Genomic DNA, 57,038 nt, shown 5'->3' with positions numbered 1-57,038 from the left:
GCCTGCTGCGTTAGCTTTGGCCGTGTTGGCACGTCTCGGGGCTGATCCGCCCGTGTTCGCTCGCCGCGCAACGCCGAAAGGAGGACGATCCCGTGACTGACCTGCTGATCATTGCCTTTGAGACTTCTGACGGAGCCTTCAATCTTGACGCGCATCTGCGTGGATTACGCCGCCTTCAGAGGCTGGAAACGCAGGACATAAAGGTGGCGACGCGTGATGAGGACGGCGCGGTACAGCTTCACGGGCCCGCCAATGTGCCGGCGATGCAGATGGTCGGCGGCACGATCTGGGGGCTGGTTCTGGGGGCGGCCTTTCTTGTGCCCGTTGCCGGCGCTGTGGCCGGGGCCGCGACGGGCGCGGTGGTGGGACAGTTTCGCGATCCGGGCGTGGACAGCGCATTCCTGCAAGAGATCGCAGAGAATTTGCCGAAAGGGGGGTCGGCGCTTTGCCTTCTTGTGCGCGACATGGATACCGATGCGCTTTTCAAAGAGATTTCGGCTTTTTCCGAAGAGGGCCATCTGATCCAGTCGCCGCTTGACGGGGAACAGGAAGACCGGCTCCGAGAGTTGCTTCAAACCGGTAAAACGGATTCATGAAGATCAAAGCGGGTTTTGCTGTCCCGTGCGCAACGCTATAGCTGAGACATGGCACCGGCGCGCAAATCATCGGCCTCTACGCGAAAACCACAGATCCGACCGTTGCGCTGGCTGCGGCGTTGGGTGGTCTATTACCTGCTGCTCTCGGCGCTGATCGTGACCGGGGTGATCGCGGTGCATCGGGTGATCGAGCCGCCGCGCACCTATTTCATGGGACAGGAAGAGCGGCGGTTGGGGGACATCCGCCGTGACTGGGTGCCGATGGCGCGGATCGCGCCGGTGATGGCGCGCTCGCTGGTGGCGGCGGAGGATGCGAATTTCTGCCAGCACTGGGGCTTTGACATGGGGGCCATTCGCACCGCCATTGCCGAAGGGTCGGGGCGCGGCGCCTCGACGCTGAGTCAGCAGGTGGTCAAGAATGTCTATCTCTGGCATGGGCGCAACTGGGCGCGCAAGGCGCTGGAGGCGGTGATGACCCCGGTGGTCGAGACGCTCTGGCCGAAGCGGCGGATCGTCGAGATCTATCTGAACGTGGCCGAGTTTGATACGGGCGTGTTCGGCGTCGAGGCGGCGGCGCGGCATTACTTTGGCGTGAGCGCCGCGGATCTGAGCGCGGTGCAGGCGGCGCGCCTCGCCGCCGTGCTGCCAGACCCCAAGGATCGTTCTGCGAAATCGCCGAGCGCCGCGCTGCGCAAGCGCGCCGCTGGCATCATGGACGGGGCGGCGACGATTGACCGGGATGGGCGCGCGGCCTGTTTCGAGGATTGAAAATCGGCCCCAAAGGGGGCATGGAGGGGCGGTTCCCGTTTCCCTAAGGTAGTCTGACGATGGCCAAGCTCTATCACGTCCCGCTCTCACCGTTCTGCCGCAAGGTGCGGCTGAGCCTTGCGGAGAAGAAGATCGAATGCGAACTGGCCGAGGAACGCTATTGGGAACAGGACCCCGATTTCCTGCGCCGCAATCCGGCGGGCAAGGTTCCGGTGCTGAAGATCGACGGCAAGACCATGGCCGAGAGCGCGGCGATCTGCGAATATCTGGAAGAGAAGTATCCCGAACCGGCGCTGATGCCGAAAAGCGCTGAGTCGCGCTACGAGGTGCGGCGGCTGGTATCGTGGTTCGATGACAAGTTTCACCACGAGGTGACCTCGAAGCTGCTTTATGAGCGGGTCAACAAGAAGGTGATGAAACAGGGCTTTCCCGACAGTCGCAACGTCAAGGACGGCGCGCGGGCGATCAAGTATCACCTCGATTACATGGCCTGGCTGCTGGATCATCGGCGCTGGCTGGCGGGCGATGTGATGACGCTGGCGGATTTCGCCGCCGCTGCGCATCTGTCGGCGCTGGATTATATCTCGGATGTGGATTGGCACCGCTCTGAGGCGGTCAAGGATTGGTATGCCAAGATCAAGTCGCGCCCGGCGTTCCGGGGGATACTGGCGGATCAGGTTTCGGGATTTCCGCCGCCGGCGCATTATGCGGATCTGGACTTTTAGGTCAGGGTCAGGGGCGCCGCCCCTCTTGGCCTTTGGCCAATTCACCCCGGAGTATTTGCCGGAACAATGAAAGATGAGCTGAAACAGAGACTGGTTGAGCAGGCGCGCGCCGAGGGGTTTGATGCCTGTCGGCTGTGTCACCCGTGGGATGTGGGCCATGTGCCGGAGCGGTTGGCGGCGTTTCTGGAGCGGGGCTATCACGGACAGATGGGCTGGCTGGAGGAGCGCGCCCATTGGCGCGGCGCGCCGGAGGTGCTCTGGCCCGAGGCGCGCACGGTGATCGTGCTCGGCGAAAGCTATACGCCGGAGGAGGATCCGCTGGCGGGGCTGGCGCGGCGGGACCGGGGCAATGTCTCGGTCTATGCGCGCGGGCGCGATTATCACGATACGGTCAAGAAGCGGCTGAAGCGGCTGGCGCGCTGGCTGATTGCTGAGGCGGGCGGTGAGGTGAAGGTGTTTGTCGATACGGCCCCCGTGCCCGAGAAGCCGCTGGGCGAGGCGGCGGGGCTTGGCTGGCAGGGCAAGCATACCAATCTGGTGAGCCGTGATCTGGGCAGCTGGTTCTTTATCGGGTCGGTGTTTACGACGCTGGATTTAGAGACTGATCCGGCGGAAATTGATCATTGCGGGTCGTGCCGGGCCTGTCTGGATATCTGTCCGACGAATGCCTTTCCGGCGCCCTACCAGTTGGATGCGCGGCGCTGCATTTCCTATCTGACAATTGAGCATAAAGGGCCGGTCGATGAGGCGTTGCGGCCGTTGTTGGGCAATCGGATCTATGGCTGTGACGATTGCCTGGCGGTCTGTCCGTGGAACAAGTTCGCGGTCGAGGCGCGAGAGGTGAAGTATCACGCACGCGAGGATCTGGTGGCACCGCCGCTGGCGGACTTGGCGGCGCTGGACGATGCCGGGTTTCGGGCGCGGTTCTCGGGCAGTCCGATCAAGCGGATCGGGCGCGACCGGTTCTTGCGCAATGTGCTCTATGCGATCGGCAATTCGGAGGATGCGTCTTTGCGGGCGGTGGCGCAGAGGCATTGCGAGGATACCGATGCGACGGTGGCCGATGCGGCGCGTTGGGCGGTCAAGCGACTGGATCGTGACGCAAACGGGCTGGAATAGCGCGGGAAACCCGGTACACCGCTGGCAAGGCGGAACGGGAGTGCGGACGCATGGCATTGGCTCTGGGCGTGGATACGGGCGGCACCTATACGGATGCCGTGCTCATTCGGGATGAGCGCGAGGTGGTGGCGAGCGCCAAGGCGCTGACCACGCGGCATGATCTGGCGGTGGGGATCGGTGCTGCGGTGGAGGCGGTGCTGGGGCTGAGTGGCGTGGATGTGGCCGAGATCGGGCTGGCGTCGCTGTCGACCACGCTGGCGACGAATGCGCTGGTCGAAGGACAGGGCGGGCGCGCGGGGCTGGTCTATATCGGATTTCGCGATGCGGATTTGCAGGCGCATGGGCTGGCCGAGGTGCTGGGCGGCGATCCGGCGATTGTCTTGGCGGGGGGGCACAGCCATGCCGGGAGTGAGGCCGCAGCACTGGATCGAGAGGCGCTTTTGGCATGGTTAGAGACGGATACGGGCGCGTCGGCCTATGCGGTGGCGTCGCTCTTTGCCACCCGCAACCCCGCGCATGAGCTGGCAGCGGCGGAGATGATCCGCGAGGTCACGGGCAAGCCGGTGAGCCTGTCGCATCACCTGTCGGCCAAGCTCAATGGGCCGAAGCGGGCGTTGACGGCGCTACTCAATGCGCGGCTGATTGCGATGATCGCGCGGTTGATTGACCGGGCGGAGGGCAAGCTGCGCGATCTGGGTTTGACTGCGCCGTTGATGGTGGTGCGCGGCGACGGGGCCTTGATCAGTGCCGATCAGGCGCGGGAACGGCCCATCGAGACGATCCTGAGCGGGCCTGCGGCGAGCATCGTGGGGGCGCGCTGGATGACCGGGGCGGATCATGCGCTGGTGTCGGATATTGGCGGCACGACGACCGATGTGGCGGTGCTGACCGGCGGAAGGCCTGCGATTGACCCGCAAGGCGCGCGGGTGGGGCCGTGGCGCACCATGGTCGAGGCGGTGGCGATGCGCACCTTCGGCCTTGGCGGTGACAGCGAGGTGCATGTGCAGGACGCCGGGCTGCAGGGCGGTGTGACCCTTGGCCCGCGCCGCGTGGTGCCGGTGAGCCTGATGGCGCTGGAGGCGGAGGCGGCGGTGCATGCTGCGCTGGAGGATCAGTTGCGTGCAAGTGCGCCGGGGGAACATGACGCGCGGTTTGTGCGGGCCGTGCCGGGGATCGAGGCCGGCGGGCTGAGTGAGCGGGAAACCGCGCTTTTGAGCCGGATCAGAGACGATATCGTGCCGGTGGGCAAGGTGCTGCGGTCGCGGATGGACCATGCGGCGCTGGCGCGGTTGGTGCGGCGCGGGCTGGTGCAGGCGGCCGGTGTCACGCCGTCGGATGCGAGCCATGTTCTGGGGCAGCAGGCGGGCTGGGACGCGGAGGCGGCGCGGATGGCCTTGGAAGTGGTCGCACGCAAGCGGACGGGATCGGGCAACCGGCTGGCCGAGGGGCCGGAGCAACTGGCGCAGATGATCGTGGATCGGTTGACCCATCAGACAAGTTTGGCCTTGTTAGAGACTGCTTTTGCCGAGGATGATGCGGAGTTCGGCCTGCCGCCGGAGGTGCTTGCGGCGCATGTGCTGATGCAGAAGGGCCTCGATGGGCATCATGGGCTGGTGCGCCTTGATGCCGGGCTGGGCGTGCCGGTGGTGGGCCTGGGGGCCTCTGCGGCATGCTATTACCCGGCGGTGGGGGAGCGGCTGGGCTGTGACATGATCCTGCCGGAGCATGCCGGGGTCGCCAATGCCATCGGGGCTGTCGTGGGACGGGTGACGATCCGGCGGGGTGGCACGGTGACCTCGCCATCCGAGGGCAAATACCGCGTGCATCTGGAGAGCGGGCCGGAGGATTATACAGGCTCTGATATGGCGATGGACGCGCTTGAGGCGGCGCTGCGTGCCGAGGCGCGGACCGAAGCCGAGGCGGCGGGGGCCGTGGATATTCACGTCACCGCGCATCGCCACGTAAAAGAGGCTCAGGCCGAGGCGCGGCGGGTATTTCTGGAAGCCGAAATCGTGGTAGAGGCTAGTGGGCGGCCAAGGATCGCCGGATGATGGTCGGGGGCGCTGCCCCCGTCGCCGAAACCGGCGACTCCCCCGAGGTAGTTGTAGCCAGATGAATGGGAGGGTGTGATGACGACAGCGGATCGGTTCAATGCGGAGGTCGCCGAACGGCTTGAGGACCTGCGCGCGGAGGGGCTCTATAAATCTGAGCGCGTTATTACGTCTATGCAGGCGGGTCGTATCGCCTTGGAGGATGGGCGCGAGGTCGTGAACCTGTGCGCTAACAACTATCTTGGACTGGCAGATAACCCGAGGGTTATTGCCGCGGCGCGGGATGCTCTTGATCGCTACGGGTTTGGTATGGCCTCGGTGCGGTTCATCTGCGGGACGCAGGAAGAGCACAAGGCGCTGGAGGCACGCATTGCCGCATTTCTGGGCAAGGAGGACGCGATCCTCTATGCGGCGGCGTTTGATGCGAATACCGGTTTGTTCGAGACTATTCTGGGTCCGGAGGATGCCATTATTTCGGATGCTCTGAACCATGCGAGCATTATCGACGGGGTGCGTCTGTGCAAGGCGCAACGCTGGCGTTATGCCAACCGTGACATGGCCGATCTGGAACGCTGTCTGCGCGAGGCGGAGGGCGCGCGGCATCGGCTGATCGCCACCGACGGCGTGTTTTCGATGGATGGGTATTATGCACCACTGGACGAGATCTGCGATCTTGCGGCGCGCTACGATGCGCTGGTCATGGTCGATGATTGTCACGCCACCGGCTTTGTCGGCCCGACAGGTCGTGGAACGCCGGAGAAATTCGGTGTGCTGGATCAGGTCGATATTCTGACCGGGACCCTGGGCAAGGCGCTGGGCGGGGCCTCGGGCGGGTATACGGCTGCGTCGGCGCGGGTGGTGGATTGGTTGCGGCAACGCTCGCGGCCTTATCTCTTTTCGAACACGTTGGCACCGGTGATTGCGGGAGCGTCGATCGAGGTCTTTGACATGTTGGAAGACGGCGACCGGCGGCGCGGCGCGCTTTGGGAGAATACAAGGTATTTCCGGGACCGGATGGGGGCGCTCGGGTTTGAATTGCTGCCCGGCGACCATGCGATCATTCCGGTGATGCTGCGCGATCCGAAATTGGCGCAGGACATGGCGGCACGGCTGAATGATCAGGGCGTGTTTGTCACTGCTTTCAGTTTTCCCGTGGTGCCGAAAGGGCAGGATCGTATCCGGACGCAGATGAGTGCCGGGCTGACCCGCGAGATGCTGGACCGGGCCCTCGCCGCCTTTGAAACTGTCGGTCGGGACTTGGGAGTGATCTGATGGAAAACCGCATGAAGGCGCTGGTCAAGGCCAAGGCGGAGCCGGGGCTATGGATGGAGCATGTGCCGGTGCCGGAGCCGGGACCGGCGGATGTGCTGATCAAGGTGCGCAAATCGGCGATTTGCGGCACTGATGTGCATATCTGGAAATGGGACGAATTCAGCGCCAAAACCGTGCCGGTGCCTATGGTGGTCGGGCATGAATTTGTCGGTGAGATCGTCGATACCGGGCCTGCGGCGGTGAAATACCGGATCGGGCAGCGGGTTTCGGGCGAGGGCCATATCGTCTGCGGGGCGTGCCGCAATTGCCGCGCGGGGCGTGGGCATCTGTGCCGCAACACCAAGGGGGTGGGCGTGAACCGGCCCGGATCATTCGCGGAATATGTCTGTATTCCCGAGATGAACGTGGTGCCGATCCCCGAGGACATCCCCGACGAGATCGCGGCGATTTTCGACCCGTTCGGCAATGCGGTGCATACCACGCTGAGCTTTGATCTGGTGGGCGAGGATGTGCTGGTGACGGGTGCCGGGCCCATCGGCATCATGGGCGCGCTGGTCGCGCAGAAGGTGGGCGCGCGCAAGGTGGTGATCACTGATATCAACCCGTACAGGCTCGATCTGGCCAAGCGGATGGGGGTGCAGCATGTGGTCGATGTCGGCAATCAGCAGCTGCGCGATGTGATGGACGAGATCGGCATGACCGAGGGGTTTGATGTCGGGTTGGAAATGTCTGGCGCCGCGCCTGCCATGCAGCAGATGATCGCGCGGATGAACAATGGCGGCAAGGTCGCGCTGTTGGGGATCGCGCCGACCGAGTTTGCGGTGGATTGGAACGCGGTGATTTTCAAGATGCTGCATATCAAGGGCATCTATGGGCGCGAGATGTTCGAGACCTGGTACAAGATGATCGCGCTGGTGCAGTCCGGGCTGGATGTCTCGGGGCTCATCACGCATCGGATCGGGATTGACGACTTTGAGCAGGGGTTTGCCGCAATGATCTCGGGCAATTCCGGCAAGGTCGTGATGGATTGGTGACGCTCAGACCGGAAGGGCGGTGGTCTTGAACACCGTGCGCAAGGCAAAGCTCGATTGCATCTTGGCCACGCCAGGCAGGCGTGTGAGGTATTGCCGGTGGATGCGCGCGAAATCTTCGGTGTCTTCGGCGACGACCTTGAGAATATAATCGGCATTGCCGGCGGTGAGGTGGCATTCGAGGACGTCCGGGATACGGGCCACGGCCTTTTCGAAAGCCTCGAGGACGTCATCGGCTTGTGTGGTAAGGGTGATTTCGACAAAGATCGTGGCCGGGACATTCATCTTGCGCGCGTCCAACAATGCGACGTAGCCTTTGATATAGCCGTCTGTCTCGAGCCTCTGGACGCGCCGGTGGCAGGCCGAGGCCGAGAGGTTGACCTCTTCGGCGAGGTCCGCGTTCGAGATCCGGCCGCGACGCTGAAGCACTGTCAGCAGGCGACGGTCTGTCTGATCCAGGGACATTTGCGCAAGACCTTTCGAAGATATGGCGGTTACTGTGAATATTATTCACAGAATGGCGGTTTAGACGAGGGAAATTTCAACCGCCTTGTGCGCGTCCTGGAGCATACTTGCGACAAAGCATCGGAGGAGACCCCAGAATGAAAATCGGCTGCCCAACTGAGATCAAACCGCAGGAATTTCGTGTCGGCATCACGCCCAATGCCGCACAGGAGGCGACAGGCCGAGGTCATGAGGTGATCATTCAGGCCGGTGCGGGCATCGGTGCCGGATTTGACGACGCCGCCTATGAGGCGGCGGGTGCCACGATCATCGATACCGCCGCCGAGGTGTTCGCGACCGCCGACATGATCGTCAAGGTCAAGGAACCCCAAGCCGCCGAGCGCAAGATGCTGCGCGAGGGGCAGCTGCTGTTCACGTATCTGCATCTCGCCCCCGATGAGGCGCAGACGCGCGACCTGCTCGCCTCGGGCTGTACCGCCATCGCCTATGAGACGGTGACGGACCGCTCGGGCGGGTTGCCGTTGCTGGCGCCGATGTCCGAAGTTGCGGGCCGTCTTGCGCCGCAGGTCGGGGCGTGGACGCTGCAAAAGGCCAATGGCGGTCGTGGTGTGTTGTTGGGCGGGGTGCCCGGTGTCGGGTCTGCGCGTGTCATCGTGATCGGGGGCGGTGTTGTGGGCACGCATGCCGCGAGGATCGCGGCTGGCATGGGTGCGGATGTCACCGTGCTGGACCGGTCGCTGCCGCGTCTGCGCTATCTCGATGATGTTTTTGGTGGCGTGTTCAAGACGGGATATTCCTCGGCCGGTCTGCTGGAAGAGTTGCTGCCGCAGGCCGACATGGTGATCGGGGCCGTTCTCATCCCCGGCGCCGCCGCACCGAAGCTGGTACGCCGCGATCAGTTCGGGATGATGAAGCCGGGGGCGGCGCTGGTGGATGTGGCGATTGACCAGGGCGGATGTTTTGAGACGTCGAGGGCGACGACGCATCAGGACCCGATCTATGAGGTGGACGGGATCATACATTACTGCGTGGCCAACATGCCCGGTGCTGTCGCGCGCACGTCGACGCTGGCGCTGGGCAACGCGACGATGCCGTTCATGCTGGCGCTGGCCGACAAGGGCTGGAAGAAGGCCTGTGCCGATGACGCGCATCTGCTGAATGGGCTCAACGTGCATGCGGGCCAATTGACCTATGCGGCCGTTGGCGAGGCATTGGGTATTAAAACGGTGGACCCTGAAACGCTGATTTGATCCTTGTTTGCGCCCCCCGAACCCCGTGAGACGGGGGCGCAAACAGACCACTCATGTCGCAAATGATGCTGGACCCCCCGCGCCCTGTCGACTAGCGTTGTAAAAAAACGCCAACAGGGGGCGCTACATGGCAATGTTCATCCTGCGCCGGGTCGGGGTAATGATCCTGACCGCGCTGTGCCTGACCTTCATCGTCTTTTTCCTCACTAATCTTTATCCCAACCTCGAAAAGCTCGCCAAGACGCAGGGCAACTTTCGCATGACCGATGAGGAAGTCGCCAGTTATCTGGGGCGCAATGGCTATTTGCAGCCGATGCCGGTGAAATATGGCCAGTGGCTGGGTGTCGTGCCCGGCTTCGTGATCGAGGATCAGGACGGGGTGACACGCGGGCATTGTATCTCGCAGGATACGTCGCCAGAGGACGCGCCGCGGTTTTGTGGCATTCTTCAGGGCGATTGGGGCTATTCCACGGTGTTCAAGGAAGATGTCGGTCACATCGTCGGTGAAAAGCTGGCATTGACGGGCAAGCTGATGTTCTGGGTGATGCTGCTGATGGTGCCGTCGGCGTTGATCCTCGGTGTGCTGGCCGGGATGCGGGAAGGGTCGCGCACCGACCGGACGCTCTCGACTGTGGCGATCACCACCACGGCCACGCCGGAATATGTCTCGGGCGTGCTCTTCATCGCCGTCTTTGCGAGTTCGGCGGTCGGGCTGAAGTGGTTCAAGGGCACCGCCACCAGCGCGGCGGATGGTGCGACCTTCGAGAATTTCTTTTTGCCGGTTCTGACCATCGCGCTTTACGGGATGGGCTATATCGCGCGGATGACGCGCGCCTCCATGGCCGAGGTCATGACGGCGCAATATATCCGCACGGCGCGGCTCAAGGGTGTGAGCTTTCCCAATATCGTTGTCAAACATGCGCTCAGGAATGCGCTCATCGCGCCCTTTACCGTGATCATGCTGCAATTTCCGTGGTTGTTGAACGGGGTGGTGATCGTGGAGACACTGTTCAACTACAAAGGCTTTGGCTGGACACTGGTTCAGGCGGCCGGGAATAACGATATCGAGCTGCTTCTGGGTGTTTCGGTCATCTCTGTCATTGTCGTTCTGGTAACGCAGCTGATTTCCGACATCGGCTATGTCTACCTCAATCCGCGCATCAGCGTGACATGAGCGGCCGTCTTGCCCCGAAGTCCGCGTCATTGTCCGGCTTGACCGGACAATCTCCCGTGTGGCTTGGGGTGGGGCGGCAGATGCCCCGGTCGAGCCGGGGCATGGCGGCGGGACGCGGGGCCGGGCAGGCCAGAACAGGAAGGGCCGAACCATGGACGCACTGAGCTGGGGCGAGATCATTCTGCGGATACTCTGGCAGTTCATGCCGGTCTGGATCGCGCTTGTCGTGACCTTCGCGCTGTCGATGCGCTTCAGGCGGCATCTCGGCCTTTATGGCAAGCTCTTTGACAGCCCGATCGGCATGATCGGATATGGCATGGTCATGTTCTGGGTCTTTACCGGCATATTCGGCGGTGCCTTTGACATGATCGTGACGCATGGTGTGCTGGAGCAATCCGCGACCATGAAGAACAAGGGGCCGGGCACGCCGTTCAGTCAGCTGATGGGCACGCCCGACCCGAATGCCTACCCGTTCTATCTGCTGGGCGGCGACAACCTGGGCCGCGACGTCTTTAGCCGCATGGTCGTGGGCGCGTGGGAGGTGATCAAGATCGCGCCCTTTGCCAGCCTGTTCGCCTTCATGGTGGGGATCACGCTGGGCTTGCCGTCTGGGTATTATGGCGGGCGGCTGGATACGGTGCTGTCGTTTTTCGCCAACCTGATCCTGGCCTTTCCGGTGATCTTGCTGTTTTACCTTCTGGTCACGCCCGAAATCGTTCTGACCGGCATTCCGGTCTATATGGCGGCGGTGCTCTTTGTCTTTCCGATCGTGTTTCTGGTGCTGTTGTGGAACTCGCGCTATCACACGCAGCCGTCTCGCCGGAATCTCTATGTCGGGGTCACGCTCGTTATCGGTTTGTGGCTCTATCTCGGCATTGCGTGGGATGCCGACCCGTTGGGACTGGTCAGCTTTCCGCCCAACCTTCTGGTGGTTTTCGTGGCGGTGGTGTTTGTCAACTCGCCCACCGTGTTTCGCATCGTGCGCGGCCTGACCATGGACATCAAGACGCGCGATTACGTGGCTGCCGCGCAGACCCGAGGCGAACGCCCGTGGTACATCATGTTGTGGGAGATCCTGCCCAATGCCCGGGGGCCGCTGCTCGTGGATTTCTGCCTGCGGATTGGCTATACGACCATTCTGCTGGGGACGCTCGGCTTTTTTGGTCTGGGCCTCAGCCCCGAGAGCCCGGATTGGGGCAGCACCATCAACGAGGGGCGCAAGCTTCTCAGTCTCTACCTTCACCCCGCGCTCCCGCCGGCCTTTGCGCTTCTGAGTCTCGTGCTGGGGCTCAATCTGCTGGCGGACGGGCTGCGCGAAGAGAGCCTGCGGGATTGAGTATTTGAAGAACGATGAAGGAGATGGACATGGCCAAGCCGGACTATGACGGACCGATCCTTGAGATCGAGAACCTGTCGATCTCCTTTTTCACGCGGCTGCGCGAAATCCCGGCGGTGATGGACTTTTCGGTCAGTGTCCGGCCCGGTGAGGCGGTGGGGCTTGTCGGCGAATCCGGCTGTGGCAAGTCGACCGTGGCCCTGGGCGTGATGCAGGATCTGGGGGTCAACGGGCGTATTGTGGGTGGATCGGTCCGGTTCAAGGGACGTGATCTGGGCGAGATGAGCAGCGCCGAGCTGCGCCATATTCGCGGCAACGAGATCGCGATGATCTATCAGGAACCGATGGCAAGCCTCAATCCGGCGATGCGCGTGGGGCGGCAACTGATCGAGGTGCCGATGATCCATGAGGGCGTTTCGGAGGCGGAGGCCCGGGCGCGGGCGCTGGAAGTGGTCCGGGATGTGAAGCTGCCCGACCCGGAGCGTATCCTGAAGAGCTATCCGCATCAGCTCTCGGGGGGGCAGCAGCAACGGATCGTGATCGCCATGGCGTTGATGTCCAAGCCGTCCCTGCTCATTCTGGATGAACCCACCACCGCGCTCGATGTCACGGTCGAGGCGGCGGTTGTGGACCTTGTGAAAGGCTTGGGTGAAAAATACGGCACGTCGATGCTGTTTATCAGCCACAATCTGGGGCTTGTGCTGGAGACCTGTGACCGGATCTGCGTGATGTATTCGGGCGAGGCGGTCGAGACTGGCAGCGTGACCGACGTGTTTGACAAGATGCAGCACCCGTACACGCAGGCGCTCTTTCGCTCGATCCCGCTGCCGGGGGCGGACAAGAACAGCCGCCCGCTCAAGGCCATTCCCGGCAACTTTCCGTTGCCGCATGAGCGCCCCAAGGGCTGTAACTTTGGACCGCGCTGTGACTATTTCAGGGGCGGTCTGTGTGATGCGGGCGACATTCGGATGGCGGCGATCGAGGGGGATGACAGACATTTTACCCGCTGTGCGCGGTTCGCCGAGATCGACTGGCACGCCCCGATCGAGAAAAGCGACACGACGGAGGCGACCGCACCGGGCAAGGTTGTCCTCAAGATGGACAAGCTCAAGAAATATTACGAGGTTGCGGCCAATGCGCTCTTTGGCGGCGGCGGCGGCACCAAGGTCGTGAAGGCCAATGAGACACTGAGCTTTGAAGCGCGCGAGAGCGAGACATTGGCCATCGTCGGCGAGTCCGGTTGCGGTAAATCCACTTTCGCCAAGGTCCTCATGGGGCTGGAGACGGCGACCGAGGGGCAGATCCTGCTCGACAATCGCAATATCGAGAAGACCCCGATTGAGGCGCGCGACACGCAGACGGTCGCCGACGTGCAGATGGTGTTTCAGAACCCGTTTGACACGCTGAACCCGTCGATGACGGTGGGTCGGCAGATCATGCGCGCGCTGGAGGTGTTCGGCATCGGCGCGTCGGATGAGGAGCGGCAGGCCGAGATGATGCGCCTTCTCGATCTGGTCAAGCTGCCACGTGAATTTGCCGACCGGATGCCCCGGCAACTCTCGGGTGGGCAGAAACAGCGCGTCGGCATCGCCCGCGCCTTTGCCGGCGGCGCGCGGATCGTGGTGGCCGACGAGCCGGTGTCGGCGCTGGATGTGAGCGTGCAGGCGGCGGTGACGGATCTCTTGATGGAGATTCAGCGCAAGCAGAAGACGACGCTTCTCTTCATCTCACATGATCTGAGCATCGTGCGCTATCTCAGCGACCGGGTGATGGTGATGTATCTGGGGCATGTGGTCGAGCTGGGCACAACCGATCAGGTCTTTTCGCCGCCCTATCACCCCTATACCGAGGCGCTGCTCTCGGCCGTGCCGATCGCCGATACCAGCGTCGAGAAGCGTCATATCGTGCTGGAAGGGGATGTGCCCTCGGCCATGAACCCCCCGCCCGGCTGCCCGTTCCAGACGCGCTGTCGGTGGAAATCCGAAGTGCCGGGAGGGCTGTGTGAGACAGAGGTGCCGCCGGTGCGCGATCTTGCTCCCGGCCATCAGGTCAAATGTCACTTGTCGCAGGGGATGCTCGACCGGATGGAGCCGGTGATCAAGATCGCGGCGGAGTGAGCGGGGCGCAGGTTTGGCAATACCTTGGTCTGATCGTTTTGGCAGGCGCTATGTGTTTGTTCACCTGTAAGGCCGCTCTGCGGACCTTACTGCAGATTACCGAAATACCTGCGACGTCGGGTTTGGCCTGGAGCGGACCTATGAGCCAACCGCGCGAACAGCACCGAAGGTGCCGCGCGATCGTCATGCCAGAGGCATGCCTCCGGCATGACGCCGTCCCGCGGCCTGGCGATTTGATGTGGTGTGCAACGTGTTGAGTTTAGAATGACTTGGCTGGCATAAAGCGCCCGCACCGGCCGTTGCATCGCCAGTCCCCGGCCCTGCGACCGCGCGGCACCTTCTGGCGGGATGCAACGTCCGCTTCGCGCCATTCCCGCCTGCTGCACCGATGCGCTGCAATCCACAGGTTGGCTCGAAACCAGCCTTGGACATGTCCCGATGATCTTTGGTAACGCAGGCCAAGATTGCAAGGGGCGACCCATCGGATCGCCCCTGCCGCGCTTATTGCGCCGCGATCATCTCGGCCTGTGTGACGATCACCTCGGCCTGCTTGATCGAGGCGATATCGACGAGACGGCCCTTGTAGGTGGTTGCCCCTTCGCCGCGTGTCTTGGCGTCTTCCATGGCCTGAAGGATCTCGCGGGCCTCTTGCACGGCCTTGTCGGAGGGCGTGAAAATCTCGTTGGAGAGCGCGATCTGCTTGGGATGGATCGCCCATTTGCCGACCATGCCGAGCGTCGCGGAGCGGTACGCCTGCGCGCGGAACCCGTCATCGTCCGAGAAATCACCAAACGGGCCATCGACAGGCAAGAGACCATGCGTGCGGCAGGCCGCGACGATGGCGGTCTGCGCCCAATGCCACGGGTCGGACCAGTATTTCGCGCCCTCATGCAACATGTAATAATTCTCTTGCGTGCCGCCGATGCCGGTGGTGGACATGCCCATCGAGGCCGCGAAATCGGCGGCGCCGAGGCTCATCGCCTGCATGCGGGGTGACGCGGCGGCGATTTCCTCGACATGGGCGATACCGGCGGCGGATTCGATGATGACCTCGAAGGTGATCCGCTTTTGGCGCCCTTTGGCCGCTTCGATGGCGGTGACGAGCGCATCGACGGCATAGATGTCACCGGCGCAGCCGACCTTGGGGATCATGATCTGATCGAGGCGGTCGCCGGCTTGCTCCAGAAGGTCGACCACGTCACGATACCAGAACGGCGAATCGAGACTGTTTATGCGTACCGAGAGGTATTTCTTGCCCCAATCGACCTCGTTGATGGCCTGAATCGTGTTTTGGCGGGCGATGTCCTTGTCGGTCGGCGCGACCGAGTCCTCAAGGTCGATGTTGATCACATCCGCCGCGCTCGCCGCCATTTTCTCGAAGAGCTTGGTGTTGGAACCGGGGCCGAACAACTGGCAGCGATTGGGGCGGGCAGGGGCAGGCGGTTGCAGGCGAAAGCTCATGTTTGAACGGCTCCGTTGTATAAGGAAGTTGCGAGATTGTTGCTGCCGTGGTTATGAAATTGCGCATTGCTCCGCAAGGCGGTTTTTGCGGCCTCGGTCTTGGGCAGGCAGAGCCGTCAAAGAAGAAACTTCGTCAAACTTCCTTTTTCTTCGAAGGAACATGTGCCAAATCGGCCTAGCGCGTAAAATAGAATAGATAATCGCAACAAAATCATCGGAAATTACCGGCACGCCGCATCCTGAGAGGACATGCCATGATCAATACACCCTATCTGCTGTTTCTGGGCGATGCGCCCGATATGCTGGCCGCCAAAGTAGCCATTGGCATCCGTGACTGGCGGCCGGAAAACGCCCTTGGCCAGATCCGCCTGCCGGGCTGCGGGGCGGATCTGGGCCTTGCCGACCTGACGCTGGAAGAGGCCAAGGCGGCAGGCGCCAAGACCGTGGTGATCGGCGTCGCGAACCGGGGCGGTGTGATCTCGGCGGCGTGGAAAGAGGTCTTGGTCAAGGCGCTGGAAATGGGCTTTGACCTTGCCTCGGGGCTGCATAACCTGTTGCGCGACGAGGGCGATCTGGTGGCCGCCGCGCAGACCTATGGCGGCACGCTGCACGATGTGCGCGTCCCGACCGTGGGCTATCCGATTGCCAATGGCATCAAGCGTAGCGGCAAGCGTTGCCTTGCCGTCGGCACCGATTGCTCGGTCGGCAAGATGTACACGGCGATGGCGATGGAGGCCGAGATGACCGCGCGCGGGATGAAGGCCACGTTTCGCGCCACCGGGCAGACGGGCATCCTGATCACCGGGCATGGTGTACCGCTCGATGCGGTGGTCGCCGACTTCATGGCCGGGTCGGTGGAATACCTGACCCCGGACAACGACCCTGAGCACTGGGACATGATCGAGGGGCAGGGCAGCCTCTTTCACGTTTCTTATTCCGGGGTGACGCTGGCGCTCATTCATGGCGGTCAGCCCGATGCGTTGATCCTGTCTCATGAGCCGACGCGGGAGCACATGCGCGGGTTGCCGGGCTATGCCCTGCCCACGCTGGAGCAGTTGCGCGACGCCGCGTTGCCGCTGGCGCGGGTCTCGAACCCGGCCTGTCAGGTGGCCGGCGTGGCGGTCAATACGCAGCATATGGATGAGGTCGAGGCACGCGTCTATCTGGACAAGGTCGAGGCCGAGATGGGTTTGCCCGCGACCGATCCCTATCGTTTCGGGTCGGGCACGTTGGTGGACGCGCTCGCCGCGATCTGATCCGGTGGACGCCTCCGGCGGGGATATTTTTGGCAAGATGAAAGGGGGCCGCGTGGAGATTTCAGTGACGCGCGACGTGTTCCGGCTGGCGCAGGTGTTTACCATCAGCCGGGGCTCGCGGACCGAGGCGCAGGTGCTGACCGTGCGGGTCAGCGAAGGCGGCGTGACGGGCTGGGGCGAATGCGTGCCCTATGCGCGCTATGGCGAGACGCTGGAGAGTGTCACGGCGCAGATCGAGGGGCTGCCGGGCAATCTGACGCGTGACGGGCTCTATGATCTGCTGCCCGCCGGGGCGGCGCGCAATGCGGTGGATTGTGCGCTCTGGGACTGGCAGGCGAAGCGCGACGGGCGTCGTGTCTGGGAACTGGCCGGACTGCCCAGGCCGGGGCCGGAGATCACCGCCTATACCCTGTCGCTGGATACGCCCGAGGCGATGCAGGCGCAGGCCGTGACGCACGCGCATCGGCCCGTGCTCAAGATCAAGCTGGGGACGCCCGACGACATGCCCCGGCTGGAGGCGGTGCGGCGGGGCGCGCCGCAGTCGAAGATCATCATCGACGCCAACGAGGGCTGGAGCGCCGAGGTCTATGCCGATCTGGCGCCGCATCTGCTGCGGCTTGGCGTGGCACTGGTCGAACAACCGCTGCCTGCGGGCGAGGATGAGGCGCTGATCGGGATGGCGCGCCCGGTGCCGGTTTGTGCGGATGAGTCGTGCCATGACCGGGCGAGCCTGGCCGCCCTCAAGGGCAAGTACGACGTGGTCAACATCAAGCTGGACAAGACCGGTGGTCTGACCGAGGCGCTGCGCCTGCGCGAGGCGGCAGGTGCGGACGGTTATGGGTGCATGGTGGGGTGCATGGTGGGAAGCTCTTTGGCCATGGCCCCGGCGGTGCTGGTCGCGCAGGGTGCGATGGTGACAGACCTTGACGGCCCGCTTCTCTTGGCCGAAGACCGGGACAACGCTTTGACTTTTGACGCCGAGGGGGTGCATCCGCCCGAGGCCGCATTGTGGGGATAAGACCATGCGCACCGTCTATGTGAACGGCGAGTATCTGCCGGAGACCGAGGCCACCGTTTCGATATTCGACCGCGGGTTTCTCATGGCGGATGCCGTCTATGAGGTGACGAGCGTGCTGGGTGGCAAGCTGATTGATTTTGCGGGGCATCTTGCCCGGCTGGAGCGGTCTTTGAATGAACTGGACATAAAGAAGCCGGTGGCGTTTGAGGACCTTCTGGACATTCACCGCGAGTTGGTGCGGGTCAACGAGATCGGTGACGGGCTGGTTTACCTTCAGGTTACGCGCGGCAGCGATGGCGACCGCGATTTCATTTTCCCCGATGCAGAGACAACCGAGCCGACGCTGGTTCTCTTTACCCAGGCCAAGCCCGGGCTGGCGGACGATCCGGTGGCGAAAAAGGGTATACGGGTGATCAGTATAGAGGATATTCGCTGGGGCCGCCGCGATATCAAGACGGTGCAGCTGCTCTATCCGTCGATGGGCAAGATGATGGCCAAGAAGGCCGGATGCGATGACGCCTGGATGGTCGAGGATGGCCATGTCACCGAGGGCACCAGCAACAATGCCTATATCGTCAAAGGCAACAAGATCATAACGCGGCAGCTGTCCAACGAGATCCTGCATGGCATCACGCGCGCCGCTGTTCTGCGCTTTGCGTCCGAGGCGCAGATGGAAGTGGAAGAGCGCGCCTTTACCATCGACGAGGCGAAGGCGGCGGATGAAGCGTTTGTCACCTCCGCGAGCAACTTTGTCATGCCGGTGGTCGAGATCGACGGCGTTGCCCTGAGCGACGGCGTGCCGGGGCGAATCGTGAAACGGTTGCGTGAGATTTATCTTGATGAAAGCCTGAAGGCGGCTCTCTGATCCTGCAATTTCGCACAGGAACTGGGCGAAATCGGGTAATTGAGCGCGCAGGGCCATGTGGCCATTCTTGATCACATCAAGAATTGGAGTACGACATGACCCCTGTGCATCCCGAAACACGCATTGGCCACGTGCATCTGAAAGTATCCGATCTGGATCGGGCCATCGGATTTTATGCCGGGGTTCTGGGCTTTGAGGTGCAACAGAAATCTGGCACGCGGTCTGCGTTTCTGTCGGCGGGTGGATATCATCATCACATCGGTCTGAATACCTGGGACTCGCTCGGGGGCCCGCCTGCGCCCAAAGGGCATGCCGGTCTCTATCATACCGCCTTTCTCTATTCGGACCGGGCGCAGTTGGCGGATGCGCTGCGGCGGGTGATGCAGGCGGGTATCCCCATTGAGGGTGCTGCGGATCATGGTGTGAGCGAGGCGGTCTATATTTCCGACCCCGATGGCAATGGTGTGGAACTCTACCGCGACAGGCCCGAGGCGGAATGGCCGCGAGATGCCGAAGGTAATCTGAAAATGTCCAATGATTCCGTGGATTTGACAGAGCTCTTGTCACATGCCCCGGCTGAGGGCTAGACGACGCATCGCGCCCGGCATAGGGTCTCGTCCAAGCAAGGGGGGACGCGCAGATGGCGACGGGCACGAATATTCGCACCTTTTTCGACGGGCAGTGGCATGAGGGTGATCCGGCGGTCATTCGGGCGGCGGACCATGGGGCCTGGCTGGGGACTACAGTGTTTGACGGCGCGCGTTATGTTGATGGTATCGCGCCCGATCTGGATCTGCACTGTGCGCGGGTCAACGCCTCTGCCCGCGCGTTGATGATCACGCCGACGGTTGCGCCGCGGGACATGGTGGCGATTATCCGGGACGGTCTGAGGCAGTACCCCAAGGAGGCTGCGATCTATATCCGGCCGATGTACTGGGCGCTGGACGGGGGCGATCTGGGCATCGTGCCCAAGGAAGGTGCGACAGGCTTTGCCATCAGTCTTGAAGAGATACCGATGCCGCCCGAGGGCTTCAGCACGACGTTGTGCCGCACGCGGTTTCGCCGTCCGGTGCTGGAGGATGCGGTGGTGAACGCCAAGGCCGGCTGTCTCTATCCCAACAACGCGAGGATGCTGAAAGAAGTACGCGACAAGGGTTTTGGCAATGCGCTTGTGGCGGACGCCCTTGGCAACGTGGCCGAAACCGCGACAGCGAACGTGTTCGCGGTCAAGGATGGAGACGTCTTTACGCCAATTCCGAATGGGACTTTTCTGGCTGGCATCACGCGGGCGCGGCATATCGAGAACATGCGCGGCGCGGGCCTTTCGGTGCACGAGACGGTCATGACGTTCGATGATTTTCGTGCCGCGGACGAAGTCTTTCTCTCTGGAAACCTGATGAAGGTTACCCCGGTGTCAGCCTTTGAGGACACGCAGTATCAGCCCGGCCCCGTCACCGAGCGCGTTCGCCAGCTATATTGGGATTGGGCGTATTCGGAAGGCAGGCAAATGTCGTCGTCAGGTCTGGCCGTGTGACGGCCGGTGATCCCTGGCGCGCCCGTTAGAGGGCATGGCGCGGACCTGTTCGCAGGCCACGGGCAGAGGTGTAAACCCCGACAAAGCCGACAATTGGGCCGCGTTCGTCTATGAGGACAACGCCATCAACCCGCTATTTCTATACGATGCCTATGACTGCAATCGCATGATCGACGGGTTTTTCACGACGATCCGGCTGTCGCTGGTCTGATTGTTCTTTTCGGCGGCATGAACCGTTGGGAACGCGCAATGAGAATTCCGGGGTTCTGCTGGATTGGGTGCTGTTGCTGTTGCAGGGCTTCATCTTCAATCTGGTCATCTCCGGTCTCGCCATGGCGCGGCCGCGAACCTCGACAGGATGCGGTTTTGTCGTCTCTGCCTGAAGAGCAGGGAACCACAGAATGAGACCCAACGGAATCCTGGATCCGGTCAAGATCGACATGCTTTGAATGAGGTGTGCGGCCGTGCAACCGATGCTTCAGATGCGGGGCCAGCCGCTGGGGTCGAGGAGCGCCTCGGGTACAGGTGAGAGCGCGGCATCCACCTCGGCGATCTCATCCGGGCTGAGGGCCGCCCGGCGGAACAGCTCCAGGTTATCCATCAACTGCGGTTCTGTCTCCACACCGACCACGATGCCATCGATCCAGCTCAGGCCGCGCAGATAGGCGAGGCAGAGATCGCGACAGTCCCGCCGCTCCAGCCGTGTGGCCAGATCGCGCAGCACCGTCACGATTGCGGCGGGATCGACTCCCTCGATCCCGGGCCAGTGCCGGGGGTCGGCCGGTGTCAAAAGCCCTTGCAGATAGGCGCTGCGCACATGCACGCAGAGATCCGGGCGCGACAGCAGATCCGGAACCAGATCCCGCCAGCGCCAATCCAGAAGATTGCACGGCAGCTGCACATGGCCGATTCGCGTGTCCGTCAGGACCTGCCGCAACTCGGCCGGCGTCTGGACCGATACGCCCAGCGTGCCGACCAGGCCGTCGCGGCGCAGCGTTTCCAGCGTGTCCATCACCTGGCCGTCGGCCATGTCGAGATGCGCTGCCCGATGCAGCATGAGAACCGGCAAGCGCTTGAGACCCAGGGCGAGCAGGGACGCCTGCACGCTCTCGCGGACCCGGGCCGCCACGGCGGCGGCGGGCCAGTCATCGCCGACATCCGCCAGCGGGTCGAGCTTGGTCAGGATACGCGCCTGCGAGGCGAGGCCCCGTGACAGGATGCGACCAAGCCGCGCTTCGCTCTGCCCGTAAGCTCTGGCGGTGTCGATGTCTTCGACACCGTGGTCGATGGCGCGGTGCACGATGGCGCGGGCGGCCTGTTCGGGGGGCAGCCCCACGGCATTGGCCCGCCCATAGGCCAGCCCCAGCTGCACCGTGCCCAGAACCATGCCCGCCGGATCGCCCGCCTGTCGGCGCAAATGGAAGGTGGGCGCGTCGGGCAGGGCCTGCAACCGCGCCACCAGCGTCTGCCAGGGCGTGCCGACCGGGTCCGCCAGGCCCTCGAAGACGGCCGCGACGCGCTGGTAATCGTCGAACGTGTCCACCGTGGCGCGCAGATGACCCCAGTTCCGGTCAAGACCGGGAAAGGGCGGCATCCGTGTCGGGGCATGACGTTTGCGGATCCACGGGGTGACATGCTCAAGGTCGAAAGGCGCGGTCGTGGCCGCGGCCGCCTCTCGCAATGTACCGACCTCGAAGACCTCTGCCGCCATGCCATAGGGCAACTGCGTGCGATTGCCGCCATGCGCCATGTAGCGCAGGCCGTTTGCCTCCAGAAGGTCGACCAGGGTGGCAATGAAATCCGCGTCGGGAAAGGTGTTGTCGCCGGTCAGGCGCACGCAAAGCGCGTCATCCGGCAGATCTTCGGTCGCGATCACAAAGCGCGCCAGCACATTGTCGAGCGGGCCGCGACACACCGGCACGCCATGGCGCGCGGCTTCGCTGGCCAAGAGATCGTCCGACGCCTCGACCGAGGTGGCCAGCATCACGTCGCGGCCGCCGCGCATCGCGCGTTTCGCGGCCAGAACGGCGATCGGCAGACCGGCAAGCGGCAGCAGGACCTTGGCGGGCAGGCGGGACGATGACAGGCGGCATTGCAGAACGGCGCGCACCGGGCGGCGGTGTCGGGATGAGGCGCTCATCTGTTTACCAAGCCGTCCATCCACCGTCGACAGGCAGGTTTATGCCGGTCACATAGCTGGCCGCGTCCGATGCCAGGAAAAGCGCCGCGCCGCCGATCTCGTGGGGCTGTCCCACCCGTTTCATCGGCGGTTTGTCATTCAGGATAGCCCACAGCTCGGGCATGCTCTGCGCGACTTTCTGCTTGGGAAAAGGGCCGGGGCTGATGGCGTTGACCCGGATCTTTTCGGGCGCGAGATGCACAGCCGCATAACGCGTGTATTGCAGAATGCCGGCCTTGGCCGCGCCATAATAGGGCGGGCTGTTGTGGCCGCTGTCGCCATAGATCGCCGGATCCGGGCTGACCATGCCATACATCGAGGATATGTTCACAACAGAGGCTTGTCCGGCCAACGCGACGGCCTTGCGCATCAGCGGCAGCCCAAGGCGCACGAGCTCTGCAGAGGATTGAACGGAAACGGCAAAGGCATCGGCATAATCGTCGGCCCGGGCGGTTTCCAGTGTCCCGGTACGCCCGGAATGCGCATTGTTCACAAGCACATCCAGCCGCCCTTGCTCTGTCTCGATCACCGACAAGGCCGCGGCGATCGCGGCGCTGTCCGTCACGTCAAGAGGCAGGACATGGGCCGCGCTGCCGAGTTCCGCAGCAAGGGAGTCCAATGGCTCGACACGCCGGCCCGCCAGATAGAGCGTTGCGCCGGCTCCGCTGAGGGCACGGGCGATCGCCGCGCCCAGATGACCGGCCGCGCCGGTCACCAAAGCCGTCCGTCCTCCGAGGTCAAATAAATCGTTCGGTTCCGCAACAGACATTCAAATTTCCCAATCGGATTATGCGGGATCGATAGCAGGAATTTCGCCAAAGGTGCAACCAGCATTTGCGCTCGGTCACTTCTTGTACTCAAAGGGAAAATGACCCATAGTATCAACCAGTGGACGTTGCTTTCCATGTAAGTTATTTTGGCCGTCCGTTTGAACGAAAGAAGATATATCAGGTATCATGGGCTCACTTCCAGGAACGGAATCGGTTAAACAGCAGCCAGCCATGGCTCGATTGAAACTAGCGCTGCGGCGTCAGCGCTATAATGCTATGCTGATGCGCGTGGAATTCTTGCTCAAGAGCGGGCGCATGGCGCGCGCGCGCGATATTCTGGGGCTTTGGGACGACCGTCTGGTCTATAACATGCGCACGCGCGAGGCGATCAATGCCGCCTTTGCAGGGCGCCCGTCGTCGGCCCGGATCACCAAGATCCGCCACAAGGATTTCTCGGACCGGCTGGCCAGATGGATCAAGCGCAACGATCTGGCGCGTGTGCTCTGGATTGCGACCCAGTTCGAGGCCATCGACAAGCCGATGCCGCGCACGGCCGGTATTTTCATCGAACGCGCAATGGTTGACGAGAAAGGCCGTCGCCGCTTGCGGGCCGCGGCAAGGGAGGCGTTGCAGGATGCGCCCTTCAGCCCGTTCCTCGTCTATCTTTACGCGGCGTTGCACGCCAAGGCCGGGGAATATGTAGAGGCCGGGCACATCGTGCAGGCCGCCATGGATCGTCTGTCCAGCGAAACGGCGACCACGCCGGAGGAAAAGACCCGCGCGCACAAAACCTTTGCCGCGCTCAAGAATGCCTGGCGCGTGGTCGATCTGGTCGCCCGCGAGCAGATGGGCTGGATTGACAATGACGGCAGCTCCGCCCGCCTGCTGAAGTCGGACGGCCCCGCCAACCAGAATGAACGCGACGTGTCTTTCAAGGAGCCGCTTCTGCAGGCGCGCAACGAGGACGGGTATCTTGGGGCCTGCCTTGCCGAATTCGAGGCCGCGACCACGCTTCACATCCAGGTCAAGGCGATCGCCGATATGCTGCGCCAGAGCGTGCGGCGGCAGTACAGCTACCACAAGGCCTATGCGCTTGCTGGACAGAGCATCGACCGTATCGAGGCCGATCTGGCGGCGCTCACTGTGGTTATCGACCCTGCAGAACTGGAAGACGGCGAAGCGGTGCGCATCATCAACATTCTCGTCTCAGCCCTTGGGACGTACAGGATATTGGAACGCGACGCCGATGCCGCACGGATCAAGGCCCAGATCGAGAGCTTTGCCGCCGCCGGCGCGCCCGATACCGCGATCTGGCTGGCCCTGCCGGAACTGGTGCTCGACGATGATCCCGAGTGGGTCACGCGCAGCCGTGCCATTCGCCGCAAGCTCCCCAAGGTTCCGGGCAAGGCGCACGAGATCAAGGCCTATTTCAAATGGACCCTCTGGGTACGCGCCTTCGACGAGGCGGACCGGATTTTCCGCAAGATACCGCGCCCGCAACGTGAATCGGCAAGCGCGCTCTATTATGTGAACATATTGCAGCGGCAAAGCCGCTTTGCCGAGGCGCTCGATGTGCTCGACGGGCTGCATGTGCGGCTGCTGAGCCATCCGGGACGCCTCAATCCTTTCCAGCACTGGAATTTGCTGCGCCGCCGCGGCGAGCTGAGCTTTCTGCGCGATACGGCCGATGCCTTTGCCGCGGTGCCACAGCCCCAGAACCCGAAAGGCGTTCTGGTCATTGCCGCGCGCAATATCGATCAGCTGCGCAAATACCCGCTGGTTGTGCTCATGGAGCTGCGCCGCCGGGGCTGGGCCGCGAAATGCCTTGTCGAGGGGCTCTTGCCCAATGAACCCACCGGCAACCCTGATGTCGACCTGCTCGGTGGCTGCATCACCATGGAATGCCGCCTGTCACCGGCGGCGGCAAAGGTGTTTCCCGAGCTGACGGATTTTGTCGCCGCGCCGCATGAGGGCCGGATCGAGTGGATGGGGCTCAACCTGCATCATTCGCTGATGGAGGATGCCCGCATCAATCGCCGCGCCTATGATGTGGATTTTTCCTGCCCGGCGCTGACCAGCACATTGCAGAAACTCTGCGATTGGACAGAGCTTGCGGCCCGGGCCACCGTTTTCGCCCATTCCCGGCTGCCCAAGCAGAATATCCGCGCGGGCTTTGCCGCGTTGTTCAATTCGCGCCTGCCTGACACGCTCTTCCGGCTCTATTGCGAAAAGGTCGGCGATCCGGAGATGTTCTTTGCCCTGCAAACCGCCAACGGGTACGAGAATTATTTTGCCAATTTCAGCCACGAGATCTCTACCCGCTGCGTGATCCGCAACATCACCGCCTTTCCCGAGGTCCGTTCGGCCTCGTTCCCGCGGCCGGCGTTTTTCGAGGAGTATTACCAGGCGCATTACGAGCGGGCCGAGGAAATCATCGCACGGGTGGAGCATATCGCCACCGCCAAGCGGATCTCCGGCCCGGTCAAGGAAATGGACCCCGAAGCCGCGGCCTGCGAGGCCCGAATCCACGAATGGCGCGCCAAGGGCGGCAAGGTGGCGTGTCTCTTCGGCCGCGTGGTCTGTGACAGCGCCGTTCCCTTTGATGGCGGCCCGGCGCACGCGGATTTCAAGACCTGGTTGCTGGACAGCGTCGATGCGGTGCGCGACTCGAACACGCTGCTTCTGGTCAAGCCGCATCCGCACGAGCTGAATGAAGAGATCGCCACCTATCTCAACCAGTATTTCTTTGACCTTCTGCCCGACGATCTGCCCGATAATGTCGTCAAGCTGGGGCACCGCTGGTTCGACATCACGGCGCTCAGCCGCTTTACCGATCTGGGCCTGATCTATAACGGCACGGTGGCGATCGAAATGTCGCTGCTCAATATTCCGTGCATCCAGGCCAATCACTTTGGGCCGATTGACTATCCGGTCTGTCACCACGTGCCGCGCTCGACCGAGCATTATCACAAGATGCTGAGGTTCGAGACACCGGTCGATCCGCACCCCGAAATGCGCGCGCGCGCCGCGCTTTGGCTGGATTACATGTCAAACGGCCGGTTTGCGCTGGATTATTGCTATCATGCCCGCCCGGTGACCAACAAAGTGGTCTATCCGCCCTATTGGCTCAAGGACCAGCTGGACGATTATCTCGCCAAGGGCGACCCGCATGTGAGCCTGCTGGCGGATCGGGTGATCGGCACCGCCATCGAGCCTGTCCGCTGAGCCGGTCCGCGGATCGGTGGGCCCGATATCCGTCAGCGCCGTGCGCGGAGGGCCTTGTATCGCTTTCGGTAAGCCCCGTGTCTGGGGTTGATCCGCAAGGCACGGGCGATCAGCGCCATCGCCTGTGCTATATTCCCCTGTTTTTCGTGAATCATGCTGAGGCCAAACAGCGCCCGGTGCTCACCCGGATCGGAGATCAGCATCCGTTGGTAGACCTGCATCGCACGCTCAAGACATCCCAGGCGTCGCAATCCCGCGGCCAGCAACAACAGGGCCTCGTTGTCATCCGGCGGCTGGCTGAGCGCGTTGCGCGCCAGCAGATCGACCGCGTCCGCCGTGGCCCCTTGCCGCAAGAGCGCCTGTCCGAGGAGAAATTCCGCCGCCTCGCCAAACGGCAGCAGGCCGAGCGCCCGGCGCGCGGCGGTCCCGGCCAGAGGCCACTCGGCGGCTTGCGCGGCCTCATGAGCCTCGCGGACGGCCGCGACATATCCCGGCACCTCCAGCGCGCGCCCCATGGCCGGCAGATCGGGCAGAGCCTCTCCCGCGACGAAGGCCCGCAGCAGCGGCCCCAACCGCGACTGGCGCGACAGAAATGTCGGCACGATATGGGCGCATCCGACAAGGCTATAGGCCCGGACCCCCTGCATGGCCGCCAGCTCGCTGGCGGCGCATAGATCCACCGGGTCACGCTCTCCGACGAAAAGCGTCACGTCGGCCGTGCCTTTGGTCAGGGCAGGCCTCAGATCAGGGCAGACGGGCGGCGTGCTGGCGGTGTAGTACCGGGCGCTGCGGCTATGCGGCATGCCCAGACGGGACTCGGAGGCGAAGGCCAGAACCCGCGCACCCAGGGCTGCCCCATACTGAATGGCCCCATAGGCCCCCATCGAGGTGCCCACGGTGCAGATCTCGGCGGCCCCGAGCGCGCCCTGCCAGGCCCGCAGCATGGCGACGCAGTCCGTGAAATCCGCACCCAGCCCCGGCACTCCGGACTGATACCAGTCATTGCTGCCATTGTTGACGAACATGCGGTGCTCGGGCAATTCGCGGCCAAGCTGGAAAAAGTTGAACCGGTCGAAACTCAGATCCTTGGCGGCAAAGAAGATCACCAGACGCCGGGCATTCGGGTCATCGGAGGGCAGAACATGAAACGACGGCCCGGAGAGGGCCGAAGGATAGGGTGCGGGAACAGCCGCCTGATCAGCATCGCCTGCGAGATGGCTCATGGCCTCTCTCCCGGTTCACCGCCGACCCCGAGAGCGCGGTCGGTAAGGGTCTGCACCGCAGGATCGCCCGTCTTGCGGTAGCGCTCAAGATCTTCCGCCACCCACCAGGGGGGATACATCACCGTATTGGTCACCGGGCGCGCGTGATACCGGTAGGGCAGGGTGAAGGTCTCGCTGGCCATGTAATCGAGCCATATCGCGGCGCGGTCGGCAAGATCGGGGGCGGCCTCGACCGGACGCTCAAAGCGCAGCGCGGCCTCGAAGTCCTCGGCCGTTTCCACGACCGGATGCCCAATCGGATAGTCGATCGGTGCGAAATGCCCCGACAGCAGGCAGGGTATCCCCAAAAGCCCCATCTCCACCGCCGTGGTGCCGTTGTAGATCAGACCCAGGTCGACGATGTCCTCCAGGTCGTGAATATCGAACCAGCGATGCTCCAGAACCAGAACATTGTCGCCCAGTGGCGTGTCGAAAAGATCGGTGAAATACTGGGTGAGGAAGGTAGCGATCTGGTTGTTGAGCTCATGCGGATGCGGCTTGATCAGAAGCAGGGTATCGCTGCCCTCGACAGCGCGGATGCAATGATTGATCCAGTCCTTCATCGAGCGATGCACCGGCCCGCCGTCAAAGGGCACGGCGCTGTCGCAGACCACCTTGCCAAACGCACAGGCCACATGGCCACCGCGTGATTTCCAGTCCCGGATCCGCGCAAGGGCCGCCTCGGCCTCGGGGGGGCGGGGTTCGGCCTCGCCGGTCGAGCGGCGGACCTGCGTCGTATTGGCAAACCGGGCGCGGATCTGGGGCAATTCGGGCTGGGCCTCGGCGAGATAGCGGTCGAAATTGGCGGGCCTCGGAAAAGACGCCGAGCGGGTCTCGCGGGCCCTGGTCGTATTGCGGAGCACGAACCGATGCGACATGTTGGTGCTGAAATTCGTGAAATAGTTCTGATAGCCATTGGCCACATGGACATGAAAGAACCGCTCGGGATCGCCATGCGCCCGGCCATAGGCGGCGTAGATCGCATCGGGCAGGCGCGCGTTGAACAGCGACATGTGCATCACCGGCGGCCCACCCGCGCGCTCCAGATCATGGGCATAGTGCAACGCCCGGGCCAATAGCTCCGTCCAGCCCATCAGCATGCCCAGATAGGATTGCAGTTCGGGACAGTCATAGCAAATGTCGTAGCGGCGACGGTTGATCGCCGCATCCTCCCAGACGGCGTGGGAGAAATCCAGCTCGTTCCAGAGCAGCCGCCCCTGCGCGGGGTCCGCCACGAAACCGGTCAGGGCGGGAAACGCCGCTTCGGCCGCAGCCGTGAGGTGCTGGTTCGGCGTGAGCGCCCCGGCCATGAGGTCGATTTCGGGGCGGCCGGTGGGCTGGAATGGCAAAAGCCCCTGCACCAGCGGAATCACCGCCCAGCCCCGGCGCTTGAGCTCCAGCAGGACCATCAGGGGATACCGGCGCAAGGCATCTATGTTGCGCGCGGGGATCACCACAAGGCCCTGCACGTCGGTCGGCTGCGGCACGCTCTGCCAGATCCGCGCCGTCTCGATCAGGAAATCGAGCTCTCCGGCGCGCTTGATCATGCCATGGCTGGTCACGGCATTGACCTTTGAGGGATTGGCCAGCGCCTGCCCGTGGATATCGCGCAACAGCGCGCGGGCCTCCTCGAACCGGCCCTGCCGCTGCAGGATATTGACATAATACAGGCAGCCCGCCCGGCGCCGCATCGTTTCGGACAGTGCCGCAAAGAACGCCTCTGCGCCGGCATCGTCCTGCGCAAGCTGCGCCCAACGAAAGAAATTCTGCACATCGCGGTTGATGCGGGGCGGCTGGTGGCGGATCCGCGACATGACACGTTCAGCGTGTGCCAGACAGGCAGGATCGCGCGCCAGCGCCGCGGGCACCGGCCAGAGCACCGGCAGAAACAGCGGATCCTGCGACAGGGCCTCGACCCGTGCGATGATCCGTGCCGCCAAGGCCGGACGGTCGAGCCGCCGCGCCAGCAAGAGCAGCGTGCACAGCGTCAGAACCTGTGCCTCGGCCGCCGCCTTGTCGGGGGGCGGGCGGAACAAGGTTGCGATCTCGGAGTCGAGCCCGTCGAGATGACGCGCGGCACAGGCGTGAGAGGCCGAGTAATCCGGACTATGCCGTATCGAGGTCCGCACCATCGCCTCAATCGCCGCCAGGCGCGCCGGCAGGCTGTCAGCCCTGTTGAATTCGGCGATGCAGATATCGAGATAGGTGTCCCGCATCCGCCCTTGCAGGGCATGTTCCTTGAAGGACTGAACCCGCTCGCCCCCCTCAAGCGGACCCAGCCGCGAGGTCTGGGGCGGGGATATCGCCAGCGCGTCGTAGCCTCCGGCCTCGTCGGCCCAGTCCATGCGTTCCCGCGCAATGAGATCCACGATTCGCCAGCTCTGTTCCAGAAGCCGAAATCGACGCGCCCTCAGCCATTTGGCCGCCTTGGGCGGGTCGTTCATCTCGGCGATCAGTGCCTGTCCGGCGGCGATGTGATCCTCCTCCATCGCCTGACAGAGCGCCGCGACATGGCTCACGAAGGCGCTGTCCGGCGAGGTCTCGCGGATCTCCCGCGCGGCATCGAGCAGGCGCGCCCGGCCGCTGGCGGTGACCAGTTCATCGGCCAGCAGCCGGCCTGCGGAGAATTGCATGGCAAGGCCGGTGCGCTCCATCTCCGCCATGAGCCCGAGCACGCCGCTCAGGTCTCGTGTCTCGAAATATTGCGGCGCAAGATGGCGGAGCCGCACGGCCCGCAGGCGCGCGGCCCGGTCTGCCGCGCCAAGCAGATCGGCCACCCGCGCCACCGTCTGGAGCAGGCGGGTATTGCGCGACGCGGCGACGACAAGCGGCTTGAGACAGCGGCGGGCCACGCGCGCGAGCCCGCTTGGACGAAGGCGCGTTGTCAGTCCCTTCATCCGGCGATCAGCTTTCCGCGTCCAGAAGGTCCCAGCTCATCGGGGTTCCGCGTTTGACGTCGCGCCCGACGCGCCGCCCGAGCAAGACATCGTAATGACGCGGGGCCAGCCCCAGCCCGGGGCGGATACGGCGCAGGGTCTGTGGTGTCAGCAGATCGCCGGCCTTGAGATCCTCTGCGATATAGAGCGAGCGGCGCTTTTTGCGCCCGGCCTGTTCAGAGGCCGTGCCACCAAACCAGACCTCGCCCATCGCCTGCGCCGCCCGCTTGCATTCGGTGACAAGGGCGGTGAATTCATCAGGCTCAAGCGAAAAGGCACTGTCCACGCCGCCCTCGGAACGGTCGAGGATGAAGTGCTTTTCGATCACCGAACCGCCAAGCGCGGTGGCCGCGACCGCCACGCCATTGCCCATGGTATGATCCGACAGGCCAAAGTTGACGCCAAAGGTCTGGCCGATCAGCGGCATGGTGACAAGGTTGGTATTCTCGGGGCTGGCCGGGTAGGACGAGGTGCATTTGAGCAGGCTCAGATTGGTGCAGCCCGCGCCCATCGCCGCCTCGACCGCCTCGCCGATCTCGACCGCAGTCGCCATGCCGGTGGAGATGATCATCGGCTTGCCGGTCTCGGCCACACGGCGGATCAGCGGCAGGTCTACCGCCTCGAAGGAGGCGATCTTGTAGAGCGGCGCATCAAGGCTCTCCAACAGGTCCACCGCGTCCTCGGAAAACGGCGTCGACATGAAGAGCAACCCGTGTTCCTTGGCGCGGTCGGCAATCGGTTTGTGCCAGTCTGCCGGTGTGTGGGCCTCTTCATAGAGGTCATGCAGCGTGCGCCCGTACCACAGCGACTTGGGGTCGGTGATGGTGAACTCGCCCTCGGTGAGATCCAGCGTCATGCTGTCGGCGGTAAAGGTCTGGATCTTGATCGCATCGGCCCCGGTCTCGGCGGCCGCATCGACAATGGCCAGCGCCCGGTCGAGCGAGCGGTTATGATTGCCCGACATCTCGGCGATGATGAACGGGCTGCCATCGTCGGCGATGCCGTGGGAGTGGCTTAGGGCTTGGCGGAGTGTGAGCATATCGATCGCTTTCAACGTTGTTAGGCTGCCGACGAGGCCTCGAGCGCGGCATCTTCCACGCCGGATTGCGCCGCATTGTCAAGAATGAGTTCCAGGTTCAGTAGTTTTATAGCCTGACCAAGCTGGAAATTCGATAGATGATCTAGATCTTTGGCTCCACTTACCGTCGCATGTATCTTGCGCACATATGACAAGGTGGGCTCGTCATCGATGGCTGCCAATACCCGCGCGGTATTCGCTCCTAGACGGGCCCGGCTTTGGCGGATGATTTCGTGCATCGAGGACAAATCTCTTTTGCGCTTAATATTCGGTCCTTTACCCTCGGTGAGTTGTCTGTAGCGATCTCCCGCCAACTTTGCGGTCAATCCATATATCTCACGCTTGGGCATGCTGGCATCCCGCATAGTGCGAGGCTTACCCAAATAGTAGCTGAGCAGTGGCCCCGACATAGAAACGAGTACAGCACGCGAATTTTGGCCAATCGGAAGTGATGAAAGACGTTTCCCGGAAAGGTGACAATAGGTGAGATATCTAATCATATCGAGCGCCATGCGTGGGGATAGATCATGTCCCGCGTGCTCACGGAAAAGGGCCAACTCACGATTGAGCCCAGCCATCTGATCAGATGGGAAATCGGACCGTGACAAAATGTTGGGGAATTGATGAGAGATCATTCCACGAATCATGCCATCTCTGCCAGGTTCTGGATCAGGTTTCGCCGGGGAGTGCTTTAGTGCGTAAAAATCAGCCGAGATACGTTGAAATCCCTCATCCTCCAGATAGGCATCAGTCAGTTGAAGATTGCCAACGAAGCCACCTAACTGACGGTTTACACCTTCGAGTGTTATAACTGAGTGCGCCTTTGATCGACTGAGGAAGCCAAGATCAAGGTTACTTTGCAGAATTTCCATGTGAATATTGACGAGTGCATCCATATTCTGCCCGTGCAGAAGATCAATGTCATTCAGATTATTTGCCAACAACGCCATATGCGGGCTTCGCGTGCCTGTGAGGTCCTTTTTCATCATCTCGATAGTGTTGGAGACGACATCGGTTTCGTTCCAAACAGTCTCGGGGACAACTTCAAGCTCAAAACCAAGTCGTTCTGCAATCGGAAGGGCTCGTGACGGGCCGTTTGATTGGGAATGCTCGACAGTGAAGCACCGAATTTTTTCGGCCGGAAAATACTCTCGCAGGCCTAAATAGATAATCAGGCTATCGACACCCCCGGAAAACATGAGCCCAACCTTATCGACACCTAAACGTCGATAGTGTTCGCCAAGCCGAGCGGACACTTCATGCATCGCGCTTTCAAAGGACCGTGGGGGTGTCAACCGCGATGCCATGGACATATAATTGTAGTTTGCTGTGATCGAACCGCCGTCAAATTCGATTACGGCCCCTGGCGGTAAGCGATAAACATCCTCAAACATGGTTGAAAAGGGCAGTTGTTGGAAGTTGCTGTTGGGCGCGTGAGACAGAAAAAACGAGATCCCGAACGGATCCATCTTTATACGCGTCGGGATCTGACGCAGGACATCCACCAATGTCGTGCCCGCCACGAACACGCCGTCCTTCGCATAGAAATAGCCGCCGCAATAGCCTGGTGACGAGATGATACGGCAAAATCCGGGGCCGTTGTCGAGCAAGATATAATTACCAAGCGAGAATCGGCCTTCCTTTGCAAGATGCTCATCGAGACTGTGAGACGTATATTGCCTGAGGGTAAGGTTTCGGGTGCTGTGCATTGGGGCGCCGAAAATCTGGCTCACCCGCTTGGATACCTTCGAATGAGATGATCGAAAAACCAGAAAATCCTCGACCGGCTTGGTCGCAATATCCATCCGGCCTGATTGTTTTACACCACCACGCAAAGCTCGAAGCTTTTTATACACTCTTGAAAACATGCTGAATTAGTCCTCCAAATCAATCTTAAATTAAATGTCAGACATCACTACCTGCGGCGCTTCTACGTAAATCTTCCAGCCCCGCCCGCAGATCGAAGGCCGGGCGCCAGCCCAGATCGGTCTTCGCGGCGTCGAGGGCCATGCAGGTTTCGGGCATCGGCGCATCGCTGTCGGTGTCGTATCGGATGTTGCCCGCGTTGCCAAAGACATCGTTGACGGTCTCGGCGATCTCGCCCACCGGGAGGGCGCGGCCGCCGCCGATGTTATAGGCGCCCTGCGCGTCCGAGGCGAGCGCCGCTTGAACGGCCGAGACCGCGTCGCGCACATAAAGCTGATCGATCCGGTAATCGGCATTGCCGGTCAGCACGATGGTCTCGCCCGCCTGCGCCTGGCGCACGAATTTCATCAGCGCGGGCGTGCCTTTCTCGCCATGGCCATAGACGGCGGCAAAGCGCAGCGCCACGGCGGACGGGCCCTTGGCGCGGGTCAGCATCTCCAGATGCGCCTCGGCCATGTATTTCGACAACGCATAGGCATTGATCGGACGGGGAATCGCGGTCTCGCGGTAGGGCAGACCGCAGACCGGGGCATAGACGGCAATGGTCGAGGCCAGCACGATCCGCGACAGCCCCGCCTCGCGGCCCGCCGCCACCAGATCGGCGATGGCGACCACGTTGGAGGGCCAGAACGGCCCGATATCCATCGGCGCGTCCTCGCGGGTCATCCGGCGCCCGGCCAGATGCACCACGGCATCGGCGCCATCGAGCGCCGCGATCAGGCTGCTCCGGGAATAATCGGTCTGCCGGTCGTCCGCGCCCTGCGGCGTGGCGCGCCCGAGCCTCAGCACCCGGTGTCCGGCCTCTTCCAGCGCCGGGCAGAGATAGCTGCCGATGAACCCCGAAGCGCCGGTGACGGCGATAGTCGTACTCATGTCCTCTCCCGCACGTAATACCCCACAACGTCCAGCGTGCCATTGACCGGCCGCACGATTTCCCCGGCAGCATACCGGTATTCATGGTGAATTGCATCATCCGGAACCGGAAACGGGCCGGGGTCAAATGCCGCGCCCGGTGCCATCTGCTGGAACATCAGCTCCTTGATCGGGCGGTGGCGATCGCCCTCGCCGCCATTGGCCAGTGTCTGCGGCACGCGCTCGCCGGTCAGGCAGTCCATCGCCATCCCGATCAGGTCCGCGCCTTCGGCAAAGCGGATCAGGCGCCACATGTGACAGCCATCGAGACGCGGCGCGATCTCGACAACGCGGGGGCCCTCCGGCGTCACGATCATCTGGAAATAAAGCACCCCGTCGCGGGTTCCCAAAGCGGCGATGATACCATCGACCAATGTCAACGCCGCGCGCTGGTTGGCTTCGCTCACATCGTCGCAGGGCACCAGATGTCCGCGCGGCACACCAAGCGCATGGGGCCCGTGGACCAACCGTTCTGACAGCACCTTCATGCGGATCTCGCCGCCGCAGACCATCGCGTTGCAGGATATTTCCACCCCGTCGAGAAAGCCCTCGACGATCGCCTGCCGACTGCGCGAAAACCCGACGGCAGCGGTGATCGCCGGGGCGAGATCCTCGGACCGGTCCACCCGGACAACGCCGCGCTGGCCCTGCGCATCGGTGGGCTTGACCATGCAGGGAAAGTGATCCCAGTCTGCGGCCTCGTCCGGGCCCGACAGCTTGCGAAACGGCACCGGGCCGAGATCGTGTTCGGCCAGAAAGCCGCGCAGGGCGGCCTTGTCATCCAGCAGGTCGATGAAGGCGCTGTCGTAGAAATGCGGCAGGCCCATGCGCTCGGACAGGGCCACCACCGATGTCATCGCCACGTCGGAGGAGATCGAATAGACCAGATCGACGCCATGCCGATGCACCACGGCCTCGAGCGCGTCGAGATCGACAATGTTGACCGGTTCTACAACGTCGCAGAACGCCTGCCCCGGCTCTCCCATGACCGGAGAGGCCCCGATCACCCGCCAGCCGCGCTCTTTCATGTGCCGGATCAGATCCGCCTGACCGGCATTGGTTCCCAGCACGAGAATGGTCTTTTGTGCACTCATGTCTCTTCTCTTTCCCGTTCGAGCAGCGCCTCGACCAGCCGCTGCGTCCCCTGTCCATCTACCAAGGCCCGGCCCTTTGACGCCATGGCACGCCGCCGGTCATCATCCTCGACCAGCGCCGCGACCGCCGTGTAGAGATGCGTATCCGTTACGCTCTCGAACAGGCCCAGAAACGGCGCGCCCGTCAAGTCCTGCCAGCCCCGGCAGGGCCGTTCCTGATTGGGCGCAAGCCCGACAAATATCATCGGCAGGCCGCAGATGGCCGCCTCATAGCTCATTGTGCCACCGCCGATCAGCGCGAGATCACAGCCCTGCATCAGCCCGGCGATATCCGGCGGATTGACGTGAAACTCAGCCTGTCCCGCTGGCAGGGCGGCCACCGCCTCGGCCAGGGCGATACGGCGCGGATTGCCGGAGCCGGAGACGATGACCAATGTCACCTCGGGCCCCAGCTTGCCAGCCAGTACGCGCAGGGCCTGATCTATGGCGCCCCGGTCGTCGCCGCCACCGAACCCCACGAATATGCGGCGCACCGTGCGGCCATCCGCACGCGCGCTCACAGTGGTGTAGGCCGGACGCAGCACCGCATAGGCCGGCCCGAACAGCGTCTCGGTGCGCGCCGGTTCCACCAGCCAGGGCAGATAGTGCGCGCGCGTCTCGTAAGGGCTGGCATTGACCAAGAGGTCGGGCTGAAACATCCAGGGCCGCGACGCGTCGAACTGTTGCAGCCACCGCAGCCCGGCATCGCGCATCACTGTCTGATAGCCGGGATCGATACGATAATCGTCCATTACCGCGTAGCGCGTGCCATGCGCCTCGCAAAGCGCCAGGAGTCGGGCGGCATCCTCGTCGGACGAGCCACGTTCGTCCACCGCATGCCATGCACAGAACAGGTCCGCATCAACAGGATCACGCAATATGTCAGGCGGACCCAGCAAGACCGACTGCCAGCCGAGCGTTCCGAGGTGGCGGGCCATCTCGCGACAGCGCATCAGGTGCCCCACCCCGACACGGGCGGACACATTGCACCGAAAAATCACTGTGCCAGTCATTGGCTGTCACCTATGCGGCCGGCAGGCGCCTGGTCATTAAAAAACGACCCGGAGGCCGCGGTTGTAAAACGTGATGCACCGTCCCCAAACACGGAGACGGACGGGCGGCGGGCTCATTCGCCGCAACCGGCGGTCCATTTGAGCTTGTCGCGCTGGACCTGCTCAACCGGCAATATATCTTCGCGCTTGAAGGCCAGCGCCTTGTTCACATTGGCAATATCCCGGCAGAGACGCCGAAGACCGTCAGGCTCGAGACTGGCCGCATGGTCGGTGCCCTTCCAGGTCCGGTCAAGTGTGAAATGCCGCTCGATATGGGAAAACCGCCCCTTACCCTCGGCCTCCATCAACCGGCCGACGGCCAGTGCCGCGACATCCGCGGCAATGCCCAGATGGTGCCCGGAAAAGCCAATGCTCTTCACCTGGTCCCCGAATTGCTCCATCAGCGACTTGATTTCGAAAAGACAGATATCCTCGAAGGCCACCGGATAGCCTGACGTGCAGGCATAGATCACCAGATCCCGGGCGCGGCCCCGCTCTTTGTAGAAGGCGACCAGCGCGGCGATCTCTTCTCTGGTGGACATGCCGGTCGAGACATGGATTTCGCCCTCGAAATGTTCGCAGAGATACCCCTGCAACTCGAAATGCTGATTTGTCGCAGACGGGATCTTGAGCATCGTGGGGTTGATCGACACCAGCTCCTTGGCCGAGGAGAGATCCCAGACCGAAGTGGAATAGGCAATCCCGTTTGACTCACAAGCCGCCACCAGCTCGCGATGCTGATCCAGGTCGAATTCCAGAAACTCGCGATGCGCGCCATAGGTCGGTCCATACGCGTTTTCCGGAACCGGGTGGGGCCTGTCGTACTCTTCCCGGCTCAGAAGCTCGCGGTTGTGGCGCTTCTGAAACTTCGCAACATCGGCTTTACATATATGTGCTGCAACCCGTATCAGTTCTTTGGCGATGTCCAGATCGCCCTTGTGGTTACACCCGATTTCCGCAATCACTTGGGTCGGCGGGAAGGCTTGAGTCATGTTTTCTAACACCTAAAGTAGTGGAATGGCGTATTGCAGCGAAACGATCCTCGATACCGTTATCCCGTCCCTCGCAGAGTGTCAAACGGCTCTGGCACCACCGCGGTTCCTTTGTCCTCCGCCCGGTCCGCCGCGGTCCAGCCCCCCGCCATCTCGGTCATCATGCCCGCCCGGAACGCCGATGCCCATCTGAGCCGCGCGGTGCTCTCGGTTCAGGGCCAGACCCGGCAGGACTGGGAGCTGATCATTGCCGATGATGGCTCTACCGACACGACATTCACCCTGGCCCGGGAGCTTGCCCGGGACGACGCCCGGATCCGGCCGCTGGCACGTCAGGAGGGCGATCCCCGTGGCGCCGCGGCGGCCCGTAACCGGGCCATCGCGCAGGCCCGGGGCCGCTATCTGGGATTTCTGGATGCCGATGACGAATGGCTGCCCGAAAAGCTTGCCCGCCAGCTGGGCTGGATGGAAGAATGCCGGCTGGCGCTGACCTTTAGCGGGTTCTGGCGGATGCGCAAGGGGCACCGCCACGAGGTGCGGGTTCCGGCGCAGGTGACACGCGAGCAACTGCTATGCGGCAATGTCATCGGCACGCTCACCGCGATATGCGACCGCACCCTGCTGGGAGAGATCGAAATGCCGCACCTGTCGCGGCGGCATGATTACGCGCTGTGGCTCGATCTGCTGACCCGTACAGATGCCGCCCATGGGCTACAGGAGCCGCTGGCCGTCTATCACGTGACCCAGGGCTCGCTGTCATCGAGCCGCCTGCGGTCGATCCGGGCCACGTGGCGGGTGTATCGCGATCACGCGGGACTGAGCCGCCTGCGCGCGGCCTGGTGCCTGAGCAGCCACCTGATACGGCGGCTGTTCAGAGGGTAGCCCGGCGGCGTTAACGTCGCCCTTGGATCAGCCGCCCAACACCTCGTGCAGCGTGGTGATTACCGTGGTCTGGTCGGTCTCGCTCAGGGTGGCATACATCGGGATGGTGATCATCCGGTTGTAATAGTCCTCGGCATTGGGACAATGACCCGGCTTGAAACCCAGATCCTGATACCAGGGCTGCAAATAGACCGGGACATACAGCACGTTCACCCCGATCCCCAATTCACGCAGACGCGTGAACGCGGTTTTGCGGTCGAGCGGCGCCTCATCCTGTACCAGCACCGGATACAGGTGCAGGCCCGAGCGCTGGTACGGGGCCTGATATGGAAGCTTCAGCGGCAGATCGGCAAGCTCGCGGTCATATACCTCACGGCAGGCGTGGCGGGCGTCGATATAGGCGTCCAGCCGGGTCAGCTGGCTGCGGCCCAACGCGGCCTGCATGTCGGTGATGCGGTAATTATAGCCCAGCATCGTCTGCTGGTAATACCATGGCCCGTCGCTCTCTCCGCGCATCCGGTCCGGGTCACGCGTGATGCCATGGGTGCGCAACATCGCCATGCGCGCGGCGAGCTCGTCATCATTGGTCATCGCCATGCCGCCCTCGGCGGTGGTGATGATCTTGACCGGATGGAAGGAAAAGATGGTGATATCCGACCAGGCGCAATTGCCCACCGGCCGGTCGCGATAGCGGCCACCGACCGCGTGGCTCGCATCCTCGACCACGGCAAACCCGTATTTCGCCTTGAGCGCGCCCAGACGTTCCATGTCGCAGGACTGGCCGGCGAAATGCACCGGCGCGACGATTCGGGGCAAACGTCCGGCGATCTCGGCCTCGGCAAGCCGGGCTTCGAGCAGGTCGAGGCTGAGATTGTAGGTATCGGGGTCGATATCGATGAAATCGACCTCCGCGCCGCAATAAAGCGCCGCGTTGGAGGTGGCGACGAAGGTGTTCGGAGAGGTCCAGAGCACATCGCCGGGCCCCAGATCGAGCGCCATGTAGGCGACATGCAGGGCCGATGTCGCCGAATTCATCGCGATGCCGTGCCGCGCCCCGCAATAGGCGGCCAGCTCTGCCTCGAACCCCGCAATCGCGGGGCCTTGGGTGATGAAATCGCTCAGCAGCACGTCGCGGACCGCTGCCAGATCGGCCTCGGTGATATCCTGCCGACCGTAGGGGATCATGACATTGCCATCCGATTGAACTCGACGATCTCATCCACCGAGAGGAAATGCTCGTTGGAGCCGGAATTGTACTCGAACCCCATGGAGACCGGTTCGCCCTTTTCACCGAGCGCATTGGTGGCGAATGAATTCTCACGGTCGAAGAACTTGATGGTGGGGCGCAGGATGTAGTGATCCCGAAATTCCAGCGTCAGGTGGCTGTCATCGGCGGGGCACATGATTTCATGCAGCTTCTCACCCGGGCGGATGCCCACCACGTGCTGCTCCAGGTCGGGTGCGATCGCGCGGGCCAGCTCGGGGATGCGAACCGACGGGATCTTGGGCACGAAAATCTCGCCGCCATACATGCGCTCGAAATTCTTGAGAACGAAATCCACGCCCTGTTGCAGCGAGATCCAGAACCGGGTCATGTTCTCGTCGGTGATCGGCAGAGATTTGGCCCCCTGTGCCTGGAGGTTCTCGAAGAACGGCACGACCGAGCCGCGCGAACCGACCACATTACCGTAACGCACAACCGAGAATCGCGTCGACTTGGTGCCGACCATGTTGTTGGCGGCAACGAACAGCTTGTCGGACGCCAATTTGGTGGCGCCATAGAGGTTGATCGGGTTGGCGGCCTTGTCGGTGGAGAGCGCCACCACCTTGTCGACATTGTTCGCGATCGCGGCCTGAATGACATTTTCGGCCCCGTGCACGTTTGTCTTGATGCATTCCATCGGGTTGTATTCGGCCGCCGGCACCTGCTTCAACGCGGCAGCATGGATGACATAATCGACTCCTTCCATCGCCGAGATGAGCCGCTCCCGATCCCGGACGTCACCGATGAAATACCGCATCTCCGGCGAATTGAAGGTTTGTGACATTTCGAACTGCTTCAGCTCGTCGCGCGAGTAGACGATGATTTTCTTGACAGAATAGCGTTCAAGCAGGGTCTTGACGTATTTCTTGCCAAAGCTGCCAGTGCCGCCTGTAATGAAAATTGTTTTGTTATCAAACATTTGACAATTCCTCTATGGGTTATGAAATGGTCGTTATCGCGTTTTTCAACTTTTGACAACATATTATCAATTTCTACACCGGCCGATACTTTCGAAAGCAGTGGTGACAGGTGGAAACCCGCCTATTCAGGCGCTCGGTCTATACACCGTGCGGTGCCTTTGCGCGTCGGCAATATCCGCCTCGTTATCGATGTCACGACGGCGCGTTTCGATGCCGTCGGTCATCGCACTGCAACGGAGCACCTCATGTCGGATCACTCGTCGAACCTTTTGCTGCCTTACATTCAACCCTCGCAGGCGCAGAAACACGTGACTCATAACGAAGCGCTGCGGCGTCTCGATGCGATTGTACAGCTTACCGTGCAAAGCTTTGACGCCTCCAGCCCGCCTGCCGACCCTGCGGACGGAGACATCCATGCCCTCGGCGCCGGCGCGAGCGGGGTCTGGGCCGGACAGGATGGAATGCTCGCCTATCACGCCAGCGGGCACTGGATATTCCTTGCCCCAAAAGACGGCTGGCGGGCCTGGAGCGCCGAGGATCAGACCCTGCGCGTGTTCTCTGCCGGAAACTGGCTGGCAGTGACGCCGCCATTGCAAAACCTCGATGGCATCGGGGTCGGCACCTCGTCAGATACCGTTAACCGGCTGGCCATCGCCTCGGACGCGGCGCTCTTTTCGCATGCGGGCAGCGATCACCGCCTTGTCATAAACAAGGCCACGGCGGCCGATACGGCATCGGTGGTGATGCAATCGGGCTGGTCCGGCCGGGCGGAATTGGGTCTCACAGGCGATGAGGACTTCCACATCCGCACGAGTCCGGACGGCAGCGCCTGGACCTCGGCGCTCACCCTGCGGCGCGGCGACGGGGCGAGCCGGGCACGGTGCCTGTTCTCAGGGACGATCGACATCGACAATCACAGCGTCGGCTATGTGCCCACCCCGTCCGCGGGGGGCATGGTTGCGATCAATCTCGTGGCAGAGGAATTTCCGCAGGCCCCGCATAGCGGGCTGTTTTCCTATGATACCGGCCCGTCGCTGACATTGTTCAGCCTGGCCCGTGGCACCAGCCTTGAGGATTGGGGAACGACGGTGCTGACGGGCACCACCGCGACGGACGGACGCAGCGCTCTGGCGGTCCGGTCAGGCGAGTTGCAGATCGAGAACCGCCATGGCGGGCCGAGGCGCTTTGCCTATACGTTTCTCAATACCTACTGACCCGGTCCCGGGGCGAGCGCGGCTCAGCAGGCCGCACGGACCCGCGTGACCACTTCGTCCAGCACCGTGTCAAGCAAGGTCAGATCCTCGGCCTCGCCCATCACCCGGATCAGCGGCTCTGTCCCCGATGTCCGGATCAGCAAGCGCCCCGCCTGGCCCAGCCTGCGCGTGCCTTCGGCAATCGCCTCCTGTACGGCTATGTCCTCGAGCGGTGCCTTGCCGATCGCATACCGCAGGTTGACCAGCTTTTGGGGGACCGGCTCGAAGACACGCATCAGGCGGCTGGCCACCTCTCCGGTCTCGACCATCGCGGCGAGAAATTGCAGGGCCCCGATCAGCCCGTCGCCCGTGGTGGCGTAATCGGTCATCACGATATGACCCGATTGCTCGCCGCCAAGGTTGTGCCCGCCCGCGCGCATCGCCTCGACGACATAGCGGTCGCCCACCGCGGTGCGCTCCAGCCCGATCCCCCTGTCGTTTAGAAACCGCTCCAGCCCGAGGTTCGACATCACGGTGGTGACCAGCGCCCTGTTCAACAACCGCCCCTCTTCGGCCCAACGCGCCGCGATCAGCCCCATGATCTGGTCGCCATCGGCCACCCTGCCTTGCTCGTCGATCAGGATGACGCGGTCGGCGTCGCCATCGAGGCAAATCCCGACATCCGCCCCGGTCTCGCAAACCTTGCGCGCGGCGACCTCGGGATGCGTGGAGCCGCATTTCTCGTTGATGTTGAACCCGTCAGGCGACACCCCCAACGGGATCACCTCGGCGCCCAGTTCCCACAACACCTCGGGCGCGGAGCGATAGGCGGCGCCATTGGCGCAGTCGAGCACGATCCGCAGACCATCGAGACGGCGGCGATGGGGGAAGGTGGTCTTGGCGTATTCGACATAACGGCCACGGGCATCGTCGATCCTGCGGGCCCGGCCGATATTCTCGGGTTTCGACAGCGAAACGCCGGTCTCGAACAACCGCATGATGTCGGCTTCGGCCTGATCGGACAGCTTGAACCCGTCGGGGCCGAAAAACTTGATCCCGTTGTCACAGGCCTGATTGTGGCTGGCCGAAATCATCACTCCCATATCGGCGCGCAGGCTGTGCGTCAGATACCCGATCGCCGGTGTCGGAACCGGCCCGAGCAGGAACACGTTCATGCCCGTGGAGGTGAACCCGGCGGTCAACGCATTCTCGATCATGTACCCAGATAGCCGTGTATCCTTGCCGATCACGACCCTGTGCTCCTGCTTGTCGCGCCGAAAGTAGCGCCCTGCGGCCGTCGCAAGCTTGAGCGCGACCTCGGCGGTCATCGGCCATGAATTCGCCTGACCGCGGACCCCGTCCGTGCCAAAGAGCTTGTTTTGTGTCATGAATGGCAGTCCTTCCCGTCAATGCCGACCTTGCCACAAGCGAGGCCGTCCTACTGTCCTTAATGGATATTCTTCAATCAGCCAACGAAAGACAGGCTCCGCGCCTCAGCCGTGAAATGACACTCTCTTTCGCCGCGGTCGTTCTAAAATATTTGTGATAACGATTGCAACATGATGCCGCCCGTGAGATGTCAAGAAATGCTAAGCGGATTAAAAGTTCAAATGAAGACTGAACCCAATAAATTTTCCACGACAGGCGCGCCTTACAACACTCGTCCCTGTCCGGCCTGCGGGGCCATGGCGCTGACCCACAGCAGCGATTACCCGTCAAACGTCAAACCGTTCTCGAAGCGGACGATCCTGTATTGCACCGAATGCGGGCTCGGGCATGTGCCGGATGCCGCCGAGATGCTGGACGCGTTCTACCGCGAGGATTACGCGCGCACCAATCGCAAGGATCGCGAGATCGATCCCGAGACCTATTTCTCCGAGGCGCATCGCGAAAACTCGCGCATGATGCATCGCTATTACGCGCGGGCGCGCGGGCAGATCATTCGCCTCAGAAAGCATGGCGCGCGCTTCGAGCATGTGCTCGACTTCGGCAGCGGGCCGGGATATTTCCTGCATCTTTGCGAGGCCACCGCCCCCTGTGCCTTTGAGCCCGATCTGGCAAGCGCCAAGTATCTCGATCACCTCGGCGCCCGGCAATTCGCGACGCTGGACGACATCCCGCAGGATCAGTTCGACGTGATCGTCGCCTCGCATTCCATCGAACATCTGGCGGCCGAAGAGCTGACCGATACGTTGAGCCATCTGGTCGGGGCGCTCAACGCCACCGGCCTGATGCTGATCGAAGTGCCGCAGGGCGGCCATTCCTATCTGCATCTCGACGGCGTCCGACAGGATCCGCACACGCTGTTCTTCACTCCGCAGGCACTGGTCGAGGCGGTCAAGCGCGTCCATGGCGAGATCGTCTTTGCCGGAGCCGTGGCCAAGCCGGAGATCCCTCGGCGGGAGACGCCGATCTACACCCCCGAGGGCGCGGCCTTCAACAAGGTCAACCGCGGCGGGCTTACTGTGATCTGCCGCCGCCCGCAGGCTCCCGAATAAGCCCGCTCAGATAACGCCCATAGGCGGTCTTGGAGAACAGCCGCGCCCGGTCTCGCAGCCCCTCCGTGTCGATCCAGCCCTTGCCAAAGGCGATCTCCTCGGGGTTGCCCACCTGAAGCCCCTGCCGTTCCGACAGCGTGCGCACGAAATTGCCCGCATCCAGCAGCGAGGCGTGGGTGCCGGTGTCGAGCCAGGCATAGCCGCGCCCCATCTGCCGGACATGCAGCATCTCATCGGCCAGGTACATCTCCAGCAGACTGGTGATCTCAAGCTCTCCGCGTGCCGACGGGGTGACCTTGCGGGCGCGCTCCGGCGCGCTGCCGTCGAGAAAATACAGCCCCGTGACCGCCAGCGGCGACGGGGCGACCTCGGGTTTCTCGACGATCGCGCGCACCCGCCCGTCGGGGGCGAAATCGACCACGCCATACCGCTCCGGATCGGCCACCCGGTAGCCAAAGACCGTGCCCCCCGTCGGGGTCGCATCCGCCGCATCGAGATGCTCGGACAGCCCGTGACCGAAAAAGATGTTGTCCCCCAGCACCATCGCGCTCGGCGCGCCCGCCAGAAAGTCTTCGGCCAGCAGATAGGCCTGCGCCAGACCGTCCGGGCTGGGCTGTTCGATATAGGTGAAGTCCAGCCCCCATTGGCTGCCATCGCCCAATGTGCGCCGGAACTGGTCCTGATCCTGCGGCGTGGTGATCACCGCGATCTCGCGGATATTGGCCAGCATCAACACCGACAGGGGATAATAGATCATCGGCTTGTCATAGACCGGCAAAAGCTGTTTCGAGATGCTCAGCGTGATCGGGTAGAGCCGCGTTCCGGATCCACCGGCGAGCAGGATGCCCTTGCGTTTCGTCATGTGTTCAGCTCCTCCGGGACCGCATTTGCGCCCGCTCTCAGGTCAGTCCGTGCGGGCGGGCGCCCCGCCTCCCAGCCGTTGCCCCACCCCGTCACGATCAAGCAGCGCGCGCCACCAGGCGTCGTTGTCGAGATACCATGCGACGGTGCGCGCCAGCCCCTCGTCCAGCGTCACCGAGGGCCGCCAGCCCAACGTCTCCCGGATGTGGCTGGCATCGATGGCATAGCGCGCGTCATGGCCGGGGCGGTCGGGGACAAAGCGGATGAGATCGGCGTAGCGCCCGCCGCCCGGGCGCGGACGCCTCGTGTCGAGCAGGCCGCAAAGGGACTTGACCAGCTCCAGATTGGAGCGCTCGTTGTCGCCGCCGATAGTGTAGCTTTCGCCGACGGTGCCCTGCCGCAACACGCACAGCAGAGCCTCGGCATGATCCTCGACATAGAGCCAGTCGCGCACATTCGAGCCGTCGCCGTAGATCGGCAGCGGCTCTTCGGCCAGGGCGCGCAGGATGATCACCGGGATGAGCTTTTCGGGAAAATGATAGGGGCCGTAATTGTTGGAACAGTTGCTCAGCACCACCGGCAGGCCATAGGTATGGCCCCAGGCGCGGACCAGATGATCGCTGGCGGCTTTTGACGCGGCGTAGGGCGAGCGCGGATCATAAGGCGTGTCTTCGTGGAATTTGACCGACGGATCGGGCGGCAGCGAGCCGAAGACTTCGTCGGTGGAGATGTGGTGAAAGCGGAACCCGGCAAAACGGTCGCGGGCGTTCCAGTAGGCGCAGGCCGCCTCCAGCATGTTGCAGGTGCCGGTGATGTTGGTCTCCACAAAGGCGCCCGGCCCGTCGATGGAGCGATCCACATGGCTCTCGGCGGCCAGGTGCATGACCGCATCGGGGGCATGCCGGGCAAACACCCGGTCGAGCGCCGCACGGTCGCGGATATCGGCCTTCTCGAAGACATAGCCGGGATGAGACGCCACCGAAGCCACGTTGTCGAGGCAGGCGGCATAGGTCAGCGCGTCGAGATTGACCACCTCGTAGCCACGGGACATGGCCAGCCGGACCACCGCCGATCCGATAAACCCGGCCCCGCCGGTGATCAGAAGCTTCATGGGCCGCTCCTCGCGCGCATGTGACCGCCCTGCAAGGCTGATCGCGCTGCTGTCTCGATCCGCACCGGTTGGCCCTCCCTGCCCTGTCTTCGCCCGGAGGGCTTGATGACCTGCATACCCCCCATGGCATCGCAAGACCATGCAAAAGCGGCATAAAGGTGACCCGCAGGGGACGAATGCGGGCGCGGTCGACGCCATGGCGTGTGGCTCATGTCGAGGACCCGCGCCCCAGCAACCGCCGACGCAGCGCGGCCCCCCGGCGCAGCAGCTTCAACAGGGCGATCGGATATGGCCCGGCCCAGCTGACCCAGTCGTTCACCGCGTCCGGGCGCGGCAAGACCTCGACCGGCGGCCCCTCGCGCACCGGCGCAAGCGGCAACACCCCATCGAGCGCCGAGCGATCCGTGGTGCGCTCCAGCTCCAAATCGTCCCGTGCCGCCAGCAGCTCGAAAATGGCACGATCCAGATCGGGATCGTGCAAATGCGTGTCCGGCCCCATCGCGGCCATGCCCGGCGCCATCAATGTCTGGAAATGCGGCCCCGGCGTGAACGGGTAGCGCGGCCCGCCGGTATAGAGATCCATGCCCGCCAGCAGGATGTGCTCCGCGCCCATGCCATGGGCCGCCAAAACCGCGTAGGTGCCCGACATCGGCTTGCGCTGATACCGTTCCATGAGTCTGGCCACCTCGGCCTTGATGGCCGCGTCGCGAAACCGGATCGGGCGATAGAGATCGCCGAACCGGCGCATCCCGGCGCGGATCACCCGCGGGTTATGGCTGGTCCAGGCGCGGATGTCGTAATCGTCGCGACACTGGTGCAGGGTTTCGAACATGAAGGGGGCCACGCGCGGATCCCCCGCGATATAGGCCAGATCCACCCGCCGCCCGAGATAGAAGGCCCGCTCGAAAAAGAAATTGTTGGTGCGCAGAATGGCATCCGTGGCCAGCACCCGCCCCGGTGCGAGCGTTGTCAGCGAATGGCCGTTGCCGGCCACCACACAGGTCCGACCCGCCAGCACGTTCACCGGGTCCGCATCAGGAAGGTGTCACACATGGCGCGCAGCGCACCCCGGCCGCCGGGCTGTGGCAAGACCCAGTCCGCCTGAGCGAGGATCTCGGGATGGGCGTCACTGGGGCAAGCCGACAGACCCGCCCGCGCCATGGCCGTGGCGTCGTTGACGTCATTTCCCACGTAAAGCATTTGCGCCCAGCTCAGCCCCTGTTCCGCCAGCCAGCTCTCCAGTGTCGCCACCTTGTCATCCACCGCTTGATGCACCTCGATCCCCAGTTTCGCGGCACGACGCTCGACCACCGGGTTGCGTTCCTTGGACAGGATCATCAACCGCCAGTACCCCGCCGCCCGCATCAGGCCCAGCCCCATGCCGTCGCCGCGCGATGTCGTCACCGCCTCGCGTCCGGTCTCGTCGGTGAGCACGAGATTGTCGGTATGCACCCCGTCGAAATCCATCACCACGGCTGCCACCCGGTCGAGCCGCTCAGCCTCGATCGCATCGCCGCCGCGCCGCGCGGCGATCTGCACACAGAGCGCCAGATCGTCGAAACTGTCGATCTCGACCGGCGGATGGTCCACCGGACAGAGCGCCACCGGCCCGCAGAACCGGCTCTGATGCTGCTCGAAATCGGCGCGGCGCACGCAATAGATCGCGCCGCTTTCCCGAAAGGCGGGGGGCAGATCCTGCCGCCGCTGGCGCGGGCGCTGTTCATCATGGTTGGTCCCGTGACCGAACCCGGCCGCGTCGCGCGCCCACAAAAAGGAATGATCCTCGATCACCGACAGGGCGCAGGCCGCCTCCTGCCCGTCCATCGCCGCGAGGCAGGCCTCGATATCCGCGCCGGTGGTGAAGGGAGAGGTGCATTGCAGAAATACCAGCCGCTCCACGGCCCGGCCCTGAGCCGCGATTTCCCCGAGCGCATGCAGCCAGCCGGCCTCGGAACTGGCACCATCGCCCGAGAGCGCCGCCGGCCTGTGGATCACCTCGGCGCCAAACCGCTCCGCCTCGGCGGCGATCTGCGGATCATCGGTCGAGACATGCACCGCCGTGACGGACGCCGCGGCCCGGGCCGCGCGCACCGATCGCGCGACCAGCGATAGTCCGCCGACGCGCTTCAGGTTCTTGCCCGGAACGCCCTTGGACCCTCCCCTGGCCAGTATCACACACTGGGTTGCGGTCTCGATGGAAACAGGCGGGGTGGTCACGGGCGGTGCAACATCCTCTGGCTATGGCTCGGGAAAGCAAGGTCCCCAGTATGCCAAAGCGTTTACAAAATTTCTGGCGCTGTGTACATGCTGGCCTCGAACAACACCAGACCGGACCTGTCATGTTTGCACGCCTCAAAGCCTCCCGTCTGGGGAAATGGCTCTACCGTCTGTCGCGTCAACGCCGTCTCGGCGGGCCGCTGCGCTGGCTTCTGGCGCGGGGTATCCACGAACGGCTTGCCCCCGCGCATTGGCGGGCCGTGAACCGGCGTCACAACGCCAAGCAGGCCGCAACCCTCGCGGCCTTTCGCGCGCGCCATCGACAGGACCGGACATGAGCCGCCGCCCAACCCGTCTTTTGATCCCGTTTTGCGACGACTCCACCCTGATCTTTGCCGTTCGCCTGCGGGCACTGTTGCACGAGGCCGCCCCATCCGCCTCGGTCATTCTGGGCTGTTACATGCCCGAAGAAGGTCTGTCGCGCCGCCAGTTGGAGATGTTCGTACCTGACGGCGATTATCTGCTGCTGACCGACGAGGGGCTCGTACAGGCGGTGCAGGACGGCCAGTATGATGCGGTCCTGACCAGCCGGGTCTTTCAGCCCCTGCGCAGCCTTCTGACGACGCCGGCGTTTCGGCACCACCGGGGGCGGGCGCAGGTCATCGCCTTTCTCGGCGGGCTCGATTTCTTTCCCGAGCGGGGCTTTGCCAACCGAATGCCCTGCGACGGGGTGTTTCTCTTTCCACAATCGGATTTGAAGACATTCGCCGACTACGCGGCGCAGCAGGCCGCGCATGACAGCAGTCTTGGCGCTCCGCTGGTCGATTTCGGCCATCCGACCTTTCTTGAGCCCGCCCCGAACCCGCCCGGCGATCTTGCCGACCGGCGTGATATCTATTTTTTCGCGCAGGCCATCTCGCCGCTGACGCGCCGCGGCCGGGTGCATGTCCTGAACGTCATGACCGCGCTGGCCGAGGCCTATCCCCACCGCGATGTCTGGATCAAGCTGCGTCACCTGCCCGACGAGAACCAGACCCACCTGCACCGCGAAAAGCACGATTATGCGCGCCTGATGGACAGCGCGCGCCAGCCCTGGCCCGCAAATCTAAAGCTCACCGCCTGCTCCATGCAAGAGGCGATAGAGCGGGCCGCCCTGGGGATCACCTGCACCTCGACCGCCGCAATCGATCTGATTCGCGAAGGCGTGCCGACCATGGTCTATGTCGACTACGTCGATGCCTACATGGATCCGATGGCCGCGGCGATGCGCCGGATTTTTGCGCAGAGCGGCGTGATCGTCACGCTCGACGATCTTCTGCATCTGCGCCATGGCACACCCGACCCGGACTGGCTGCGCGAGATGTTCTGTCCGCGCGATCTGGGGCAGCGGGTGCTTGCCATGCTGGAGCGGCTTCAGCCGCTGGCGTCGTCAGCCTCGGAATAAAACAGCCGGAAGTCCTCGGCGTAGCGTTCAGAGATCAGCGCCAGGGTCTTTGGGGACAATGTCTCGGCGATCTCCGGCGCGGTCTGGCCCCTTATGTTGCGGCGCAGCATCGGCCCCGGATCCGTCCCGCACCGCATCCTGATTTCCCACCGCACATGGGCCCAATCGGTCTCGGCATCCTCGACCCGTCCGATGAAATCGGGCAGCACCCGGCCATGCCAAGTCAGAATGGACGCCTGCGATCGCAGATGAATCTCGGTTTTGGCATCCGGCGTGCACGCCACGAGGGCGACGAAATCATCAAAGGGCATGCCGTGGTCAATGCCCATATCCGCCATGGCGGGCAAAATAACGGGATTCTCTATCACCTTGTTGTGCCAGCACGAATAAAGCCGCGCCACCGGATGACGCACGAAGCTGAAGCTCCAGCCCGCGCGGGTGGCGGGCGACAGGGCATAGGTCGCCGGTCGCATCCGTCGCACGAGATGGCGCGGTTGGCGGGACCAGAACGCATCCTTGGCCGGCCTCAAACCCTTGGCCGATGTCAGCCCGAAGGCCTGGGCGAGCGCGGTTCGGATCGAGGTATTGGCCGCCTTGCCAATGCGAAAATAGCCGATCTGCGCCTGCGGCAGCCAGATCACATGCCGCTCGACACCGGGGCTGATCCGCCGCGAGAGCGTCCTGGCCATGCGCCGCAACACAGAGAGATCACGTTTAGGGGTCGTCATGAGCAGTTCTTTCCTGGGAATCCGGGATATGTCCTCTGACAAAGGCTAGAAAATGCCTCAGGCCTCCGATCCGACGCCGGTAGCGCAGCGCATACAGCACCCGCACCAGCGGCGCGTACCGGCCAAAGACCCGGCCCAGAACCGCAACACGCGCCTGCATCAGATCCGCGCGACACCAGTTGTCTCCGGTGCTCTCGGACGGATGGCGGCCCACCGCGACGGGCAATGAGAGCCCTCGCAGCCCGGCCTTGAGCGCATCGGTCACAAAGACGTATTCCTCCCCCAGACCGAACCGCGCCCCCAATCCAAAATCGGGATCGAAGCGCAGCCCGGCGGCCTCGACGGCGCTGCGCCGCACCATCAGCTCGGGTGCGCAGATCCGCCCGCTATTGAAATGATGCAGCCTGTGCGGGCGACCGCGCCGCCCGGCCCCGGGCAGCCGGTCGCTGCGCCAGCCCGCGGCAAAGCCAAGGTCGGGGGCGGCGGTGAATGCGCGAGCCAGCCTGCAAAAGCCGTCCGTGTCCAGCGTCATGTCATCGTCCGCGAAAACCAGCAGCGCGCCGGTGGCGTGCTCGAAGGCCGCGTTGCGGCTGTGCGACAGACCGACGCTGCACAGCCGGGATACCGTCACGTCGTCACGCTCCGACAACGCGTCGGGGCATGCGTCCGTATCGCCCTTCTGCACCATGACGAGGTAGTCGATACCGGGACAAGCCGGCGGCAGGACCAGCCTGGAAAGACGCGGACCAATCGTGGAAATCGCCACAGTGACCGGCAAGTCGACCGCTCCTGCGACTGTGGCGTTCTTTTCATCAATCACTGGCTACCATGTCCGCTCATTTCCGTGGCGCAGATAGCGGTAAGACCCCTCCGGGTCAATCCGGCCGCGTCCGTCTACCGTTTCATGTTGCGGTTATGACAGGCGATGGCCTCTTCGAGATCTTCGAAAAAACTCAGCTCGCCATTCTCCAGCACCGCACCGTAATCGCACAGGTTGCGGATCTCGGCGATGGAATGGGTCACCACGATGGCACTGGACGTGGCCATACGGTCCTTGAAGACGAGCGCGCTCTTGGCCCGGAACGAGGCGTCACCGACCGATGTCACCTCATCGACCAGATAGGTATCGAACTTGATCCCCATGGAAATCCCGAAGGCCAGCCGCGACCGCATGCCCGAGGAGTAGGAGCGCACCGGCATATGGTAATGATCCCCCAATTCCGCGAAATCACTGACGAAATCCAGCAAGACCTCGGTATCCACTCCGTAGATCCGGGCGATGAACCGCACGTTCTGGGCGCCGGTGAGATCGCGGTGGAACGTGCCCGCGAACCCCACCGGAAACGAGATCTCGCCATCTGACAGGATTTCCCCGCCATCGGGAGAGACATTGCCCGAGATTATCTGCAACAGGGTGGATTTGCCCGAGCCGTTGCGCCCCATGAGCCCCACCGCCTTGCCCTCCGGGAACACGGCATTGACCTCGCGCAGGAGATATTTCCGGCCACGCCGCGAGGGAAAGCTCTTGGTCAGGTTGCGCAGTTCGATCATTGCTCTCAGCGACGGTCCCGCAGGCTGTAATAGACCAGCACCATGATGCTCCAGCTGCCAAAGAACACCAGTCCACAGAGCCCCAGGATCAGGAATCGGCGGGGATATTCGGCGCTTTCGGCCAGCGTCGGCTGCACATAAGCCGCCAGATACCGGCTCTGACGTTGCGCGTTGGCCTGGGCGGAATCGAAATTGGACAGGGCCGAGGTGTATTTTTTCTCCGCAAACTCGCGTTCGACGGTGAGCCGTTCGAATTCGGCCACCACATCGGCGTAATCGCCGGTCTCTCCGCGGTCGCCGCCACTGCCGAATTTCAGCCGTTCCTCGCGGATCCGTTCGCGGATCGCGGCGATCCGGCGTTCGGCCTGAACCACGCGCGGATCGTTCTCGCGCGCGGTATCGCGCAAAAGATCGTAATCAATCAATTCCCGGCCCAGCATCTGCTGAAGCGACCCGAGCAACCCCATCTGGACCTGAACATCGGCATCCGGGTTCACGATCTGGCTGCGCGACCGGAACGCGGTGAGCGCCTGACGCGCGGCACTGAGCTGCTCCAGCGCTGTGTTGAGCTCTTCACGCGCGTAGCCCATGGCATCTTCCCGCGCAATCGCCGAGAGCGCGTTGATCATCTGAGAGCTTTCGGCAAAAATCTCCTCGGCGATGCGCTGTGAGGTATCGGGCGCGAAACTGAGCACCTTGAGCTCGAGCAGACCGGTCCCGGGCGCATAGGAAATCCGTACCATGCGGCGCCAGTAATTCAGCAAATCCTCGATTGTCGCGTTCGGCCGCAAGGCAAAGACCGGATCGGTCTCGTAAGGATCTGAATAGATTTCCCGCAGGCCGATCTTGTCGTCGATCTTTCCCACGAGTTCGTGGGATTGGATGTACTCGAAGAGGATGTCGCTATCAGAGGAACTTGCCGTAGAGAGATTGCTCAGCCCGCCCAGCAGGTCCACCGCCGACGGGGTTTCCTCGCGGCGCACGGTGAAGGCTACTGACGAGGCATATTGATCCTGCGCGTAAGTCCACAGATAGGTGCCTACCCCGCCGAGCGGCGCCAGCACCAGGAACACGAAGGACACCAGAATGCCCAGATGGCGCCGTTTCGGGCGCGCGGGTGGCGCGGGTGGACGCGGTTTTTTGGGTTGCGTTTTCTTGGGCTCTGGTTTCTTCGCCGCCGCAGGCTTGGACGGGGATTCAGCCTTGGGGGCCTGAGGCGCGGGCCGGTCAGGGGGCGATTGATCATTTGACAAGGTTATGCTCCAAAGGCATGGGGCGAAGTATTGCTCGTCTATAGGACACATGGAACCATGCCGCAATGACAGCATCAACAGACACGCCGGACAAGCCAGAGCCGCCACAGCGGACCAAAAATCGTACCGGACGTGTGATCGGTGCGCTCATCCTGCGCGAAATGTCGACCACCTATGGCCGGTCTCCGGGCGGATATGTCTGGGCTGTTCTGGAGCCGGTGGCGGCGATCACCATGATGGCGGTCGGTCTGTCGCTGCTGTTTCGCGCGCCGTCGCTCGGCACCAGCTTTCTCCTGTTTTATGCCGGTGGGCTTTTGCCCTTGCGCTACTACCAGAACGTGTCGCAATCCGTGGGGACGGCGATCCAGTTCAACCGCCCGCTGATGGCCTATTCGCGGGTGACCTATATGGATACCATCATCGCCCGGGCGATGCTCGCCATCCTGACCCAGACCATGGTGGTCCTGATCGTTTTCGGCGGCCTGTTCGTCACGCAGGATATCCGGGAGAATATCGACGTGGTTCCCATTCTCGAGGGTTTCTTGCTCTGTATCGTGCTCGGGGTTGGCCTCGGGACGTTCAATTGCTTCATGTTTCTGCGCTTCGCGATATGGAAATCGATCTGGGGGATCTTGACGCGGCCGCTGCTGCTCATTTCGGGGGTGTTCTACATCTACGAGGACCTGCCCCGAATCGTGCAGAACATCCTGTGGTTCAACCCGCTGATCCATATTTCCGGCATCGTTCGCTCCGGTATATACTCGACCTATGATCCGGCCTATGTCTCGCAGATCTATGTTGCGATGTTCGGGGTCATCCCGATGGTTTTCGGCCTGCTGCTACTCTGGCGGTTTTGGCGCGACCTCCTGCAACGCTAGGTCAGACAGACAACGACCACCGCGTGATATGGCCGGATTGCACCCCAATCGTTCCAGTCTTCGCCACGCGGCGTATCCATTGCTTTTTCACGACCAGTTTGCAATTTCCTTTCCATATGTCCTTATTCGATAGGGTGGCCTCATTTTCAGATCCGGATTCGGACCTGTCTCCGGGGCGTTGCGTCGAGCAACATGATACTTGGTCCGAGGGTCCAGTCTCGCGCAGCCGATCGCGACAGTTTGGAGGCGCGCGAATGGTTCGACGTCGAAGGCGTCGACATGATCAACGACCTTTCAAACTCTGGCGCGGCGCTTGCCGTGGCCGGTGTCGCGAAAGAGGCTAAGCGCGACATCATCGTGAATGGCGCCTCCAACATCGGCATCACCAACGACATGTGCTCGCCCTGTGCCATCCACTATGCCGACGACGCCTTTCGTTCGCTGGAGCAGAGCAGCTGCCACCTCGTCACCGACGAGAAAGGCTGATCACTGACTGAGGGGATGCCGGGCCGCCGCGTCGCGGCCCGGCATCCTCCTTGTTGAAAGAGCAGAAGACCCATGGCCGCCAATGTGCTTGACGCCAAGAACCTCGCCAAAAGCTTCGGTGCCATCGCCCGGATGGTGCTGGTCCGGTCGTTCCAGATCTCGGCGGTCTTCAACAGCATGACCGCGCGGGAAAACGTGATGCTCGCCTGACAGCGGACGCGGGGCGAATCCTATGGCTTCTGGAGCCGTAAATCCACGCTCGCCGGCAATCTGTCCACGGCGATGCAGCATCTCGAATCGGTCGGTATCGCGCATCTGGCGAATGTCAGCGCCGGGGACCTTTCCTGTGGCCACCGCCGTGCGCTGGAGATCGCCACCACCCTGGCACTCGACCCCGAGGTGACCGTGCTGGCGCGCGGTCGTATCCTTGCCCAGGGTGATTATGCCAGTGTCGCCTGCAATGAAGACGTGATCGAGGCTTATCTGGGGGTGGCCACGTCTGAGGCAACGCAACATTCCACGACACGCACGGTGCTTGATATCTCGGATTTGAAGGCCTGGCACGGGCCGAGCCAGGCGCTTTACGACATTGCGCTGACCGTCCGCACCGGCGACCTCGTGACACTGTTCGGGCGCAACGGCGCGGGCAAGACCACCACCCTGCGCTCCATCGTCGGCCAGGTGGCCGAGACTTTCGACAACGCCACGCTGCTGGCTGATTTCGAACGGATCAGCGCGCGGCTGAGCGCCTGAGCGCCCGGCCGGACCTCAGCTTTGCACCTCGTCGGGTTCAGGCAATGTCCGTCCGCGCTGAAAACGCGAGGGACGAAAGCCCGTCATGCGCTTGAAGGCGTTCGAGAAGGCAAACGGATTCTGATAGCCGACCGCGAAGGCCACGTCCTCAACCCTCGTGTCGGTCGTCGCCAGAAGCTGTGCGGCCTGCTGGACGCGCAGACAGGTCAGCTGCTGCATCGGGCTGCGGCCCAGCCGGGTCTGGCAGAGCCGCCGCAAGTGCTCTCCGCTGAGGCCGGCGATCGCGGCCAACTGGTCCAGTGTCCAGGGGCGGCCCAGCTCGGCGGTGACCTCGGCCCAGAGCTTGCTGAGCCGCTCTTCGTTGCGCAGCGGCTCGGTGTAGCGTTTCACGTCGTGTTCGATCAGGTCGATCCACAGCGCCGCCGCCGCGATGTCGCCGCTGCTGTTCACCTCGTGGTAAAGGCCGAGGATCGCGTCCGACAACGGCTTGGGATCCACCTGCGCGACCAGCGGTGTCATCCCCTCGATCGCCGAGCGGGGCGATTGCGGCGTGTAGCGCACCCAGCAATATTGCCAGCGCTTGCCCGGCACCGCGTGAAAGGCGTGCAGCACGTGGGCCGGAGCCAGCGTCACCATGCCCGCCCGGTGCAGCCGCCAGCGGCCATCCAGCAGCATCCGACCCTCACCGCCCAGGCAGGCGTGCAGACAGGCGCCACTGAGGTTGGTGCGCACCACACGGTAGGGCGGCGCCGCATCGCCGACGCCCACATGTGACAGCAGCCGATGGGCCAGCGCCGGGCAATCCTCGGCGCGTACGGCGCGTTGATGCGTGTTCTCGCCAACAATGTGGGTTTCAGATAGATTCTCGTGCATGACGCCGATCATTGGGAGGTTTGCGGTGACAGAATAGTGGGGAACAGTAAAATCACGGCGCAAATCATTGTGCTGTCCAAGGGCGTTCGAGGGGGAGGGCCGATGATCGAGATTTCGGCGTGCCGCGTGTCGCACTGACCGGGCAGATCATGCTCGGTATCGTCAAGGTGGTGAATTTCGCTCACGGCGCCTGTTTCATGATGGGCGCGTTCATTTCGTACCTGCTGCTCTTCAACCTCGGCATGGGCTATTGGGGGCGATCTTTACGGCAAGCCAGCGCAACAGTGCGGCATGCGACGACATCCATTCGGACGGCACCGGACCCGAGGCCGATAGCCCCGATCCGCAGCCGGTCCAATACGGCTGATCACAGCGAGACAGTGACGCCTGGCAAGCTCTTGATGGACATGGCAAAGACAGGTGTCGAAAGGCGCATCGCCTCTGGTTGCTTTATAAAGCTATTGGTGGCGTGTAGACTGGTAAAATGAAACAGAGCGTGGGCTTTTGCACATCAGCGGACGGTGTTCGGATCGCGTTTGCCTCGTCCGGCGCGGGGCCGCCCCTGGTCAGGGTGGCGAACTGGTTCACGCATCTCGACCTCGACCGGCAGAGCGCCGTCTGGC

54 protein-coding genes (1 of these 54 running past the window's edge) are annotated in these 57,038 nt (G+C 62.9%); 30 read left to right on the top strand and 24 right to left on the bottom strand.

Annotated features, from left to right (window positions below; genetic code table 11):
* The 8 genes from Q0X85_RS08160 to tdh form a co-directional block, all read left to right on the top strand.
* Positions 1–45, top strand: partial view of a hypothetical protein gene (locus Q0X85_RS08160; protein WP_297771252.1) — the 3' end only. Its footprint begins 96 nt before the window's first position; 45 of the gene's 141 nt are visible here — the last part of the coding sequence; the start codon falls outside the window, past its left edge; the stop codon is at positions 43–45.
* 47 nt (positions 46–92) lie between these two features.
* The gene (locus tag Q0X85_RS08155) at positions 93–596 is read left to right on the top strand and encodes a DUF1269 domain-containing protein (RefSeq protein ID WP_297771250.1); all 504 of its coding nucleotides are present in this window, start codon (positions 93–95) and stop codon (positions 594–596) included.
* A 48-nt stretch (positions 597–644) separates the two neighbouring features.
* On the top strand, positions 645–1,364 hold the full coding sequence (mtgA, locus tag Q0X85_RS08150) for a monofunctional biosynthetic peptidoglycan transglycosylase (protein WP_297771248.1): 720 nt from the start codon (positions 645–647) through the stop codon (positions 1,362–1,364).
* 59 nt (positions 1,365–1,423) lie between these two features.
* Positions 1,424–2,089, top strand: coding sequence for a glutathione S-transferase family protein (locus tag Q0X85_RS08145; protein ID WP_297771246.1), 666 nt, complete (start codon positions 1,424–1,426; stop codon positions 2,087–2,089).
* 66 nt (positions 2,090–2,155) lie between these two features.
* A complete protein-coding gene (gene queG / locus Q0X85_RS08140; protein ID WP_297771244.1) occupies positions 2,156–3,208 on the top strand; it encodes a tRNA epoxyqueuosine(34) reductase QueG in 1,053 nt (350 codons plus the stop codon).
* 50 nt (positions 3,209–3,258) lie between these two features.
* Positions 3,259–5,259 carry a hydantoinase/oxoprolinase family protein gene (locus tag Q0X85_RS08135; protein ID WP_297771241.1) on the top strand — a complete coding sequence of 667 codons (2,001 nt, stop codon included), beginning with the start codon at positions 3,259–3,261 and terminating at the stop codon, positions 5,257–5,259.
* A gap of 78 nt (positions 5,260–5,337) precedes the next feature.
* The gene (locus Q0X85_RS08130; RefSeq protein ID WP_297771240.1) at positions 5,338–6,531 is read left to right on the top strand and encodes a glycine C-acetyltransferase; all 1,194 of its coding nucleotides are present in this window, start codon (positions 5,338–5,340) and stop codon (positions 6,529–6,531) included.
* A gap of 11 nt (positions 6,532–6,542) precedes the next feature.
* Entirely contained in the window at positions 6,543–7,565 is a 1,023-nt protein-coding gene (gene tdh, locus Q0X85_RS08125) for an L-threonine 3-dehydrogenase (RefSeq protein WP_297771256.1), read from the top strand.
* Between the two features lie 3 nt (positions 7,566–7,568).
* Here the strand turns inward: tdh and Q0X85_RS08120 are convergent, their stop codons facing one another.
* Positions 7,569–8,027 (bottom strand): Lrp/AsnC family transcriptional regulator, encoded by a 459-nt coding sequence (locus Q0X85_RS08120; RefSeq protein WP_297771239.1) that lies wholly within the window; start codon positions 8,025–8,027, stop codon positions 7,569–7,571.
* A gap of 137 nt (positions 8,028–8,164) precedes the next feature.
* On the opposite strand from Q0X85_RS08120, the gene ald reads away from it, so the two are divergent.
* From ald to Q0X85_RS08100, 4 genes are all read left to right on the top strand, one after another.
* Positions 8,165–9,277, top strand: coding sequence for an alanine dehydrogenase (ald, locus tag Q0X85_RS08115; protein ID WP_297771237.1), 1,113 nt, complete (start codon positions 8,165–8,167; stop codon positions 9,275–9,277).
* 127 nt (positions 9,278–9,404) lie between these two features.
* Positions 9,405–10,451 (top strand): ABC transporter permease, encoded by a 1,047-nt coding sequence (locus tag Q0X85_RS08110; protein WP_297771235.1) that lies wholly within the window; start codon positions 9,405–9,407, stop codon positions 10,449–10,451.
* Positions 10,452–10,602: 151 nt separating this feature from the next.
* The gene (locus Q0X85_RS08105; RefSeq protein ID WP_297771233.1) at positions 10,603–11,787 is read left to right on the top strand and encodes an ABC transporter permease; all 1,185 of its coding nucleotides are present in this window, start codon (positions 10,603–10,605) and stop codon (positions 11,785–11,787) included.
* A 29-nt stretch (positions 11,788–11,816) separates the two neighbouring features.
* A complete protein-coding gene (locus tag Q0X85_RS08100; protein ID WP_297771230.1) occupies positions 11,817–13,904 on the top strand; it encodes an ABC transporter ATP-binding protein in 2,088 nt (695 codons plus the stop codon).
* Positions 13,905–14,405: 501 nt separating this feature from the next.
* On the opposite strand, the gene Q0X85_RS08095 is transcribed toward Q0X85_RS08100, so the two are convergent.
* Positions 14,406–15,365 (bottom strand): L-malyl-CoA/beta-methylmalyl-CoA lyase, encoded by a 960-nt coding sequence (locus tag Q0X85_RS08095; protein ID WP_297771228.1) that lies wholly within the window; start codon positions 15,363–15,365, stop codon positions 14,406–14,408.
* 254 nt (positions 15,366–15,619) lie between these two features.
* On the opposite strand from Q0X85_RS08095, the gene dgcN reads away from it, so the two are divergent.
* From dgcN to Q0X85_RS08060, 7 genes are all read left to right on the top strand, one after another.
* A complete protein-coding gene (gene dgcN / locus Q0X85_RS08090; protein WP_297771226.1) occupies positions 15,620–16,621 on the top strand; it encodes an N-acetyltransferase DgcN in 1,002 nt (333 codons plus the stop codon).
* Between the two features lie 52 nt (positions 16,622–16,673).
* Complete coding sequence (gene dgcA / locus Q0X85_RS08085) at positions 16,674–17,639, top strand: N-acetyl-D-Glu racemase DgcA (RefSeq protein ID WP_297771254.1); 966 nt, start codon at positions 16,674–16,676, stop codon at positions 17,637–17,639.
* A 4-nt stretch (positions 17,640–17,643) separates the two neighbouring features.
* Positions 17,644–18,504 (top strand): D-amino-acid transaminase, encoded by an 861-nt coding sequence (locus Q0X85_RS08080; RefSeq protein WP_297771224.1) that lies wholly within the window; start codon positions 17,644–17,646, stop codon positions 18,502–18,504.
* Positions 18,505–18,599: 95 nt separating this feature from the next.
* On the top strand, positions 18,600–19,091 hold the full coding sequence (locus tag Q0X85_RS08075; protein WP_297771223.1) for a VOC family protein: 492 nt from the start codon (positions 18,600–18,602) through the stop codon (positions 19,089–19,091).
* A 53-nt stretch (positions 19,092–19,144) separates the two neighbouring features.
* Entirely contained in the window at positions 19,145–20,038 is an 894-nt protein-coding gene (locus tag Q0X85_RS08070; RefSeq protein WP_297771221.1) for a branched-chain amino acid aminotransferase, read from the top strand.
* 34 nt (positions 20,039–20,072) lie between these two features.
* A complete protein-coding gene (locus Q0X85_RS08065; protein WP_297771219.1) occupies positions 20,073–20,249 on the top strand; it encodes a hypothetical protein in 177 nt (58 codons plus the stop codon).
* 25 nt (positions 20,250–20,274) lie between these two features.
* Complete coding sequence (locus tag Q0X85_RS08060; protein ID WP_297771217.1) at positions 20,275–20,421, top strand: hypothetical protein; 147 nt, start codon at positions 20,275–20,277, stop codon at positions 20,419–20,421.
* 95 nt (positions 20,422–20,516) lie between these two features.
* Here the strand turns inward: Q0X85_RS08060 and Q0X85_RS08055 are convergent, their stop codons facing one another.
* Together Q0X85_RS08055 and Q0X85_RS08050 are read right to left on the bottom strand one after the other, a co-directional pair.
* Complete coding sequence (locus Q0X85_RS08055) at positions 20,517–22,178, bottom strand: aldo/keto reductase (protein ID WP_297771216.1); 1,662 nt, start codon at positions 22,176–22,178, stop codon at positions 20,517–20,519.
* Positions 22,179–22,182: 4 nt separating this feature from the next.
* Positions 22,183–22,932, bottom strand: a complete 750-nt coding sequence (locus Q0X85_RS08050) for an SDR family oxidoreductase (protein WP_297771214.1) — start codon at positions 22,930–22,932, stop codon at positions 22,183–22,185.
* Positions 22,933–23,263: 331 nt separating this feature from the next.
* On the opposite strand from Q0X85_RS08050, the gene Q0X85_RS08045 reads away from it, so the two are divergent.
* Positions 23,264–26,212 carry a hypothetical protein gene (locus tag Q0X85_RS08045; protein ID WP_297771212.1) on the top strand — a complete coding sequence of 983 codons (2,949 nt, stop codon included), beginning with the start codon at positions 23,264–23,266 and terminating at the stop codon, positions 26,210–26,212.
* A 32-nt stretch (positions 26,213–26,244) separates the two neighbouring features.
* On the opposite strand, the gene Q0X85_RS08040 is transcribed toward Q0X85_RS08045, so the two are convergent.
* The 8 genes from Q0X85_RS08040 to Q0X85_RS08005 all read right to left on the bottom strand — a co-directional run bounded on the left by Q0X85_RS08040 (position 26,245) and on the right by Q0X85_RS08005 (position 37,503).
* Positions 26,245–27,435, bottom strand: a complete 1,191-nt coding sequence (locus tag Q0X85_RS08040) for a tetratricopeptide repeat protein (RefSeq protein WP_297771210.1) — start codon at positions 27,433–27,435, stop codon at positions 26,245–26,247.
* A complete protein-coding gene (locus Q0X85_RS08035) occupies positions 27,432–30,371 on the bottom strand; it encodes a hypothetical protein (RefSeq protein WP_297771208.1) in 2,940 nt (979 codons plus the stop codon). Before Q0X85_RS08035 ends, Q0X85_RS08040 begins: the two co-directional genes overlap by 4 nt.
* Positions 30,372–30,378: 7 nt before the next feature.
* Positions 30,379–31,449 (bottom strand): pseudaminic acid synthase, encoded by a 1,071-nt coding sequence (pseI, locus tag Q0X85_RS08030; RefSeq protein ID WP_297771207.1) that lies wholly within the window; start codon positions 31,447–31,449, stop codon positions 30,379–30,381.
* A 20-nt stretch (positions 31,450–31,469) separates the two neighbouring features.
* Entirely contained in the window at positions 31,470–33,356 is a 1,887-nt protein-coding gene (locus tag Q0X85_RS08025; RefSeq protein ID WP_297771205.1) for an asparagine synthase-related protein, read from the bottom strand.
* A 37-nt stretch (positions 33,357–33,393) separates the two neighbouring features.
* Positions 33,394–34,287, bottom strand: a complete 894-nt coding sequence (locus tag Q0X85_RS08020; RefSeq protein ID WP_297771203.1) for an NAD(P)-dependent oxidoreductase — start codon at positions 34,285–34,287, stop codon at positions 33,394–33,396.
* Entirely contained in the window at positions 34,284–35,420 is a 1,137-nt protein-coding gene (locus tag Q0X85_RS08015) for an ATP-grasp domain-containing protein (protein WP_297771202.1), read from the bottom strand. The genes Q0X85_RS08020 and Q0X85_RS08015 overlap by 4 nt, the downstream gene beginning before the upstream one ends.
* Positions 35,417–36,472: a flagellin modification protein FlmD gene (locus Q0X85_RS08010; protein WP_297771200.1), complete on the bottom strand. Its 1,056-nt coding sequence runs from the start codon at positions 36,470–36,472 to the stop codon at positions 35,417–35,419. Before Q0X85_RS08010 ends, Q0X85_RS08015 begins: the two co-directional genes overlap by 4 nt.
* A gap of 113 nt (positions 36,473–36,585) precedes the next feature.
* A complete protein-coding gene (locus Q0X85_RS08005) occupies positions 36,586–37,503 on the bottom strand; it encodes an N-acetylneuraminate synthase family protein (RefSeq protein ID WP_297771198.1) in 918 nt (305 codons plus the stop codon).
* Positions 37,504–37,581: 78 nt separating this feature from the next.
* Between Q0X85_RS08005 and Q0X85_RS08000 the strand changes: the two genes are divergently transcribed.
* Positions 37,582–38,385 (top strand): glycosyltransferase family 2 protein, encoded by an 804-nt coding sequence (locus tag Q0X85_RS08000; RefSeq protein WP_297771196.1) that lies wholly within the window; start codon positions 37,582–37,584, stop codon positions 38,383–38,385.
* Positions 38,386–38,412: 27 nt separating this feature from the next.
* Here the strand turns inward: Q0X85_RS08000 and pseC are convergent, their stop codons facing one another.
* A complete protein-coding gene (gene pseC / locus Q0X85_RS07995; protein ID WP_297771194.1) occupies positions 38,413–39,570 on the bottom strand; it encodes a UDP-4-amino-4,6-dideoxy-N-acetyl-beta-L-altrosamine transaminase in 1,158 nt (385 codons plus the stop codon).
* Positions 39,567–40,568: a UDP-N-acetylglucosamine 4,6-dehydratase (inverting) gene (gene pseB, locus Q0X85_RS07990; RefSeq protein WP_297771191.1), complete on the bottom strand. Its 1,002-nt coding sequence runs from the start codon at positions 40,566–40,568 to the stop codon at positions 39,567–39,569. The genes pseC and pseB overlap by 4 nt, the downstream gene beginning before the upstream one ends.
* A gap of 246 nt (positions 40,569–40,814) precedes the next feature.
* On the opposite strand from pseB, the gene Q0X85_RS07985 reads away from it, so the two are divergent.
* A complete protein-coding gene (locus tag Q0X85_RS07985; RefSeq protein WP_297771189.1) occupies positions 40,815–41,783 on the top strand; it encodes a DUF2793 domain-containing protein in 969 nt (322 codons plus the stop codon).
* Between the two features lie 23 nt (positions 41,784–41,806).
* Here Q0X85_RS07985 and glmM read toward each other — a convergent pair whose 3' ends face one another.
* Positions 41,807–43,150: a phosphoglucosamine mutase gene (gene glmM / locus Q0X85_RS07980; RefSeq protein WP_297771187.1), complete on the bottom strand. Its 1,344-nt coding sequence runs from the start codon at positions 43,148–43,150 to the stop codon at positions 41,807–41,809.
* A gap of 222 nt (positions 43,151–43,372) precedes the next feature.
* On the opposite strand from glmM, the gene Q0X85_RS07975 reads away from it, so the two are divergent.
* Positions 43,373–44,260 (top strand): methyltransferase domain-containing protein, encoded by an 888-nt coding sequence (locus tag Q0X85_RS07975; RefSeq protein ID WP_297771185.1) that lies wholly within the window; start codon positions 43,373–43,375, stop codon positions 44,258–44,260.
* Here Q0X85_RS07975 and rfbA read toward each other — a convergent pair.
* The 4 genes from rfbA to Q0X85_RS07955 all read right to left on the bottom strand — a co-directional run bounded on the left by rfbA (position 44,223) and on the right by Q0X85_RS07955 (position 48,449).
* Positions 44,223–45,122 (bottom strand): glucose-1-phosphate thymidylyltransferase RfbA, encoded by a 900-nt coding sequence (gene rfbA / locus Q0X85_RS07970; protein ID WP_297771183.1) that lies wholly within the window; start codon positions 45,120–45,122, stop codon positions 44,223–44,225. The two genes, Q0X85_RS07975 and rfbA, sit on opposite strands and share 38 nt — an antisense overlap.
* 42 nt (positions 45,123–45,164) lie before the next feature.
* Positions 45,165–46,232 (bottom strand): dTDP-glucose 4,6-dehydratase, encoded by a 1,068-nt coding sequence (gene rfbB, locus Q0X85_RS07965; protein WP_297771182.1) that lies wholly within the window; start codon positions 46,230–46,232, stop codon positions 45,165–45,167.
* 208 nt (positions 46,233–46,440) lie between these two features.
* Positions 46,441–47,256, bottom strand: coding sequence for a hypothetical protein (locus Q0X85_RS07960; protein WP_297771181.1), 816 nt, complete (start codon positions 47,254–47,256; stop codon positions 46,441–46,443).
* The gene (locus Q0X85_RS07955) at positions 47,253–48,449 is read right to left on the bottom strand and encodes an acylneuraminate cytidylyltransferase (RefSeq protein WP_297771180.1); all 1,197 of its coding nucleotides are present in this window, start codon (positions 48,447–48,449) and stop codon (positions 47,253–47,255) included. The genes Q0X85_RS07960 and Q0X85_RS07955 overlap by 4 nt, the downstream gene beginning before the upstream one ends.
* A 122-nt stretch (positions 48,450–48,571) precedes the next feature.
* On the opposite strand from Q0X85_RS07955, the gene Q0X85_RS07950 reads away from it, so the two are divergent.
* Positions 48,572–48,787 carry a hypothetical protein gene (locus Q0X85_RS07950; RefSeq protein WP_297771178.1) on the top strand — a complete coding sequence of 72 codons (216 nt, stop codon included), beginning with the start codon at positions 48,572–48,574 and terminating at the stop codon, positions 48,785–48,787.
* Entirely contained in the window at positions 48,784–49,893 is a 1,110-nt protein-coding gene (locus Q0X85_RS07945) for a DUF6716 putative glycosyltransferase (protein WP_297771176.1), read from the top strand. Before Q0X85_RS07950 ends, Q0X85_RS07945 begins: the two co-directional genes overlap by 4 nt.
* Here Q0X85_RS07945 and Q0X85_RS07940 read toward each other — a convergent pair.
* The 4 genes from Q0X85_RS07940 to Q0X85_RS07925 all read right to left on the bottom strand — a co-directional run bounded on the left by Q0X85_RS07940 (position 49,863) and on the right by Q0X85_RS07925 (position 53,254).
* Positions 49,863–50,621 (bottom strand): sulfotransferase family 2 domain-containing protein, encoded by a 759-nt coding sequence (locus Q0X85_RS07940; RefSeq protein ID WP_297771174.1) that lies wholly within the window; start codon positions 50,619–50,621, stop codon positions 49,863–49,865. The two genes, Q0X85_RS07945 and Q0X85_RS07940, sit on opposite strands and share 31 nt — an antisense overlap.
* Positions 50,608–51,399 (bottom strand): glycosyltransferase, encoded by a 792-nt coding sequence (locus Q0X85_RS07935; RefSeq protein ID WP_297771172.1) that lies wholly within the window; start codon positions 51,397–51,399, stop codon positions 50,608–50,610. Before Q0X85_RS07935 ends, Q0X85_RS07940 begins: the two co-directional genes overlap by 14 nt.
* Positions 51,400–51,515: 116 nt before the next feature.
* A complete protein-coding gene (locus Q0X85_RS07930) occupies positions 51,516–52,172 on the bottom strand; it encodes an ABC transporter ATP-binding protein (protein ID WP_297771171.1) in 657 nt (218 codons plus the stop codon).
* 5 nt (positions 52,173–52,177) lie between these two features.
* Positions 52,178–53,254 (bottom strand): sugar transporter, encoded by a 1,077-nt coding sequence (locus Q0X85_RS07925; protein WP_297771169.1) that lies wholly within the window; start codon positions 53,252–53,254, stop codon positions 52,178–52,180.
* Positions 53,255–53,490: 236 nt separating this feature from the next.
* Between Q0X85_RS07925 and Q0X85_RS07920 the strand changes: the two genes are divergently transcribed.
* From Q0X85_RS07920 to Q0X85_RS07905, 4 genes are all read left to right on the top strand, one after another.
* Positions 53,491–54,303, top strand: a complete 813-nt coding sequence (locus tag Q0X85_RS07920) for an ABC transporter permease (RefSeq protein ID WP_297771167.1) — start codon at positions 53,491–53,493, stop codon at positions 54,301–54,303.
* Between the two features lie 240 nt (positions 54,304–54,543).
* Positions 54,544–54,789: an ABC transporter substrate-binding protein gene (locus tag Q0X85_RS07915; protein ID WP_297771165.1), complete on the top strand. Its 246-nt coding sequence runs from the start codon at positions 54,544–54,546 to the stop codon at positions 54,787–54,789.
* A gap of 72 nt (positions 54,790–54,861) precedes the next feature.
* Complete coding sequence (locus tag Q0X85_RS07910; RefSeq protein WP_297771163.1) at positions 54,862–54,999, top strand: hypothetical protein; 138 nt, start codon at positions 54,862–54,864, stop codon at positions 54,997–54,999.
* Positions 55,000–55,071: 72 nt separating this feature from the next.
* Positions 55,072–55,542: an ATP-binding cassette domain-containing protein gene (locus Q0X85_RS07905; protein WP_297771161.1), complete on the top strand. Its 471-nt coding sequence runs from the start codon at positions 55,072–55,074 to the stop codon at positions 55,540–55,542.
* Between the two features lie 15 nt (positions 55,543–55,557).
* On the opposite strand, the gene Q0X85_RS07900 is transcribed toward Q0X85_RS07905, so the two are convergent.
* On the bottom strand, positions 55,558–56,415 hold the full coding sequence (locus Q0X85_RS07900; protein WP_297771159.1) for an AraC family transcriptional regulator: 858 nt from the start codon (positions 56,413–56,415) through the stop codon (positions 55,558–55,560).
* A gap of 119 nt (positions 56,416–56,534) precedes the next feature.
* On the opposite strand from Q0X85_RS07900, the gene Q0X85_RS07895 reads away from it, so the two are divergent.
* On the top strand, positions 56,535–56,903 hold the full coding sequence (locus Q0X85_RS07895; protein WP_297771158.1) for a hypothetical protein: 369 nt from the start codon (positions 56,535–56,537) through the stop codon (positions 56,901–56,903).
* Positions 56,904–57,038: the final 135 nt, after the last annotated feature.

It is taken from the genome of uncultured Roseovarius sp., assembly GCF_947259555.1.
Classification (GTDB): Bacteria; Pseudomonadota; Alphaproteobacteria; order Rhodobacterales; family Rhodobacteraceae; genus Roseovarius.
This window is presented reverse-complemented; position numbering and strand designations above follow the sequence as displayed.

Bases quoted from the DNA above. Each gene is read 5' to 3' on its own strand.
- Q0X85_RS08100 (WP_297771230.1), top strand. From the start codon at position 11,817: ATGGCCAAGCCGGACTATGACGGACCGATCCTTGAGATCGAGAACCTG.
- Q0X85_RS08110 (WP_297771235.1), top strand. From the start codon at position 9,405: ATGGCAATGTTCATCCTGCGCCGGGTCGGGGTAATGATCCTGACCGCG.
- Q0X85_RS08005 (WP_297771198.1), bottom strand. From the start codon at position 37,503: ATGACTCAAGCCTTCCCGCCGACCCAAGTGATTGCGGAAATCGGGTGT.
- Q0X85_RS08015 (WP_297771202.1), bottom strand. From the start codon at position 35,420: ATGAGTGCACAAAAGACCATTCTCGTGCTGGGAACCAATGCCGGTCAG.
- Q0X85_RS07920 (WP_297771167.1), top strand. From the start codon at position 53,491: ATGACAGCATCAACAGACACGCCGGACAAGCCAGAGCCGCCACAGCGG.
- Q0X85_RS08145 (WP_297771246.1), top strand. From the start codon at position 1,424: ATGGCCAAGCTCTATCACGTCCCGCTCTCACCGTTCTGCCGCAAGGTG.
- glmM (WP_297771187.1), bottom strand. From the start codon at position 43,150: ATGACACAAAACAAGCTCTTTGGCACGGACGGGGTCCGCGGTCAGGCG.
- Q0X85_RS07930 (WP_297771171.1), bottom strand. From the start codon at position 52,172: ATGATCGAACTGCGCAACCTGACCAAGAGCTTTCCCTCGCGGCGTGGC.
- Q0X85_RS08070 (WP_297771221.1), top strand. From the start codon at position 19,145: ATGGCGACGGGCACGAATATTCGCACCTTTTTCGACGGGCAGTGGCAT.
- Q0X85_RS07985 (WP_297771189.1), top strand. From the start codon at position 40,815: ATGTCGGATCACTCGTCGAACCTTTTGCTGCCTTACATTCAACCCTCG.
- Q0X85_RS07900 (WP_297771159.1), bottom strand. From the start codon at position 56,415: ATGCACGAGAATCTATCTGAAACCCACATTGTTGGCGAGAACACGCAT.
- Q0X85_RS08105 (WP_297771233.1), top strand. From the start codon at position 10,603: ATGGACGCACTGAGCTGGGGCGAGATCATTCTGCGGATACTCTGGCAG.
- Q0X85_RS08040 (WP_297771210.1), bottom strand. From the start codon at position 27,435: ATGAGCCATCTCGCAGGCGATGCTGATCAGGCGGCTGTTCCCGCACCC.
- Q0X85_RS08080 (WP_297771224.1), top strand. From the start codon at position 17,644: ATGCGCACCGTCTATGTGAACGGCGAGTATCTGCCGGAGACCGAGGCC.
- Q0X85_RS07975 (WP_297771185.1), top strand. From the start codon at position 43,373: ATGAAGACTGAACCCAATAAATTTTCCACGACAGGCGCGCCTTACAAC.
- Q0X85_RS08020 (WP_297771203.1), bottom strand. From the start codon at position 34,287: ATGAGTACGACTATCGCCGTCACCGGCGCTTCGGGGTTCATCGGCAGC.
- ald (WP_297771237.1), top strand. From the start codon at position 8,165: ATGAAAATCGGCTGCCCAACTGAGATCAAACCGCAGGAATTTCGTGTC.
- mtgA (WP_297771248.1), top strand. From the start codon at position 645: ATGGCACCGGCGCGCAAATCATCGGCCTCTACGCGAAAACCACAGATC.
- Q0X85_RS08035 (WP_297771208.1), bottom strand. From the start codon at position 30,371: ATGAAGGGACTGACAACGCGCCTTCGTCCAAGCGGGCTCGCGCGCGTG.
- tdh (WP_297771256.1), top strand. From the start codon at position 6,543: ATGAAGGCGCTGGTCAAGGCCAAGGCGGAGCCGGGGCTATGGATGGAG.
- Q0X85_RS07910 (WP_297771163.1), top strand. From the start codon at position 54,862: ATGGCCGCCAATGTGCTTGACGCCAAGAACCTCGCCAAAAGCTTCGGT.
- pseB (WP_297771191.1), bottom strand. From the start codon at position 40,568: ATGTTTGATAACAAAACAATTTTCATTACAGGCGGCACTGGCAGCTTT.
- pseI (WP_297771207.1), bottom strand. From the start codon at position 31,449: ATGCTCACACTCCGCCAAGCCCTAAGCCACTCCCACGGCATCGCCGAC.
- rfbA (WP_297771183.1), bottom strand. From the start codon at position 45,122: ATGACGAAACGCAAGGGCATCCTGCTCGCCGGTGGATCCGGAACGCGG.
- Q0X85_RS08130 (WP_297771240.1), top strand. From the start codon at position 5,338: ATGACGACAGCGGATCGGTTCAATGCGGAGGTCGCCGAACGGCTTGAG.
- Q0X85_RS08095 (WP_297771228.1), bottom strand. From the start codon at position 15,365: ATGAGCTTTCGCCTGCAACCGCCTGCCCCTGCCCGCCCCAATCGCTGC.
- queG (WP_297771244.1), top strand. From the start codon at position 2,156: ATGAAAGATGAGCTGAAACAGAGACTGGTTGAGCAGGCGCGCGCCGAG.
- Q0X85_RS07940 (WP_297771174.1), bottom strand. From the start codon at position 50,621: ATGACGACCCCTAAACGTGATCTCTCTGTGTTGCGGCGCATGGCCAGG.
- rfbB (WP_297771182.1), bottom strand. From the start codon at position 46,232: ATGAAGCTTCTGATCACCGGCGGGGCCGGGTTTATCGGATCGGCGGTG.
- Q0X85_RS07950 (WP_297771178.1), top strand. From the start codon at position 48,572: ATGTTTGCACGCCTCAAAGCCTCCCGTCTGGGGAAATGGCTCTACCGT.
- Q0X85_RS08010 (WP_297771200.1), bottom strand. From the start codon at position 36,472: ATGACTGGCACAGTGATTTTTCGGTGCAATGTGTCCGCCCGTGTCGGG.
- Q0X85_RS08075 (WP_297771223.1), top strand. From the start codon at position 18,600: ATGACCCCTGTGCATCCCGAAACACGCATTGGCCACGTGCATCTGAAA.
- pseC (WP_297771194.1), bottom strand. From the start codon at position 39,570: ATGATCCCCTACGGTCGGCAGGATATCACCGAGGCCGATCTGGCAGCG.
- Q0X85_RS08065 (WP_297771219.1), top strand. From the start codon at position 20,073: ATGGCGCGGACCTGTTCGCAGGCCACGGGCAGAGGTGTAAACCCCGAC.
- Q0X85_RS08135 (WP_297771241.1), top strand. From the start codon at position 3,259: ATGGCATTGGCTCTGGGCGTGGATACGGGCGGCACCTATACGGATGCC.
- Q0X85_RS08055 (WP_297771216.1), bottom strand. From the start codon at position 22,178: ATGAGCGCCTCATCCCGACACCGCCGCCCGGTGCGCGCCGTTCTGCAA.
- Q0X85_RS08025 (WP_297771205.1), bottom strand. From the start codon at position 33,356: ATGTTTTCAAGAGTGTATAAAAAGCTTCGAGCTTTGCGTGGTGGTGTA.
- Q0X85_RS07905 (WP_297771161.1), top strand. From the start codon at position 55,072: ATGCAGCATCTCGAATCGGTCGGTATCGCGCATCTGGCGAATGTCAGC.
- Q0X85_RS08120 (WP_297771239.1), bottom strand. From the start codon at position 8,027: ATGTCCCTGGATCAGACAGACCGTCGCCTGCTGACAGTGCTTCAGCGT.
- Q0X85_RS08045 (WP_297771212.1), top strand. From the start codon at position 23,264: ATGCTGATGCGCGTGGAATTCTTGCTCAAGAGCGGGCGCATGGCGCGC.
- dgcN (WP_297771226.1), top strand. From the start codon at position 15,620: ATGATCAATACACCCTATCTGCTGTTTCTGGGCGATGCGCCCGATATG.
- Q0X85_RS07945 (WP_297771176.1), top strand. From the start codon at position 48,784: ATGAGCCGCCGCCCAACCCGTCTTTTGATCCCGTTTTGCGACGACTCC.